Origin of the sequence: Cohnella soli (genome assembly GCF_042655525.1) — a bacterium.
Classification (GTDB): domain Bacteria; phylum Bacillota; class Bacilli; order Paenibacillales; family Paenibacillaceae; genus Cohnella; species Cohnella soli.
In genome coordinates, this window is sequence record NZ_JBHSMI010000029.1 from 57,672 (window position 1) to 115,342 (window position 57,671).

46 protein-coding genes and 1 other annotated feature (2 of these 47 cut by a window edge) are annotated in these 57,671 nt (G+C 53.9%); of the genes, 6 read left to right on the forward strand and 40 right to left on the reverse strand.

From position 1 onward, the window contains the following. The 4 genes from ACFPOF_RS20660 to ACFPOF_RS20675 all read right to left on the reverse strand — a co-directional run. Positions 1-1,538 carry the 5' portion of a DNA internalization-related competence protein ComEC/Rec2 gene (locus tag ACFPOF_RS20660; protein ID WP_378136168.1) on the reverse strand. Its footprint begins 1,051 nt before the window's first position, so 1,538 of the gene's 2,589 nt are visible here — the first part of the coding sequence; it begins with the start codon at positions 1,536-1,538; its stop codon lies beyond the left edge, outside the window. Between the two features lie 97 nt (positions 1,539-1,635). After that, positions 1,636-2,145: a deoxycytidylate deaminase gene (locus ACFPOF_RS20665; protein WP_378137079.1), complete on the reverse strand. Its 510-nt coding sequence runs from the start codon at positions 2,143-2,145 to the stop codon at positions 1,636-1,638. 42 nt (positions 2,146-2,187) lie between these two features. After that, positions 2,188-3,474 (reverse strand): homocysteine synthase, encoded by a 1,287-nt coding sequence (locus tag ACFPOF_RS20670; RefSeq protein WP_378136170.1) that lies wholly within the window; start codon positions 3,472-3,474, stop codon positions 2,188-2,190. 248 nt (positions 3,475-3,722) lie between these two features. After that, positions 3,723-4,268, reverse strand: a complete 546-nt coding sequence (locus ACFPOF_RS20675; RefSeq protein ID WP_378136172.1) for a ComEA family DNA-binding protein — start codon at positions 4,266-4,268, stop codon at positions 3,723-3,725. 112 nt (positions 4,269-4,380) lie between these two features. On the opposite strand from ACFPOF_RS20675, the gene comER reads away from it, so the two are divergent. After that, positions 4,381-5,214 carry a late competence protein ComER gene (comER, locus tag ACFPOF_RS20680; RefSeq protein WP_378136174.1) on the forward strand — a complete coding sequence of 278 codons (834 nt, stop codon included), beginning with the start codon at positions 4,381-4,383 and terminating at the stop codon, positions 5,212-5,214. Between the two features lie 404 nt (positions 5,215-5,618). Here the strand turns inward: comER and ACFPOF_RS20685 are convergent, their stop codons facing one another. The 10 genes from ACFPOF_RS20685 to ACFPOF_RS20730 all read right to left on the reverse strand — a co-directional run bounded on the left by ACFPOF_RS20685 (position 5,619) and on the right by ACFPOF_RS20730 (position 21,241). Further along, complete coding sequence (locus ACFPOF_RS20685; RefSeq protein ID WP_378136176.1) at positions 5,619-6,290, reverse strand: hypothetical protein; 672 nt, start codon at positions 6,288-6,290, stop codon at positions 5,619-5,621. Between the two features lie 180 nt (positions 6,291-6,470). Beyond that, the gene (gene leuS / locus ACFPOF_RS20690; RefSeq protein WP_378136178.1) at positions 6,471-8,912 is read right to left on the reverse strand and encodes a leucine--tRNA ligase; all 2,442 of its coding nucleotides are present in this window, start codon (positions 8,910-8,912) and stop codon (positions 6,471-6,473) included. Positions 8,913-8,973: 61 nt separating this feature from the next. Continuing rightward, positions 8,974-9,222, reverse strand: a binding site (T-box leader). Positions 9,223-9,418: 196 nt separating this feature from the next. After that, on the reverse strand, positions 9,419-11,869 hold the full coding sequence (locus ACFPOF_RS20695; RefSeq protein WP_378136180.1) for an FG-GAP-like repeat-containing protein: 2,451 nt from the start codon (positions 11,867-11,869) through the stop codon (positions 9,419-9,421). 96 nt (positions 11,870-11,965) lie between these two features. After that, positions 11,966-13,057 (reverse strand): hypothetical protein, encoded by a 1,092-nt coding sequence (locus ACFPOF_RS20700; protein ID WP_378136182.1) that lies wholly within the window; start codon positions 13,055-13,057, stop codon positions 11,966-11,968. Then, positions 13,041-13,925 (reverse strand): carbohydrate ABC transporter permease, encoded by an 885-nt coding sequence (locus ACFPOF_RS20705; protein ID WP_378136184.1) that lies wholly within the window; start codon positions 13,923-13,925, stop codon positions 13,041-13,043. The genes ACFPOF_RS20700 and ACFPOF_RS20705 overlap by 17 nt, the downstream gene beginning before the upstream one ends. A gap of 19 nt (positions 13,926-13,944) precedes the next feature. Further along, positions 13,945-14,895, reverse strand: coding sequence for an ABC transporter permease (locus ACFPOF_RS20710; protein WP_378136186.1), 951 nt, complete (start codon positions 14,893-14,895; stop codon positions 13,945-13,947). 86 nt (positions 14,896-14,981) lie between these two features. Then, entirely contained in the window at positions 14,982-16,784 is a 1,803-nt protein-coding gene (locus ACFPOF_RS20715; RefSeq protein ID WP_378136187.1) for a type 2 periplasmic-binding domain-containing protein, read from the reverse strand. A gap of 147 nt (positions 16,785-16,931) precedes the next feature. Further along, complete coding sequence (locus ACFPOF_RS20720) at positions 16,932-18,548, reverse strand: response regulator (RefSeq protein WP_378136189.1); 1,617 nt, start codon at positions 18,546-18,548, stop codon at positions 16,932-16,934. Between the two features lie 7 nt (positions 18,549-18,555). After that, complete coding sequence (locus ACFPOF_RS20725) at positions 18,556-20,340, reverse strand: cache domain-containing sensor histidine kinase (RefSeq protein WP_378136191.1); 1,785 nt, start codon at positions 20,338-20,340, stop codon at positions 18,556-18,558. Continuing rightward, positions 20,330-21,241 carry a helix-turn-helix transcriptional regulator gene (locus ACFPOF_RS20730; protein ID WP_378136193.1) on the reverse strand — a complete coding sequence of 304 codons (912 nt, stop codon included), beginning with the start codon at positions 21,239-21,241 and terminating at the stop codon, positions 20,330-20,332. Before ACFPOF_RS20730 ends, ACFPOF_RS20725 begins: the two co-directional genes overlap by 11 nt. 119 nt (positions 21,242-21,360) lie before the next feature. Here ACFPOF_RS20730 and ACFPOF_RS20735 point away from each other — a divergent pair, with 119 nt between their 5' ends. Then, complete coding sequence (locus ACFPOF_RS20735; protein ID WP_378136195.1) at positions 21,361-23,046, forward strand: glycoside hydrolase family protein; 1,686 nt, start codon at positions 21,361-21,363, stop codon at positions 23,044-23,046. Positions 23,047-23,155: 109 nt separating this feature from the next. Here ACFPOF_RS20735 and ACFPOF_RS20740 read toward each other — a convergent pair whose 3' ends face one another. The 15 genes from ACFPOF_RS20740 to spoVAC all read right to left on the reverse strand — a co-directional run bounded on the left by ACFPOF_RS20740 (position 23,156) and on the right by spoVAC (position 36,656). Beyond that, entirely contained in the window at positions 23,156-23,950 is a 795-nt protein-coding gene (locus ACFPOF_RS20740) for a class I SAM-dependent DNA methyltransferase (RefSeq protein WP_378136197.1), read from the reverse strand. 37 nt (positions 23,951-23,987) lie between these two features. After that, a complete protein-coding gene (locus ACFPOF_RS20745; protein ID WP_378136199.1) occupies positions 23,988-24,914 on the reverse strand; it encodes a CvfB family protein in 927 nt (308 codons plus the stop codon). Then, positions 24,911-25,255 carry a ribosome silencing factor gene (rsfS, locus tag ACFPOF_RS20750; RefSeq protein ID WP_378136201.1) on the reverse strand — a complete coding sequence of 115 codons (345 nt, stop codon included), beginning with the start codon at positions 25,253-25,255 and terminating at the stop codon, positions 24,911-24,913. Before rsfS ends, ACFPOF_RS20745 begins: the two co-directional genes overlap by 4 nt. A gap of 47 nt (positions 25,256-25,302) precedes the next feature. Continuing rightward, positions 25,303-25,872: a bis(5'-nucleosyl)-tetraphosphatase (symmetrical) YqeK gene (gene yqeK, locus ACFPOF_RS20755; RefSeq protein WP_378136203.1), complete on the reverse strand. Its 570-nt coding sequence runs from the start codon at positions 25,870-25,872 to the stop codon at positions 25,303-25,305. Continuing rightward, positions 25,862-26,449: a nicotinate-nucleotide adenylyltransferase gene (locus ACFPOF_RS20760; RefSeq protein ID WP_378136205.1), complete on the reverse strand. Its 588-nt coding sequence runs from the start codon at positions 26,447-26,449 to the stop codon at positions 25,862-25,864. The genes yqeK and ACFPOF_RS20760 overlap by 11 nt, the downstream gene beginning before the upstream one ends. 399 nt (positions 26,450-26,848) lie before the next feature. Continuing rightward, positions 26,849-27,142, reverse strand: coding sequence for a ribosome assembly RNA-binding protein YhbY (gene yhbY, locus ACFPOF_RS20765; protein ID WP_378136207.1), 294 nt, complete (start codon positions 27,140-27,142; stop codon positions 26,849-26,851). 221 nt (positions 27,143-27,363) lie between these two features. Continuing rightward, a complete protein-coding gene (gene aroE, locus ACFPOF_RS20770; RefSeq protein WP_378136209.1) occupies positions 27,364-28,233 on the reverse strand; it encodes a shikimate dehydrogenase in 870 nt (289 codons plus the stop codon). A gap of 41 nt (positions 28,234-28,274) precedes the next feature. After that, entirely contained in the window at positions 28,275-29,399 is a 1,125-nt protein-coding gene (yqeH, locus tag ACFPOF_RS20775; RefSeq protein ID WP_378136211.1) for a ribosome biogenesis GTPase YqeH, read from the reverse strand. Between the two features lies 1 nt (position 29,400). Then, positions 29,401-29,943 (reverse strand): YqeG family HAD IIIA-type phosphatase, encoded by a 543-nt coding sequence (locus ACFPOF_RS20780; protein WP_378136213.1) that lies wholly within the window; start codon positions 29,941-29,943, stop codon positions 29,401-29,403. Positions 29,944-30,184: 241 nt separating this feature from the next. Next, positions 30,185-32,407 (reverse strand): transglutaminase TgpA family protein, encoded by a 2,223-nt coding sequence (locus ACFPOF_RS20785; protein WP_378136215.1) that lies wholly within the window; start codon positions 32,405-32,407, stop codon positions 30,185-30,187. After that, on the reverse strand, positions 32,404-33,645 hold the full coding sequence (locus tag ACFPOF_RS20790; RefSeq protein WP_378136216.1) for a DUF58 domain-containing protein: 1,242 nt from the start codon (positions 33,643-33,645) through the stop codon (positions 32,404-32,406). The genes ACFPOF_RS20785 and ACFPOF_RS20790 overlap by 4 nt, the downstream gene beginning before the upstream one ends. A 2-nt stretch (positions 33,646-33,647) precedes the next feature. Further along, positions 33,648-34,601: an AAA family ATPase gene (locus ACFPOF_RS20795; RefSeq protein ID WP_378136218.1), complete on the reverse strand. Its 954-nt coding sequence runs from the start codon at positions 34,599-34,601 to the stop codon at positions 33,648-33,650. Positions 34,602-34,770: 169 nt separating this feature from the next. Then, complete coding sequence (gene spoVAE / locus ACFPOF_RS20800) at positions 34,771-35,121, reverse strand: stage V sporulation protein AE (RefSeq protein WP_378137081.1); 351 nt, start codon at positions 35,119-35,121, stop codon at positions 34,771-34,773. 22 nt (positions 35,122-35,143) lie between these two features. After that, a complete protein-coding gene (spoVAD, locus tag ACFPOF_RS20805) occupies positions 35,144-36,157 on the reverse strand; it encodes a stage V sporulation protein AD (RefSeq protein WP_378137083.1) in 1,014 nt (337 codons plus the stop codon). Next, positions 36,144-36,656, reverse strand: a complete 513-nt coding sequence (gene spoVAC, locus ACFPOF_RS20810; RefSeq protein ID WP_378136220.1) for a stage V sporulation protein AC — start codon at positions 36,654-36,656, stop codon at positions 36,144-36,146. The genes spoVAD and spoVAC overlap by 14 nt, the downstream gene beginning before the upstream one ends. Positions 36,657-36,826: 170 nt before the next feature. Between spoVAC and sigK the strand changes: the two genes are divergently transcribed. Further along, complete coding sequence (gene sigK / locus ACFPOF_RS20815; protein ID WP_378136222.1) at positions 36,827-37,528, forward strand: RNA polymerase sporulation sigma factor SigK; 702 nt, start codon at positions 36,827-36,829, stop codon at positions 37,526-37,528. A 203-nt stretch (positions 37,529-37,731) separates the two neighbouring features. On the opposite strand, the gene ACFPOF_RS20820 is transcribed toward sigK, so the two are convergent. The 5 genes from ACFPOF_RS20820 to ACFPOF_RS20840 all read right to left on the reverse strand — a co-directional run bounded on the left by ACFPOF_RS20820 (position 37,732) and on the right by ACFPOF_RS20840 (position 44,541). Further along, positions 37,732-38,727, reverse strand: coding sequence for a zinc-dependent alcohol dehydrogenase (locus ACFPOF_RS20820; protein WP_378136224.1), 996 nt, complete (start codon positions 38,725-38,727; stop codon positions 37,732-37,734). A gap of 21 nt (positions 38,728-38,748) precedes the next feature. Further along, entirely contained in the window at positions 38,749-40,992 is a 2,244-nt protein-coding gene (locus ACFPOF_RS20825; RefSeq protein WP_378136226.1) for a helix-turn-helix domain-containing protein, read from the reverse strand. A 61-nt stretch (positions 40,993-41,053) separates the two neighbouring features. Then, positions 41,054-41,917, reverse strand: a complete 864-nt coding sequence (locus ACFPOF_RS20830; protein ID WP_378136228.1) for a carbohydrate ABC transporter permease — start codon at positions 41,915-41,917, stop codon at positions 41,054-41,056. After that, on the reverse strand, positions 41,911-42,825 hold the full coding sequence (locus tag ACFPOF_RS20835) for an ABC transporter permease (RefSeq protein ID WP_378136230.1): 915 nt from the start codon (positions 42,823-42,825) through the stop codon (positions 41,911-41,913). Before ACFPOF_RS20835 ends, ACFPOF_RS20830 begins: the two co-directional genes overlap by 7 nt. A 96-nt stretch (positions 42,826-42,921) precedes the next feature. Beyond that, positions 42,922-44,541, reverse strand: a complete 1,620-nt coding sequence (locus ACFPOF_RS20840) for an extracellular solute-binding protein (protein ID WP_378136232.1) — start codon at positions 44,539-44,541, stop codon at positions 42,922-42,924. 428 nt (positions 44,542-44,969) lie between these two features. On the opposite strand from ACFPOF_RS20840, the gene ACFPOF_RS20845 reads away from it, so the two are divergent. Together ACFPOF_RS20845 and ilvD are read left to right on the forward strand one after the other, a co-directional pair. Next, on the forward strand, positions 44,970-45,635 hold the full coding sequence (locus tag ACFPOF_RS20845) for a 3'-5' exonuclease (protein ID WP_378136234.1): 666 nt from the start codon (positions 44,970-44,972) through the stop codon (positions 45,633-45,635). Between the two features lie 177 nt (positions 45,636-45,812). Continuing rightward, positions 45,813-47,483, forward strand: coding sequence for a dihydroxy-acid dehydratase (gene ilvD, locus ACFPOF_RS20850; protein WP_378137085.1), 1,671 nt, complete (start codon positions 45,813-45,815; stop codon positions 47,481-47,483). Positions 47,484-47,558: 75 nt separating this feature from the next. On the opposite strand, the gene ACFPOF_RS20855 is transcribed toward ilvD, so the two are convergent. Beyond that, positions 47,559-48,911: a polysaccharide deacetylase family protein gene (locus ACFPOF_RS20855; RefSeq protein ID WP_378136236.1), complete on the reverse strand. Its 1,353-nt coding sequence runs from the start codon at positions 48,909-48,911 to the stop codon at positions 47,559-47,561. Positions 48,912-49,178: 267 nt separating this feature from the next. Between ACFPOF_RS20855 and ACFPOF_RS20860 the strand changes: the two genes are divergently transcribed. Then, positions 49,179-50,348 (forward strand): AI-2E family transporter, encoded by a 1,170-nt coding sequence (locus ACFPOF_RS20860; RefSeq protein ID WP_378136238.1) that lies wholly within the window; start codon positions 49,179-49,181, stop codon positions 50,346-50,348. On the opposite strand, the gene ACFPOF_RS20865 is transcribed toward ACFPOF_RS20860, so the two are convergent. The 5 genes from ACFPOF_RS20865 to mltG all read right to left on the reverse strand — a co-directional run. Next, positions 50,305-52,116, reverse strand: a complete 1,812-nt coding sequence (locus tag ACFPOF_RS20865) for a peptidoglycan D,D-transpeptidase FtsI family protein (protein ID WP_378136240.1) — start codon at positions 52,114-52,116, stop codon at positions 50,305-50,307. The two genes, ACFPOF_RS20860 and ACFPOF_RS20865, sit on opposite strands and share 44 nt — an antisense overlap. A 139-nt stretch (positions 52,117-52,255) precedes the next feature. Beyond that, a complete protein-coding gene (locus ACFPOF_RS20870) occupies positions 52,256-54,370 on the reverse strand; it encodes a methyl-accepting chemotaxis protein (RefSeq protein ID WP_378136242.1) in 2,115 nt (704 codons plus the stop codon). Between the two features lie 177 nt (positions 54,371-54,547). Then, positions 54,548-55,807 carry a peptidase U32 family protein gene (locus ACFPOF_RS20875; RefSeq protein WP_378136244.1) on the reverse strand — a complete coding sequence of 420 codons (1,260 nt, stop codon included), beginning with the start codon at positions 55,805-55,807 and terminating at the stop codon, positions 54,548-54,550. Between the two features lie 240 nt (positions 55,808-56,047). Next, positions 56,048-56,983, reverse strand: coding sequence for a peptidase U32 family protein (locus ACFPOF_RS20880; RefSeq protein ID WP_378136246.1), 936 nt, complete (start codon positions 56,981-56,983; stop codon positions 56,048-56,050). A gap of 113 nt (positions 56,984-57,096) precedes the next feature. Beyond that, positions 57,097-57,671 carry the end of an endolytic transglycosylase MltG gene (mltG, locus tag ACFPOF_RS20885; protein WP_378136248.1) on the reverse strand. The gene runs 730 nt beyond the window's last position, so 575 of the gene's 1,305 nt are visible here — the last part of the coding sequence; its start codon lies beyond the right edge, outside the window; its stop codon occupies positions 57,097-57,099.

A 57,671-nucleotide genomic window follows, 5' to 3' on the forward strand; every position in this document is an offset into this window, starting at 1 on the left:
TCCCGCTCCTCCGCACGTTTCTTGGCGCGCTGCACAAGCCATATGCCGAAGCCCATAAGTATGTAAGCAGCCCCCACCCACAGCAGCGATGGCTGCGGCCAGACGGTGCGCAGTCCGTCGATCCGATTCAGCCAGTCTATGATCACGAAAGTCAGTCCGTTGCCGAGCGTAGCAAGCTTCGCCGGGATAATGCCCAGCGGGAGCCATAGCCCTCCGAGTACGACGGAAGCCATGCCAAGAGGCATGACGACAAAGCTGATAAAAGGTACGAGCACGAAATTAGCCGGAAGCGACAGCAGGTGCACCGCGTGAAAATAATAAATAGTCACGGGAAAAGAAACGATCTGAGCCGTGAGCGCGACAGCGATGGAGCCGCGAAGCCATGGGCGCGATATCGGCAACGCAGACGTCATCGTCGGTGCGAACACAATCAGTCCCGCCGTCACCAGAAAAGACAACTGGAAGCTTACGTCTTCAATATAGGCCGGCTTCCAGACGAGCATGACCATCGCTGCCGACATCAGGAGGTGCAGGCCGTCCTTCAGTGCGTTCCGACGTGCGAGCCATAGGGCCAGCATCGCCATTAAGCAAGCACGAACGGCAGACGGAGAAGCTCCGGTAATAAGCATGTACGCCGGCATTGCCGCGATCGCGACGCCGAGCGCCTTTTCCCTGGTCAATCCGACCAATGCCGCGCCCTGCAGCAGCATATATACGATGACACCGACATGCAATCCCGAAATCGCTAGCACATGCGTCAAGCCAAGCTTCGCGAAGCCGTCATACTGCTTCGGGTCGAGATCGGATCGAAAACCTGCGACGAGACCTTTCATATATCCCGCGTCCCCGCGCGGATAAAGCTTGTCCATGATCGCGCTAATTCGATCGCGAAAGTCGTCGAGCCAGCGCCCCGGAAGATGCTGCCACGAAGGAGCCGTCCCCGTATTTTCGACCGACTCTGCCCCTTTGACGTTGAATTGCCAATGAATGCCTTGTCCCCTCAAGTAATCCCGATAATCGAAATCTCCGAAGTTCCCGGCCGTTCCCGGAAGCGTCAACACCCCGTTAACCGATACAACGTCCCCTCTTCGCCAGGATGAAGCGACGAGTTGCTCCTCTTGCCTTGCCAGTTTTACTCGAACGAGTATCGTCTCGGATTGAATGGCGTCAATGTTCGACCGTGCCACTCGCAACCGGAAAGACGCGAGATCGCCGTCTACTTCAGCAGGCAACAAGATCGTCCCTCGCAGAACTGTTGCTTTACCGTCGCTCGCTTTCCGCAGCTCAGCGTTAAGCTCTCCGCCGACAAGCCCGTCGCGGGTATCGGTTGCGATCCGCTCTCCGAATGCCAATACCACCGCGACCACGCATAACAAAACGAGTTTCGGGCTAGCCGAACGAGATACGGCAAGCGCCATCACCGCAACCAAAATTGCAAATAATGCAACGAATGCCTGCGTTCCTTGCCACAATGACGGCAATGACGTTCCGACGATCCAACAGCAAGCGACGGCGACTAGCGGCCTCCGGTTTATCATTTTCGCCCCCTTTTCATAAATATCTTAATGCAAAAGAAACCTCTCCACCGGACAAATGCCCGGCGAAGAGGTTCTTCCTCTCGTTTACCTATTATCGTTAAGAACCGTCCTGAACTTCCGTATCGGGCGGCGGAACGTAGTTGGACAACTGTCTGAACAGCAGTCCCCTCTGTTCCATCAGCGCTGCGACTTTGCCGTAATCTTTCGGATACGGCCGATAGTACACGATTTCGGATATGCCGCTGTTCGCCAGCATGTTCGCGCAAGTCCAACAAGGCTGATCCGTGACATATACGACCGCCCCTTCCCGGTCGACGCGATCCGTGAACAGGAGAAGGTTCTGCTCCGCATGAATGGTCCGAATGCAGCGCTGTTTCTTGATCATGCCGCCGCCCTCGGCGCCCGCAGGCGCTGGCTCGAACTCTTCCACGATCATGCAGCCTGCTTCGGAGCAATCTTGAACCCCCATAGGGGCTCCGTTGTATGCCGTACCGAGCAGCTTTTTCCCTTGTACAAGCACTGTTCCGACATGTCTTCTCGGACATCTCGACCTCGTTGACGCCATAAAGGCAATATCCATGAAATACGTATCCCAGTCCTTGCGCATAACCGACATCTTCCGTCCCCTCCGGTCAAACTTTAGCTCCGCCTATTGCTGGCTCGCCGTCAGTGCTTGCTCCAAGTCTTTCAAAATATCTTTGATGCCTTCGGTACCGACCGACAGGCGAATCATGCCCGGTTGCACGCCAGCCGCCACTTGCTCGGCTTCGCTCAACTGTTGATGAGTGGTGCTTGCCGGGTGAATAATCAACGACTTCGAGTCGCCCACGTTCGCGAGGTGGGAGAACAGTTTTACATTATTGATGACCTTTTTGCCCGCTTCAACGCCGCCTTTAATGCCGAACGTCATAATCGCGCCTTGGCCGTCAGGCAAGTAGCGCTGCCCTAGCTTATAGGATGGATGGCTTTCCAAGCCAGCGTAGCTGACCCACTCAACGGCAGGGTGTGCTTCCAGGAACTTCGCGACAGCGATCGTATTGCTGCTATGGCGCTCCATCCGAAGGTGCAACGTCTCAAGCCCTTGAAGGAACATAAAGGAGTTGAACGGCGCAAGCGCAGAACCCATGTCACGCAGCAATTGCACGCGCATTTTGATGATATAAGCGACCGGGCCAACCGCATCAGTATACACGACGCCGTGGTAGCTTGGATCCGGCTCGGTAAGTCCAGGGAACTTGCCGCTCGTTTTCCAGTCGAATTTGCCGCCGTCGACTACGATGCCGCCGATGGACGTACCGTGTCCGCCGATGAATTTCGTCGCCGAGTGCAGCACGATGTCCGCTCCGTGCTCCAGCGGGCGGCACAGCATTGGCGTTGCAAACGTGTTATCCACGATAAGCGGAATGCCGTTCTCATGCGCGATCGAAGCGACCGCAGAAATATCGAGTATATCGCCGCGCGGATTGCCGATCGTCTCGGCGAATACCGCTTTTGTTTTCGGCGTAATCGCCGCGCGGAAGTTTTCCGGATTCGACGCATCGACAAACTTCACATTAATGCCGAGCTTCGGAAGCGTGATGGCAAACAGGTTGTAAGTACCGCCATAAAGGCTGGCAGAAGATACGACTTCGTCTCCCGCTCCCGCGATGTTCAGAATCGAATAAGTAATGGCTGCTTGTCCGGAACTGACCGCGAGCGCCGCCGCGCCGCCCTCAAGAGCGGCAACCCGTTGCTCGAACACGTCGGACGTCGGATTCATAATGCGGGTATAAATATTGCCGAATTCCTTCAGCGCGAACAAGTTCGCGGCATGATCGGTATCGCGGAAACCGTAGGAAGTCGTTTGATAAATCGGTACAGCGCGGGACATTGTCGTGGGGTCGATTTGTTGACCGCCATGAACGGCAAGCGTTTCCAAGGAATACTCGTTACTCATGCAAGGAACCTCCCAATATAGGAAAATAAAAGTTTCGACTCTATTCTCTCATATTTATTCATAAATTCAAAGCGAAAGAGTCGGATTAGGGCGTGTCTGCATACTCCGATGGGAGAAGATGTTGCCGAATTTTCGTTCCATGCAAGGCGCGTTTGTGATGGCGTACCGGAGGTACGTCAAGCAAACGCAACGAAGCAGGGGGCGAAAAGGCGGTGATAGATGCCCCTGAGCGGGTTTGCAGACACGCCCTAGCTGACGGTAACTTGCCGAGACACTTTGTCGAATATTTTCGGACCGATTCCTTTAATATCCCGAAGCTCATCAACGCTTCTGAATCCGCCCCTTTTCTCCCGATAATCCAAAATGGCTTTCGCTTTGGAAGGGCCGATGCCAGGCAAACCTTCCAGTTGCGCTTGTGACGCCTCGTTTAAGTTCAGCTTGCCGGAGCTTTCGTTCGCTTTCGACGGCAATGTCTGCGTGCTCTCCGAAGGCATGGAGGGCGCAGTTGTTGTGGCTGACGGCTGCGGATCAGGCGAAGCTTCATTAGTAGTAACAGCACGAGGAGAGGGCAGCGTTCCCTTCTCACGTTCGTCGATTGAAGCGGGCAAATGGCTCGAACTTGGCGAGGATAGCGCATCCAGTGCAAGTGCCAATTGTTCGTTCGCTGGTTGCCACCCCGTGATATTCGTGCGAGATTGCCCTCTTATGTACGCATACACAAGCAAACCAATCGCGAGCAACATAAGAAGTAAAGATATCAAACGATTTGTACGCATCATTTTTTCTTTCATCATGTCTCATCGGCTCCTTTATGCTGGATTGTTTTGTAAAAATACGTCATGACAGCCATGCTCACTTACATACAATGAATAAGTGTATGAAATACGCCTTCGGGAGGGACAAAGGATGAAGATCGGCTTTATCGGAGCCGGCAGTATGGGTAGCCTGCTAGTGGGAGCATTCGTGCGCGCAGGCGCCATACGGCCCGACCAAATCACGGTTAGCTCCCGCACTTCCAGTAAGGCGAGCCTTCTCGCAGATCAATTTCCCGGCCTGCAAGTCGCCGTATCAAACGTCGAGGCGGCACAAGGGGCCGATTATTTGTTTTTATGCGTGAAACCACTCGATTTCCGCGGGGTGCTCGACGAGATTTCCTCCGTATTGCATCCGGGGCAAATCGTTATTTCCATTACGAGCCCTGTTCGTATTTCTTCGCTGGAGGAACTGCTACCAAGCAAAGTCGCAAAAATCGTTCCAAGCGTCGTAAACGCGATCGGAAGCGGCGCTTCTTTATTTATGTGGGGAACACGTTTGACGGAAGCCGACAAATCCGCGTTATGGCAGCTCTTCTCTTCAATCAGTCGTCCGATTGTTATTCAAGAGGAAGAAGTGCGCGTCGCATCCGACCTATCCAGTTGCGGCCCTGCGTTCATGGCTTACTTGCTTGAACAATTCATCGATGCCAGCGTCATGTCAACCGGCATCGAACGGGAAACCGCATCTGCGCTTGCCTGTGAAATGATGCTCGGCACCGCCAGACTTATGCTTGAGCTGCCTTGCACTCCAGGCGAGCTCCAAGCAAAAGTGTCCGTTCCCGGCGGCATCACCGCTTCGGCGCTCGAATCGCTTCGCAAATCTACCCGGGGCGCCTTCCTCCAAGTGCTGTTCACCACCCACGAGAAGTTCGCCGAGGACCTCGAACGTGTCGACTCCTCCTTGTTCCCGAGAGAGCGAACATAGAGGGCATATGTTGCGTTTACGGCGGTCCCCCTGACCGCCTCTTTGATATGCAATTCGGTTTCACCTGACTACAGCCTCCAAACCGACTTTCAACAGCCTTCTAGTTCGGTTTCACCTGACTACAGCCTCCAAACCGACTTTCAACAGCCTTCCAGTTCGGCTCCACCTGACTACAGCCTCCAAACCGACTCCCACCAGCCTCCCAGTTCGGTTTCACCTGACTACAGCCTCCAAACCGACTCCCACCAGCCTCCCAGTTCGGTTTCACCTGACTACAGCCTCCAAACCAACTCTCAACAGCCTACCAGTTCGGTTTCACCTGACTACAGCCTCCAAACTAACTCTCAACAGCCTTCCAGTTCGGTTTCACCTGACTACAGCCTCCAAAACGACTTTCAAAATTATTATCTTTGAAGTAACAATTCCTTTGCACTTGGTGTCGCTTCGAAAAAATGAAATCTTCTGTTCCCGCTCCCAAGTGCAACGATGAGCTTCTTCTCAAGAAGCTGCAACGTCACTCGCTTCGATAAGTCATATTTGCAGCCTAAGCAATACTTCACGTCATCGAGCCTAAATGGACGTCTTAAACGAAATGCGTACCGAATCACCTCCCGCTCGAAGACAGACAACTCCTCCATCCATTTACTACCTCTAACGCTAGTGCTATGCCCAAGCAGTTCAAGAAACACACGCTTGCATTGCTCAGGTTGCTTGTCGAGTTGATCACGGCTAAAGGGGACGTACAACATTCGCGAAAACGCCATTGAGCGAATGCGCATCTTCTCAAAGTCGAACCGGTCTCGTGTGATCAGTTCAGCGTGCACGACAAAACCATCGCATTCGAATGCGAGAGCGAGCGGCTCGTAATAGGCATCGACATACATTTTCACCCCATTCGCCCCGACGAACTCGTACTCCAACACTAAACTGTCGCACGAGCGCAATGATGGCCACACGACGACTTCCAGCAACTTCTTCGTTCCTTCCCGGTTTTTCTTCAGCATCTCCAGCCTCTGCCCACTCGCCGTACGCAATTGTTCCTCCATCAGTTTCCGGTAAGCTTCTTCGAACGTCATCCCTACTCTCCCTTTCCTCAAACACCTAATCAAAAAAAAGACGCCGCCAATCCCCTACAAAAGGGGAATAGCGGCGTGTTCTTCACGCGCATCATTGGATTATTGTAGTTACGTCAGACCGACGCGTGCGTTAGGCCGCATTAAGATCGGCTCGGTTACAGCGAGACTCCATCCACAAACTCAATTCGCAACAATATTGACGAGCTTGCCTTTAACAGCGATCACTTTGCGAACTGTTTTGCCCGCGAGCAATTCCTTGACTTTCTCCGACTCGTTCGCGGCAGCTTGCATCCCCGTTTCGTCGAGGTCGGCTGCAACTTTCAAACGATCGGCGATTTTGCCGTTCACTTGCACGACGATTTCTACCTCGGAGTCGACCGTCATCGCGACGTCGAATGCAGGCCAAGCCGCGTACGAAATCGAGCCGGCAGCAAATCCAAGCTTCTCCCACAGCTCTTCCGCGATATGCGGTGCGAGAGGAGAAATCATTTGAACGAAGTCGATCATCGCTTGTTTCGGCAACGTTTCCGTCTTGTACGCTTCGTTCACGAAAATCATCAACTGGCTGATCGCCGTATTAAAGCGCAAGTTCTCGAAATCTTCGCCGACTTTTTTGAGGCTTTTGTGCCAAGTGCGGCGGAATGTTTCGTCACCAGGTACATCCTGGATTTTGGCGTTCAGCTCGCCGGTTTCCTCGTTCACGAACAGTCTCCACACGCGAGCCAGGAACTTGAACACGCCTTCGACGCCATTCGTATTCCAAGGCTTCGTCGCTTCGAGCGGCCCCATGAACATCTCGTAAAGGCGAAGCGTATCCGCGCCGAATTCTGTAACGATGTCGTCCGGATTGATGACGTTGCCGCGGGATTTGGACATTTTCTCGTTGTTCGTACCGAGAATCATACCTTGGTTAACAAGCTTGTGGAATGGCTCTTTCGTGTTCACGACGCCGATGTCGTACAGCACTTTGTGCCAGAACCGCGCGTATAACAAATGCAGTACCGCATGCTCCGCGCCGCCAATGTATAAATCGACCGGCAGCCATTCCTTCTGCTTCTCCGGCGAGCAAATCGCATCCGCATTCTTCGGATCGATGAAGCGCAAATAGTACCAGCAGCTTCCCGCCCATTGCGGCATTGTATTTGTCTCGCGACGCGCCTTCTTGCCGTTGCGCGGATCGACGACGTTCACCCACTCCGTCACGTTAGCGAGAGGAGATTCGCCGGTGCCGGAAGGCTGGATCGCGTCTACGTCAGGCAGCAGAAGCGGCAAATCCTCTTCCGGGACGGTGTCCATCGTGCCGTCCTCGTAGTGCAGCACAGGAATCGGCTCGCCCCAATACCGTTGGCGGCTGAACAACCAGTCGCGCAACCGGTATGTTACTTTGCCTTGTCCTTTGCCGTCTTGCTCAAGACGCGCGATCATCGCGGCGATTGCTTCTTTCGTCGCAAGTCCGTTCAAGAAGTCCGAGTTGACGAGTTTGCCGTCGCCCGTATACGCGGCTTCTTCCACATTGCCGCCCTCCACGACTTCGATGATCGGCAAGCCGAACTTCTTCGCGAATTCCCAGTCGCGGTCGTCGTGACCGGGAACAGCCATAATGGCGCCCGTGCCGTAACCGCCAAGCACGTAGTCGGCGATCCAGATCGGCAGCTTCGCGCCGTTCACCGGGTTGATCGCATACGCGCCCGTGAACACGCCGCTTTTGTCTTTTGCCAGGTCGGTGCGTTCAAGATCGCTTTTGCGCGCTGCCTGTTCGACATAAGCTTCGACTGTCGCCTTCTGCTCGGCGGAAGCGATTGACCCAATCAATTCATGTTCAGGCGCAAGCACGCAATATGTCGCTCCGAACAGCGTGTCAGGACGCGTCGTGAACACAATCAGCGCAGCATCGTGACCATCGATCGCGAACGTGACTTCCGCACCGGAAGACTTGCCGATCCAGTTGCGCTGCATATCCTTGATGCTCTCGGACCAATCGAGTTCTTCCAAATCTTCGAGCAGACGCTCGGCGTATTCGGTAATTTTCAGCATCCACTGACGCATCGGCTTGCGGATGACCGGGTGGCCGCCGCGTTCGCTAAGCCCGTCGATTACTTCCTCGTTCGCGAGCACCGTGCCCAGCGCTGGACACCAGTTAACAGGCACTTCGGCGACGTAGGCCAAACCTTTTTTGTATAGTTGTATAAAAATCCATTGCGTCCACTTATAATAGTCCGGATCCGTCGTGCTGAACTCCCGGTCCCAGTCGTACGAGAAACCGAGCGATTTGATTTGTCGGCGGAAATTGTCGATATTCTCGAATGTAATTTCACGCGGATGACGACCGGTTTGAAGCGCGTACTGCTCCGCCGGCAAGCCGAATGCATCCCAACCCATCGGGTGCAAGACGTTAAAGCCTTTCATCCTCTTGTAACGGCTCACGATATCGGTTGCCGTATACCCTTCCGGATGGCCGACGTGCAGCCCCGCTCCGGATGGATAAGGGAACATGTCGAGCGCGTAAAATTTCGGTTTTCCCGCGTCTTCGGTCGTACGGAACGTTTTGTTCCCGTCCCAAACTTTTTGCCATTTCGGTTCGATCTTCGTCGGCTGGTAGCCGTGCGCGTTGTCGTGAGACATGGTCATTAACTCCCTCAAGTTCTAATTGTCGCAACAAAAAACTCCCGCCGCTAGCATTAACGCTAGGGACGAGAGTTCGAATTCCCGTGGTACCACCCTAGTTGACGGACGTCCTGCCTGGATCGCCGCCCACTCTAACCCCGTAACGAGAGGTAACGCCCGGCTTGATAATCATTCCGCTTAAGCGAAAATGACTCGTTCGGCCCGGTGGCTCCAAGGCGAGTTCGTCGTATGCGCCAACCGGCTTACACCTTCCGCCGGCTCTCTGGGTGACGCTGCAGCGACTACTGCTCCTCTTCTCAGCCAAAGTATGCCATGATTATAGCCATCCGCGCGAACGATGTCAAGTTAACCCGCTAGTGTTGTCGTTGTGCTGTGATAATGTCACCCTATATCTGTTCTGAGATAATGTCCCCCACCCACGTTTGCGAGCCAGCGGCTTCAAACGGGATACCGGCATCGTCTTAATCGCGCAGACGATGCCGTTTCATCTTCCGATTCCGATTCTAGCTGTACGTGACAGTAGGATTCCAGTTCGTCCCGTCGTAATCGATCGCGCCGTTGCTGTCGAGAACAAACTGGAACTTGTCGCCGACTGCAACCGTTGTCGTCAGGAACGGAGTCACGCCCGCCGTGTCGGTTACAGTAACATAACCACCTCCGCTCGGCCAGATAACCTGATCGTTTTTGCGGATTTGGACCCGTACGCCGTTGCCGTTCGCGGTTTGCTTGGCGATATTGCCCGTTACGGTGACGGAGCCGGCCGAAGAAGCCGTAAAGACGCGGACCGATTGCCGATTGACGTCCGGATGCTGCCAGTTGTTGCCGATCAAGGCGTACGTGGCGCCGCCCTTCCATCTGCAGTTACCCGCATCCCAGGTCATCGGTACGATCATCCGCGTCGTCCCGCTGAACTGCCATTCCTCGTAGGACCAGCCGTTCGCGCCCTGAGTACTGGAGAAACCGGATGACGCTTTCGAAGTGGAGGTCGGCACTTGCAGCTGACGGATATAGTTTTTCGTCATGTTCCAGTACATCGCGGGATCCAGGACGCCTTCGCTGTTCGTCCATTTCTCCGAGGTGGCGGCTAGACCGCTCGTATCGGCAATCTGAATACCGGTATCCTCCGCGAATTCATTAAAGGAGTTGATCATGACGATGCGCGGTTTGACCGGCCGATTCAACACCCGTTCCCACGTCAGCTGGCTGTAGAACGTCCCTTTGTTCCGGTTCACGATCGGCAGGTTGCCGACATGATTGTTCCAGCCCGGCATGACGTTCATGACCTCGTCGTTGTCGACCGTGCCCGCAGCAGACAATTGCCAGCCGTATTCGCCGGCGGCAGCGTTGCTGGCGAAACGTACTGTGAAATGATTCGAGTTAGCCTTGCTCCCCGTATAATTCCGCCACGCATTCTGCACGGAAGCACCGACGTAGACGACGAGCAGCGGCTTGCCGTCCAACTGATAATAGTAATTCGAGCCGCCGTAAGAAGGATGGTTGGCGAATTCGTCCCACACTTGTCCCGCTTCCTGTTCGATCGACAGCGGGTCTTGCGTCCATTGCGCCCGACCGATGGCGAAGGCGTAACGGATGTCGCGATTGGCCGCGTTGTCGTTCCAACTCTTGATTCGCTGCGCCAGCCTCGCTGCCCGGTTCAGGATCGCACCGCTGACGTTGTTTAATCCGTTCGTCTCGTCGAGCAGCAGCCAATCGATCTTCGCGTCCGCGATCGTCGCCAGATGCTCGTCGATGACCGCCGCGTCTCCGCTGTCATAGGTTTGATAGGAACCGAGCGTCAGCGGTCTGTACAATAACGCCGGCTTCGGCGAGAACCCCGCCCACGTATCGCTCGCCACCGAATCGTTCTGCCGGTAACGCTCCACTTTCCAAGTGCCTCCGTTCACGCCGGCATAGAACGCCACGTTGGCCTGCCATCCGTACATATCCCCCGTCACGTTGCCGTGCATGAACCGCGTGGCCTGATAGCCGAACCCGGAATTCATCAACGTATCTCCCGAGTCTATCTTTTTCAGGTCACGGGCATACTCCCTGCCTACGTAATCGCCCGTCTTGCCGTCCGGCGAGATCAGATCCGCGTTGAAATACACATAGGCGTCCGCAAATCCATCGCCGTTGCCGTCATACGCATATTGGGCGACCGAACCGTAACCATGCCCTGCGGTCCAATAAGCTTCCGGCGCAAAAGACGTTCCCGTCGAGAGAGCATTGAACCAGTTGCCGTCCGAAGAGAAAACGATGGCGTCCGCCTTGCCGTCCTTGTTCGTATCCGCGACGAATTGATTGCTGGAGGCCCCTCCGAAATTCGTCCTCCATACATTAAACGCGCCGAACGAGCTGCCGTCCGACAACGCCGCCGACCATGTCCCGCCGGATACGGCGGCGAAGAATGCCACGATGTCCGACTTCCCGTCGCCGTTCACATCGCCGAGCATCCGTCTTGTCGCATTGTAACCGGCTCCCGACTTCCACAAGGTGCCCGCCTGGAAATTGCCGCCATTCGAAAGCGCCACATACCAGTCCCCCGCTTGGCTATCCCCGTTGACGTCGCTGTTGAAGTAAGCGACGGCATCCGGCTTACCGTCGCCGTTCACGTCCGCCAGCAACTGATCCTGGGATCCCGCGCCGAAACCGCTGATCCATTGCGTCGGCGCGCCAAACCCGCTTCCGTTCGAGAGCGCGACCTGCCAGATGCCCCCGGCGTTGAAGGTGACGGCATCGTCTTTGCCGTCCCCGTTCACGTCCGCGACGAACTGATTCAGACTGGAACCGCCGAACCCCGTCCTCCAGTCGCCGCGAATGTCCGGCAGCTTCGAATACCAGGTACTGTACCAAATTCCGACGTCCGTTCCTCCCGCAGCGTTCGCCCCTCCGCCAAGCACAACGGTCCCGGCAAGCAATGCCGACACCAACAGCGCTCCGATCGTTTTTCTCATAAAAAAAGCCTCCCGTTCTCCTCGGATAGAAAGCTGTTTCTTACGATTGCCGATGGCCAAGCCCAGTAGCCTTTTCCGACCTCACCTCCCCTCCCGTTAATCCGGGATCCGTACGTCGGCCCGATACACGTCCGTCCCGTTCGTCTCGATGAGCAGCGTAAAGGTCCGTTCCGTGTCTTGAATCAAACCCTCCCGGTCGCCGTTGCACACCGTAAAATAAGGCCGCGACAAATCTTCCCGATCCAGCGCCAGCGGAACCGGCTCGCTCCAGGAAAGCAGATCGTCGCTAAAGGAAATCTGGCACGCTCCCCTGCCCGACACCCACAGTTCGCGCCGGTAGCTTGTCATCATATAACGCCGCAGGTGACGATTATACGAGACGAACGGGACGTTGCCCGACGACACGACCGCCGTTTCTCTCCCGCCATTCCCCGGCTCCGCGAAACTTCCCTCGTACAGCTTGCGCCATTCTCCCGGCAAGCCTTTGTCCGCCATCGGCGCCCGCGCCGCATAAATATGGTCTCCCTTGACCTCGTTCGCCCGATCGACCGTAATTTGCGAATAATAGATATAGAAATAGCCGTCGCGTTCGTTCGGATAGAAGCAGAAATCGCCCGCCCCCAGCACGAACCTGTCAATCGATTGGCCTCCTTCCATCCCGTCCGGACGGAACAGCTCCGTCCAGCAAGGCTCGGCGGAGGTCAGAATCCATCCCGCGAAATCCCACGACCTTCCCTGATCGTCGGAAATCATAAGGCCGATATGGCGGAAATCCGGTTCTCCCTCCTGCAAGCCAAAAGCGGTATAGGACGTATCCTCCGCTCCCCAGGCCGTCTCGTTGTGCACGTAACAATAAAAACGGCCGTCGTCGGGATCGATCCAAAGTCCGTTTGGCCAGATTTTCCCCCGCGAACGGGGGCCGTCCGGATAAGCCAGCCCGTGAAACGCTTCTCCGGCGCGCCCCATCCGAAAGCGATACGTCACCTCGCATACTTTCGCCAAATCGTCAATGCACGTGCCTCTCCACAGGGTGATTCCGCCGAGATGAACATGGCCGACCAGCCCCCAAAGCGTCCCTTCGGCATCCCGGCACAGGGCCACATTGCCATCCTGATAAACTCCGTTGTCGTTCGTGAATTGCGTCAGCCGAGTTTCGCCGACTTGCCAGCCCTTATCCTTTAACTGCACCGAGCACGACCCCCTTAATGAAATACTTCTGGAAGAACGGATAAATAAACAATATCGGGAACGTCGTCACCATCAGCGTCGCCATCCTGAGCGTCTCTACGGACGTCCTTTTCACCGCTTGAGGCGAACTGAGCGCAGCCACTTGGGAGAAGGTCGTAACCTCGGCTTCCCGCAAAATATTTTGCAGCAGCAGCTGAAGCGGATGAAGATGGGTGTTGCTCACGAACAGCATCGCATCGAACCAGGCGTTCCACTGTCCCACGCCGACGAACAACGCCACTGTGGCGTATACGGGAAACGAGAGGGGAACGACGATTTTCAGGAACACCCGGAAGTCTCCCGCCCCGTCGATTCTGGCCGACTCCTCCACTTCTCCGGGCAGCGCCTCGTAGTACACTTTCATCAGAAACATAAACAGGCCGCTGAATGCCCCAGGCAGCAAATAGACGAGAAAGGTGTTCATCAGCCCGAGGTTGTAAATCAGAATGTAAAACGGCAGCAGTCCGCCGGACACGTACATGGGCAGCACGAAAAAGAACAGGAACGATTTTTTGAGCACGAGATTTTTTTTCGAAACCGAGTAGGCGGCCGTAGCCGTCACGAGCAGCGATATTGCCGTTCCCGCCACCGTCTTCAGCACGGAAATGACGGCAGCGTCGAGAATCGAATTGTTGGCGAACACGGTTTTATAGTTCTCTATCGTAAAATCGATCGGCCAAAAATATACGGTACTCGTCAACACCGACTGCCCGTTGCTGAAAGAATAGGATAACGCGTAAATAAACGGGTAAATCGTCAGAAAGCACAGAAGCAGGAACAAAGTGCCCACAACGGCGTCGAACCAGCGAAACTTCAGATGCAAGGTCATCGTATCTCTCCTTCTGCGACTAGAACAAAGCCGATCCGCGCCATTTTTTGATTAAGGAATTGCTGCCGAAAATAAGCAAAATGGACAATAACGACTGGAAAACGCCGATCGCGGCCGCATAGGAATACTGAGCGCCTTGAACCCCTTGCTGGTAGACGTAAATGTCGAGCACATCCGATCTGTCCGCCACGAGCGCGTTGCGGAAATTCCACAGCGCTTCGAAATTCGGAGCGAGCGAACCGCTTGCTCCTCCGCTGCCGTTGATCAGGCTGCCCACCGTCAGAATGAACAAAAATACCGCCGTTCCCGTAATGCCCGGCACCGTAATGTGCAGCATGCGTTGAAACCGGTTCGCCCCGTCGACTTCGGCCGCCTCGAAGAGATGAGGGTCGATGGCGTTGATGGCGGATAAGTACAGAATGGAATTCCAGCCGATTCCCTTCCAGATCGTGGCGAGCACGATGATCGGCCAGAAATAGTGCGGCTCGCGAAAGAACGGGATGTCCTCCATTCCGAGGGAATGCAGCAACACGTTCACGACGCCGGACTGGCTTTCCAAAAGCTTATAGAAAAGACCGCCGACGACCACCCAGGAAATGAAGTAAGGCAAATAGGTGATCGTTTGAATCGTTTTTTTCAGTTTGGAGCTGACCAGTTCATTGAGCAGGATGGAGAAAATAATCGGCATGGGAAACACGACGGCCAAGCAGATCAAATTGATCGCGAGCGTATTGCGCAGCGCCCGATAAAAATCGGGAGAAGCGAAAAATTCCTTGAAATGGTCGAACCCGACGAAATCGCTGCCGAAATAGCCGTCGAGAATGCGATAATCCTGAAAGGCCATCACGAGACCGAACATGGGGATATAGTTGAATACCAAAACCAAAGCGATGGCCGGCAGCAAAAACAACAGAAGCACTCTCTGTCGGTAAAGCGTCTTGATAAATCCTCCTGCCCTGTTGGCTAGCATCTTGCCACTCCTTCTCTATCGAAAAAAATAGGGAGAGAAATCCGGCCTTGCCCCGGAAACGAAGCAGGAGCAAGGCCGGAAACCGATTATTTCAACAATCCGCGTTCCTTAAAGACATTTTCCATCTCCGTCCGGGCTTCGTCGTATTTCGTCTTTTTCATGAACTCGGTTTTCAACTCTTCCCAGTTCTTGTCGAAGTTGCCCGGTTTAACCGCATACAGCTTGGAAGACTTGTTATTGTAGAAGTCGGACCACAGCCAGTTGCCCGGACCGTTCGTCAGATCGTCGACGCCGGCGAGCAGCTTGCCGCCCCGCTCCAGCGCGCCCGTCGTTACGTAAGCGGAAGACATTGCGAAAATATCCGACACTTTGTAAGGATAGCTCCGCTCCCAGTCAAACGGATTGTAGCCGACGAGACCTGGCGCGGCGCTAAACGCCTTGGAATACTGTTTCGGCAATCCGTATCGTCCGAGACCTTTTTTGTAATACTGGTCGTCGGCGATGCCGCCTTCCGCGTTCTCGATAAGCGCCTGATGAAGCGCTTCGTCCTTGAACACCTTCTTGCCGTCTTTCATCTCCCACAGGCCAAGGCTTTCCGGGCCCCAAATTTTCAGATCGAGCGCCTCGTCCGAGAAAAACCAGTCGAAGTATTGCAGCAGTCGCGGAATGTCTTTGAAATCCTTCTTGATGAAAAACTGGAACGCAGCCGGATTAAACGCATCGATGCCATTGCGGGCGATCCCTTCCTTACCCGGCATCGGGATATGGTGGAACATTTTGCCCGGCGCGATTTTGTCGATGCCCGTATGAATGGCGTTGAGGTCGCCCATCAGCACGAGCGCGACGGCTACTTGACCGCTCGCTTCCTTCTCGGCCAACTGCTGATCCTTCTGGATGGCGAAATCAGGGTCGAGCAGCTTCTCGCTGTACAGCTTGTTCAGGAACTGGAAGTATTCCTTGCCGTATTTGTCCCCGAACGGCGTGCCAGACACGGTGTTGTCGTCTTCATGATACTGCCAGGCGCTGCTTACTCCGAACATATTGGCCAGATGGTGCTGCGCCCACCACGGAATCGACAGCGGAATGACGTCCTTGTTGCCGACCTTCAGATTCAGTGCCTTGACCTTTTTCAGAAATTCGTACAGGTCGTCGGGCGTCGCAATCGCCGGCTCGATTTTGAAATCGTCGTACGTCGGCTTCTGCTGCGTCTCGTTAACCTTCTTCTCGATTTCCTTTAGCGGCGTGTACTTATACCCCAGCTTATCGAGAATGTCTTCCCGAATAACCAAGCCCCAGTTGCTAGCCGGAAGCGAGTAAATATCGTTGAACTTCTGCAGGGACGTATCGACCCAAAGGGCCGGAATGGAGTACAGCTTTCCGTTGAAGTAGGAATCCCGCCAAGTGTCCATGGAGCCGTATTTCTGCAAATTCGGCATGTACTGCTTAATGAGGTCTCCCAGTTCGGCATACTGCCCGCTGCTCGCGACGATCGGCGCATTGGACTGCGCGTAGATCACGTCGGGCAGATCGTTCGTGGCCAGCAGCATGTTAAATCTTTCCTTGAAGGTAGAGCCCTGGTTGTACAGCACTTTGCTCACTTTCACGTTAAATTTGGACTCGACGATCGGCGTTAGCACGTCATTCGGATTGTCCGCGAACGTAGGCGGCGAGTCGTTCTCCTGGTAGAAGCTGTACTCCAGCGTTTCTTTCGGATCCTCGCCGGACGGCTGAGCCGACTCCGTGCCCGACGCAGGCGGCGCCGCCGAGGAAGACGGCGAACTGCCTCCTTCCTTGTTTTTCGCGCATCCCGCGAGAAGCGCCCCCGCGAGAACAACCGTCATTCCGAGCCGCAGCAGGCGGCCCGTTCCGTTTACCGCTATTCCAACCATTCCTGTTTTCCCCCTGCTCTCTTGGTAGTCTTTCAAGCGTTAATTCTGCTGCCCTGTCAGTATACTTCAAATGTAACCGCTTTCTATTTCACTTCCTTTAGGGAATGTTGCATTTTTTACAGAGGTTGCATGCACTTTTTTTGGCGTTTATTGCTTTTCTTTTGTGCGATATTGGATCGGAGTCATGCCGGAAAACTGTTTGAAAGCTTTGCAGAAGTAATGGTAGTTGTCGATTCCCACCTGCGAGGCAATATCGTAAACCTTATCGTGCGTCGTTCTGAGAAGCGCTTTGGCTTTCTCCAACCGGATTCTTTGCAAAAAGGCGACGAAGTTCTGCCCGGTTTCTTTCTTGAACAGATTGGAAAAATATGTGCTGTTCATATTGACCGTAGAGGCGACGACTTCCAGCGAGAGATCGCCGGCATAGTGGTTTTTCATATACGCGATCGCTTGGGCGATTTCCGGCCGATATTTCCCGCTGGAGCCGATCGGCAGCAGTTCGCTTAACCGCAACATCACTTTCGTCAGATAGATTTTAGCCTCTTCCGCCGTTTCCATTCCATTCAGGGCTTCATAAGGAGAACGGCCGGTTTCAAACAGCTCTTGCTCGGAAATGCCATAGTCTCGCTGCTGTTTCTTGATGAAGGAGACAAATTCGAAATAGAAGGCTTTCGCTTCCTCCAGCGAAACCTTCTGTTCAATAATGCCGTTGCATATCTCCTCGACGACGCCGGCGATCTCCAGAGGATCTCTCCGTTCCCTAAGTAACAGCTCTTCATATTCCTTAAAGCTCTTAGACGGTTTCCTCGAATAGTCGCTCACTTCCGAATAAGGGATAATTCTGTTCTTCCCTATAAAATAAACGCCGGCGATGGCGGCTTTGGCTTGAAGGTAATAGTCGGCGATATGCTCCGTGGACGAGCAGTGGCCGCTGATTCCAATGGAAGCCCCGAGCCCGAAACGCTCTCGAATAAGCGCTAGTATTCCGTTGGACTGCTCGTGCAGCGAATTTTGCAAATACAAGAAGCTCGGAACGCTCTCGAAGCCGAGAATAAGCACCAATTCTCCGTCCTCGGCCGCATAGCAATAACCGGCGTCCGCGTTCAAATATGTCCGGTTGATTTCCTCGGCCACCTGCGCTCTGACAGGCTCGGACGATTGGCCGCGGTTTTGTGCGCTAGGCTCTTCATGAATTTTCACGATCATGACCACGCTGTGCGTCAAGGAGAACCGCAGCTCCAACCGGTTCAGCCTTTCTGCAATGGAGTTCCGATTGGCAGCCGCGTATCCGTGCAGCAGCTGTCCGAAAAACTGGTTCCTCTCCATCTGCAAGGATTGCGCCTCGAGATGTTTCCATTTGATTACCTGTTCGTTTCGCTGCCGGTTTCCTTCCAGCTTTCCGACGACATCTTCCAGCGTTTTCTCGAGAATGTCCGGCTCCAGCGTATGCTTCAGCAAATAATCCTGGGCGCCCAGCAGCAAGGCGTCCTTCACGTAGTTGAAATCGTCGTGGCAGCTAAGAATGACGATCTGCCCCTGAAATTGACTTTCTTTTAATCGGGAAAGCAGGGTGATTCCGTTCATGCCGGGCATGCCGATGTCCAGCAACACGATATCGGGTCTGCATTGATGAATTTTATCCAGCGCGTCCTGGCCGTCAACCGCATCTTCCGTTAACTGAAAGCCGTGTCCGGCCCAGTCGATCATCATTCGCAGATCCATGCGAACGTAATATTCGTCGTCGACGATCATAACTTTGTACATGATGTCCTCAACCTCCCAGCTGTGATGGAGTTACAAAAGGGTGAAGCGGAATTCGGACGGTGCTGGTAAAGCCTGAACCTAGAGCGCTGCGGAACGAAATGCCGTAGCCTTCCCCGTAATGAAGCTTAAGGCGGTCGTTTACATTTCGTAGGCCCAAGCCGCCGAAAGTGAGCCGGCCTTCCCTCGGCTGTTCCTTCAATAGCATTTTCAGCGCCTCCTCCTCCATCCCTTTGCCGTTGTCTTCCACTTCCATGACGATATCCAGGTTATCCTGGTATATCCGAATGACGATAATGCCTCCGCCGTCCTTCAAATCTACCCCGTGTACGATTGCGTTCTCGACCAATGGCTGCAAAATGAGCTTTACCGTCGAGCAGTCCGACAGCCCGTCCTCCACTTCGAACAGCGCCTGAAATCGGTTGGGATAACGGATATTTTGCAGCTCCAAATAATGCTTCGTCATCTCCAGCTCTTCCCGAATCGGGAGAAACACCGTATTCTTGCTTATGCTTAACTGCAGCAAGCCGATCAGGCTGGTCACGGTCCGGTAGATTACGCTCTGTCCGTTCAAACGGGCCAGCGACTTGATGGAATTCAATGAGTTGTACAGGAAATGCGGCGTAATTTGAGCCTGGAGCGCATCCAGTTCGGCCCGCCGTTTCATGACGTTCTCCGTGTCCAGCCGAATCAACAGGTTCCGGATTTCCAGGATCATGCCGTTGTAGCTTTGGGTCAGCACGCCGATCTCGTCCTTGCGCTTCGTATGAAGCGTTTGGTTGAATTGACCGTCTTTCACGCGGCGGATGGACGCCAGCAAATTTTTGATCGGGTCGGTGAATTTGCGCGCGAGCATGTATGCGGCCAGTATCGCAATGACGATGCAAGCGATGACAACGACCGCCGTCGTTTTGAAAATGAGCTGGGAATGGCGGGTGATGTAATTCATGGGAAGCTCCGCCACGTAGATCCAGTCCGACTTGGTCGAATACACGTAGCTGATGTATTTCCGGTCGCCTCCCTCGTCTTTCCAGGCAAAACCTCCCGACGCCTTCGCTTGGACGACCCTGTCGAGGTATCGCGATTCTAGCTTCGTTCCATAACGATCGGGATCTTTGACGTAAATCGCATTCTTCCGCGTATCGGTCACGAGGAATTCCGCCGTCTCCCCGTCGAATCCCGCCTGAAAGCTGTTTTTGATGGTCCCGTCTTCGATGTTGATCATCAGCACGCCGAGCGGCTTGTAAGTGTCCGGACTGTATACGGTTCTGGCCAGCGTAATGACATAACGGTTCCGGGATACCGTGCCCTCATCGAACTCGTTCTCGTGCATACCGATCCATAAAGGCATTAGATTGTTGTCCAAAGCCGCCTTATACGTATTCGTGCCGCGGCAGTCCGGTCTCTTGCCGGCAACGTTCAGCGTTCCCACGCTGATCAGATCCGAATTGTTCAGGCACAAATACATCGAGGAGATTTCCGGCTGCGCCATGACGACATTGTTCATCAGCTTCTCGATACCGCGGTATCTCAAGGTTCGGGCGAATTCCTCCTGATCGGGGGCTTCGTCATTCTGCACGACGGGATCCGTTACCAGCTTTACGCTGGCATTAACGACATCGTCCATCAGTTGATTTACCGTTGAAGTCGTCTGAAGCAGCACCGTTCCGGCGTATTTCTCCGCCTGCGTCTGCACGACCGAAGAAGCCAACTGGTAGAGAAACAGACTGACCGCAATGAGCGGAACGACGGAAAACAAAATCAAATACAACGTCAATCTCCCTTTAATCTGCATCGGGTCTGAGTTCCACCTCCATGCGGTCAAAACCGGGAAGGCCGGATTTCAACCTGTAATCTCCCGGCGTCGAACCGATAATGCTCCTGAACGTTTTGATGAAATAATTGCTGTGGGCGAAGCCGCAAGCTTCGCCGATCACGGAAATTTTCATGTCGGTATGCCTAAGCAGCCAGACGGCCCGTTCGATTCTGATCTTGCGGACATATTGCATCGGCTTGATTCCGAAGTATTTCTGAAAGGAGCGGCAGAAGTGGTACTTCGTCAACCCCGATGCCTCCGCCAGCTCATCGAGCGACAAATCTTCATGAAAGCGATTACGAATGACGGCAACGGCTTGCACTAGCGGTTCGGGGATGTCATCGCGCCTGACTTGACTGCCCGCGTCGGCGAACCGGTGAAGCTCGAGCACGAATCGGTACAGCGTGGCCGATATTTCATAGGGATCGGAGATGGACGATCCGGCGATATCGGCGTATAGCGACGACAACACCTCCAGGGGAACGGACTTGGGAGGAAGCTCGAATATCGGGCCCAACTTTCGTTCCAGAACTCTCCAATGCCGCAGTGCGTCGTCACCGTGAACCGTTACGAAGAAAAATTCCCAATGCGGCTCTCCGGCCGGCAAGTAGTATTCATGGTCGCCCGGAATAGTGCGCAGAAAAGCCCGGTTCTTCGGAAGCGAATGAACTTCTTCGCCTATTCGAAGCTCTCCCCTGCCGGACAGCGTATATTGAAAAATCGCGGCGCCCTCTTGTCCTCTTTTCATTCCGTGCCAACGATAAGCTTCCGACTCCGCTTTCTCCCAACCGATCCCTTCCAGCCGCATCGTGATGACGGAACGATCGGGATACTGGAATCCGATGGTTCTCGGCTGTGAATCCCTCATGTTAAAGAGCAATATTTTATCACTCCATCTCGCATATATTCTATTTATAGAATATATAAACCCTTTTATCATGAATAGTAGGTTTCAATAATAAAAGCAATTTATTTTCATCTGAAAATGAGGGAATGGCGATGAAAACGGCCCACTGGAAGGAAATAAAGGTTTACGGGGATATGTACGAAAGGGCGATACTCAATTACGATCGGCTGGAGACGGAGGAATACCGCTGTCCGCGCGTCTTTCGCGAGGGCGGCTATTCCTGGCCCGGCGATTGGGAAGGGCGAACGATTCTCGCGCTGGTCATGCTGGCGCAATCGACTGGCAGGGAGCCTCTGTATTTGGCTGAAATCATGAAGTGGCTTCCCGAACGACTGAATGCCAAAGGGTATTTCGGAACGATTCACGGGGAGGGTTTGGCGGACGAGCAGCAATTGTCCGGTCACAGCTGGCTGCTGCGGGCGATGGCGGAACATCATTTATGGAAGGGCGACGACGCTTCCCTTCGCGTGCTGGAGGACGTCGTTCGGCATTTGCTGCTGCCGGTTCGCGGCTTGTACAACCGGTATCCTATAGAGGCGGAAGCTCGAGTGACGGAGAAGGGGGAGTTCGGCGGCGAAGCGATCGGGAGTCTGCTGGAAGGTCGTGCGGGAGAATGGTACTTGTCCACCGATGTCGGTTGCGCGTTTATCCTTCTGGACGGGGCAACCCATGCGTATCAATTGCTGAAGTGGCCAGAACTGGCCGAACTGATAGAAGAAATGATCGCCAATTTCCGAAGGATCGACCTTGCCGGATTGTCCTTTCAGACGCACGCGACACTGTCGGCGCTGAGGGGGATTTTGCGCCATTACGACACGACGGGAGACGCCTCTCTGCTGCAATTGGCTCAGACCGTTTTCTCTCTCTACACTCGGGAAGGAATGACGGAAAATTACGCCAATTACAACTGGTTCGGCCGACCGGAGTGGACGGAGCCTTGTGCGGTCGTCGACTCCTTCATCGTTGCGGTGGAACTGTGGAAACATACGGCGGAAGCTTCCTACTTGGAGCTGGCGCAAGGCATTCTGTACAACGGTCTCGGCTACGGGCAGCGGCCGAACGGAGGTTTCGGATGCGACTGCTGCGCGGGGGCGCACGACGAATGGCTTCAACCGAAGACCGGCCTGTTCGAAGCCTATTGGTGCTGCTCAATGCGGGGCGGCGACGGCCTGTCCCGAGCAATCGGCTATGGCTGCTTCACGGATCAGGAGCGCGGAGCTTTTGCCCTGCCGTTTCCGCAAAACGGTCAAATGCGGATCACGCTCGCCGGAGGTCAAATGACGGCCATGCAGACGACAGCCTATCCGTATGAAGGCACTATTCGGCTTGAGATACGAGAATCGACGATCGGCGTGCCCGTAACCGCCAAAATATTCTTTCCCTCCTGGTCCGACGCAAAGAAGGCAAGGTTGAAAGTGAACGGTCAAGACGCACAGCCGGTCTTCTCCGCCGGCTTCGTCGAATGGACGGGAATCCCGATGACGGGAACGGTTGTGGAGATGAGCATGCCGGTGGAATTGCGCTGGGAAAACACACTGAACGCCCGATCGCTGCCCGATCGCCGCAGCCTGTATCATGGAGCGTTGATGCTGGGAAGTATCGGCGGCGCTAATGCTTCGGAAACTTCCTTCGAGCTTTCCGAGCTGGAGCCGGTGTCGGCTTCCGAGGCTGTCTATCGCATTCGCGGGAGCGGACTCGCATTTCGTCCGATTCGCGAGCTGGGACGCCTGGCGATGGAGCGGGCGGCGGAGGATCGCCGGCAAGTACTGTTCCGGTAGGTTGTTTGTCCTTTCATCGGACGCCCGCCAGAAAGCCGTTGATTACGGTTCCCAACATAACGAAAGGGCAGTTCCAAACCGTATCCGGTTCGGACTGCCCTTTCTTCTATTATTTCGGCTTGCGGGCGACGAAAAATAGCCTTTCCGATTCGGCCGTCGGCGCATCCCACGTAAAATCCGCAACACGATGGAGCAATTCGAAGCCCGTCTCTCCCAATCGCTCGGCGATCCATTCCGGGTCGTATGCTCGTTGCACGTGAGACTCCTCGAACCGACTGTACAACGCACCCGCACCGCTTGCAGCTGTCCCCGGCTCCTGAATAAAAAATGTAAGCGAATGCTCGATTTCCATTCGATCCGGATCGTAATCGCAAGTCCACAAATAAGCGACGTCTTTCTCGTCGTACACGAACGGCTGCTCTTCAGCATAACGTTCTAACTGCCTCGGTGAATGGACGTCGAACAAGAAGAGCCCGCCCGGCGCCAAACCTTCATACGTGGCTTGAATGGCCGCAGCGACGTCGTGCCCTTCCGTCAGGTAGTTCAAGCAATCGCAGAAGCAAATGACAGCGTCCGCGGCTTCGGGCAATTCCCAATCGCGCATATCCTGCTGCAGCCAGCGGATTGTGCCGGGTTCATCGCGATAACCGCCCCTTGCGGTCGGCTCGTCCCATTTGCTGCGGGCTACCGACAACATCTCCGATGAAATGTCGATGCCGAAAACGCCGAATCCCGAACGGGCTAGCGGAATCGCCAAATTGCCGGTGCCGCAGCCGAGGTCGACGATCGACTTCGGTATGCCGTATCGTTCGAAACACCGCCTGGCGAAATTCATCCACTCGGAGTATGGCATTTCCTCCATCAAACGATCGTAGACGGCCGCAAACTGCCGATAGGTGCGCATATCGTTCTCTCCAATTCCCACTCGATCTGAAACGTCGTTACTGCGGATTTTCTTCCGTCTGTTCCGAGCTTTCGGGCGCGATCAGACGCGTCCAATTGCCTTCTTGCCGGATCAGCCCTTCTTTCATCAGCTTGCCGAGTGCCCGCTTGAATGCGGACTTGCTGAGCTGAAAACGACGCTGGATATCTTCCGCGCTTGTCTGGTCCGAATAAGGCATCGCGCCTCCCGGCCTCTCCTTCAGGAAAGCCAGAATACGATCGGCGTCTTCCAATCTGCCGATTTCTTTCGTTGCCTTCAAGCTCATCGACACACGTCCGTCTTCCCTAACTTGCGTAATGCGCGCCTTGAATTTCTGGCCGATACGAAGCGGATGGTTCATTGACGCATTGTTCACGTACCCAAGTGCCCCAAAGCCGAGTACGCCGCCTTCGACGAGAGTAAAAACCCCGTCCCTGAACACATCAGTAACCCAGCCTTCCCGCCATTCATTCATCCAAGTCGTTGGCGCGCGAAACACGAGAGAAGCAAAATCGTCGATTTTTGCCAGTCTCGCCAGCATCCGGCCTTCCTTATCGTGCTTCATCACCACGAACAACTCGTCACCGGTTTGCGGCCAAACGTTTTTCCGTTCGGGCGGGAATTGTTTAAGCGGAAGCAGCAACTGTCTACCGATGCCCATCTCCAGAAAAAAGCCGAAACTCGGATGGAAATCGGCGACCGCAAGCCGCGCCATTTCTCCGAGCTTGATCAACGGTTTGCGAAGCGTCGCGGTCAGCCGTTCCTTATCGTCGTGGAAAAGGAACGCTTCAACTTCCGCGCCGACTGCCGGCCGCTCGCCGACTACCTCTCCATACGGGAGATGAACTTCCGGCCCTTCCGCTTCACCGAAGCCGAGAAACCATCCGTAAGGGGACACTTCTCTACGCACCAGTAATCGTTGCAAGGTTCCGGCGATCAGATTCATACGATCTCCACTGACTTCGCATCAGACCAAAGTCGCTCGAGATGATAAAATTCTCTTTCATCCTTGTGGAAGACGTGAGCGACGACGTCGCCCATATCTACGAGCACCCAACGCGCCGTATCGGCGCCTTCGATTCTTACCTTCGCGCCCGCAATTTCCGCAGTTTTACGAATCTCGGTCGCAATCGACAACACTTGTGTGTCAGAGTTGCCGTGGCAGATCACGAAGTAATCGGCGATTAAGGAAATGCCTTGCAAGTTAAGGGCGACGATGTCATGCGCTTTTTTCTCTTCCGCCGCTCCGATGACCGTTTTCAATAATTGATTCGAGTTTAATGCCATGTCTCAGCCTCCGTATTCTCGATCGTTCATTTTCTGTATTCCTATAGTTAAGCTTTTTTCGTCTGCATAATCAAATCGTTCCGCGCCGCCACTGTCTCCGGGAAAATCCGCTTTCCGCGCTTGACGAGCACTTTGATCGTTGAACCGAACGCTTCGACGAGCGCTTCCTCAAGGCTGCTCTCCGCGAGTTTACGAATGTCGTCGACGCCCGGAAAGTCTCTCCCCGGCTCGATGTAGTCCGCCAGGCAGACGATTTTGTCCAGCAGCGTCATCCCTTCCCTGCCCGACGTATGGTAGCGGATCGCGTCCAACACTTCCTCGTCTGCGATGCCATGCTCGGAAGCCACCGCCCAAGCGCCAACGTGCGCATGCCAGAGATCCTTATCATAGACGAGCAGGTCCGCAGGCAGCGATTGTTCGCGGATAATCGTCTCCATCCGATCGGTCGCCCACGCTTTCGAGTAGTCGTGCAGCAGAGCGGCCAGTTCGGCTTTCTCGGTATGTCCCCCGTACCGAACCGCCAGCGCGATCGCCGTATCGACGACGCCCAGCGTATGTTTCCAACGTTTATCCGGCATTTGCGCGCGAGTGGCTTCCCTCAATTTGTCAAGATCCATAAAGGCCATTCCTTTGCATGTATTCTCGAACCGGTTCGGGGAGCATGTAGCGAACGGAGCGCCCATCCTTCACCCTTCGCCGAATGTCCGTGGAGGAGATGCCCATCGGCGGCATGCCCGCCCTGTTCAACTTTCTGCGAATAAACGTGGGCAGCTCCGAATCATCCGACGGTTGATCGGGTCTCTCCAGACCGATGAAACTGACGCGATCCACAAGCTCCTCGATGCGCCGCCAATGAGGCAGGTCTTGAAGCATATCCGACCCGACGATCCAATAAAACTGGATATCGGGATGGCGTTCTTGCAGCGCGGTAACGGTATCTATCGTGTAAGATGTGCCTTGTTTCATCAGCTCGATATCTTCCACGCGGAGCTTGTCGTTGTCCGCGACCGCAACTTCGAGCATCCGCCGGCGGCTTGCGGCATCTGTGCCGGGCTGCGGCTTGTGGGGCGGCACGAGCGTCGGAATCAGCCACACTTCATCGAGTTTCGCCGCTTCGCGAGCTGCTTCCGCCGCCATCAGATGTCCGTTGTGAACGGGGTCGAAAGTGCCTCCGAGAAGACCGATTTTACGCATGCATTTCCGCCTTTCCTCTTGAGAGGTTGTTCAAAAAGTCCGATGTTGATCACGATGTAGTTTCGAGAAGTTTATTCGACTTCGAATCTTGAATGCTGCACGGGACTTCCGGTGCTCACGTAGGTTTTGCCTACGCTCCGCTCCTCATTCCCTAGGGCGTGTCTGAATACTCCTAGGCAGCAGATTTTGCCGAATTTCCGTTCCATGCAAGGAACTTTTGTGAAGGCGTACCGGGGGTACGTCGAGCAAAAGTGACGAAGCAGGGGGCGGAAAGGCGGTGAAAGATGCCCCTGAGCGAGTATTCAGACACGCCCTAGCTTCATCCAACCTTCTCGGTGCTGAACATCGAACTTTTTGAACTTGATCTGAATAGAGGTAATTCAAAAAGTTTAATGTTGATTAGCGAGGCAATTCGATTTCTTTATGGTCGGTCGATTCTTTGTATAGAACGATCGTTTTGCCGATGACCTGAACGAGCTCGCAGCGCGATTTCTCGGCAAGTTCTTCGCCGATTTCGCGCGGATCGTCAGAGTTGTTGTTGAGTACGGAAATTTTAATAAGCTCGCGCACTTCGATCGCTTCTTCGATGTGACGGATAATTTGATCGTTAATGCCGCCTTTGCCAACTTGGAAAATCGGGGTCAGATGGTGGGCAAGCGAGCGAAGGTGACGTTTTTGTTTGCCTGTTAGCATGTTATTCCTGCTTTCGAGTGATGTGGGGAATCCGACGGCTCGGGTATGTGGACTGCAAAAAAGGGTTGGCACTCCGCCGCTGGTTAAAATCGAGTGGCTTGAATTAAAGATTAAGGTGGCCACTCGATTTTAAAGGCGGACGTAAACTCTCCGTACCAATCCCTTTTTCTCCGTCCTTTCCGAGTCATCTTAAAATGTTTTATTTATTAATCCGGTGCAATTCACCGGCCGAACGACTGCAGAACCGCCTCGCGCATCGCCGCGACGGGGGCGGGAGCGCCGGTCCAATATTCGAACGCATAGGCGCCTTGATAGACGAACATGCCGAGACCGCCGTGGGCGCGGCAGCCGTGCGCTTCAGCCTGTTGGAGGAAAGCGGTCTTTAGCGGATTATAAATCAAATCGCTGGCAACGGCTCCGGGCTTCAGCCAGGACGGGTCGATCGGTACGTCACCCACTTTCGGGGACATGCCAACGGAAGTCGTATTGATGACGACATCCGCTTCGGCGCATGCCGCCTGCAAGCGGGACCACGGAATCGCCGAGATTCGGTAGTCCGTTGAAAAAGCCGAAGCAAGCTCCACCGCGCGTTCTTCCGTGCGGTTCGCGAGCAAAATCGCCGCAGGCTGCTCATGAGCGAGCGCCCACAAAATACCGCGGGACGCGCCGCCGGCGCCGAGAACAACGATCGTTTTGCCGGACAAGTTCGGCTCGGCTTCTTCCTTCAACGACCGGACGTATCCGATGCCGTCGGTGTTGTAGCCGATCAAACGTCCGCCGTCGTTCACGATCGTGTTGACTGCACCGATCGCCCGAGCGCCTTCGCTGATCTCGTCCAAATGCGCCATAACCTCGACTTTGTGCGGAATCGTCACGTTTAGCCCCCGAAACCCGAGCGCGCGAACGCCGGCAATCGCTTGCCCGAGCTCTTCAGGTTTGACATGGAACGCCGCATACGCACCGTTCAGCCCCGTTTCGCGGAACGCCCGGTTTAGCATAACCGGTGACTTGGAATGGCGCACCGGATCTCCGATGACACCGTAAAGAATTGTATGGCTATCTAACTGATAAGAATCGGTATTCCGTTCCATTCGTCCTTCCCCTCTCCCAAAGAGGCACGCAGCGGCTATCGTTAAAGAAGGCTGTCGCGAAGCATCACTTTAATACCGCGCGGGGCATGCACATCTACGGTCGCGCCTTGTTTGCCGTTCGTCTGAATCCAACCAAGGCCGGATATGAAAATATCCTTTTGGACGTTCGCCGGAATGCGCAATCGATGTCTCGTCCATGGCGGCATCGAGGCCAAATCCTCGAGGCTTGGCGGGCTAAGCATCGCGCCCTTGTGAGTCTCGTACAACTCATCCGCCCGTTCGAGCTTCGTCCGATGGACGTTCATGCTTCCAGCCAAATAAAACGTAAACGACTGGCGCTCCCCTTCGACGAAGTCGAACCGGGCCAATCCCCCGATAAATAAAGATTGCTTTTCGTTTAATTGATAGGTCAGCGGCTTCAACGGCTTGTCCGGAAGAAGCGCGGCCAGATCTTTGCGCGGAACGATTTCGGACATTCGCCATCCGTACACAATGCCCGGCGTATCGATGATGCTTCTTCCGTCATCGAGCGGAATATGAACCGCATCAAGCGTCGTGCCTGGGTACCTGGACACGGTAAGCTCCCGCTTCAGATCGCTGTATTCGGAAATAAGCCGATTGATCAGCGTGCTCTTGCCGACGTTGGTCGCACCGACGACGTATACGTCGCGGTCCCCCCGATGAGCGGTAACCGCTTCGACGACACGATCGAAGCCGATATTGCGGCGCGCGCTGCAAAGCACGACGTCAACGACTTTAAGCCCTTCCTCGCGAGCTTGCTTCTGCACCCAGTTGCGCAGTCGGTTCCAATTCGTGACCGGAGGAAGCAAGTCGATCTTGTTCACAACGAGAAGCACGGGATTGCTGCCGACGAATCGTTGCAACCCGGAAATCAAGCTGCCCTGAAAGTCGAACAAGTCGACGATGTGCACAACCAGACTGTTCGTTGAAGCGATGCTACCGAGCAGCTTCAGGAACTCGTCCTGGTCGACCGTCACCGACGACGCTTCATTATAATTTTTAATCCGGAAGCACCGCTGGCATACGGCCTCTTCCTTTCCAATGGAAGATTCGGGCACGAAGCCCGGTCTCGCTTGCGATTCGCTCTGCAGCGGAATGCCGCAGCCTGCGCAGCGGGGAACGTTCATAGGGGGCGTACTCGCCATGTCATCGTCCTTCCTTGTCCGGCTCGTTCGGTTTGACCGGCCACAGTCCTTGCTTACGCAAACTGCGCAAAGCAATCTTCTCGATGCGTCGATTGATGCGGGTCGCCCAGCCTTCCTCGCTCAAGGCGATCGGCGTAACGAGAATCGTATGAAGCCCGGCTCTGCGACCGCCAAGTACGTCCGTCATCATCTGGTCGCCCACGACAACCGCTTTGTCCGCAGGCAAATCCATAAGCGCCAAAGCCCGGCGGAATGCCGCTCCCCCGGGCTTGCGAGCCATCGGAATAAACGGGATGCCGAGCGGCTCCGCGAATTTGCCGACGCGCGATTCATTATTATTGGATAGGATCACGACTTTGAACCCGAGTTCCTTGACCGAGTCAAGCCATTTGGCAAGTTCGGGCGTCGCAAGCGGCGTCTTGGCGCTGACAAGGGTGTTGTCGAGATCGGTAATGATCCCCCGAACCCCTTGTTTCCGCAAAACGTCGATATCGATATCGAACACGGTGTTCACGATCTGATCGGGTAGCAAACGCTTAAACATCTAGCTTGATAACTCCTGTCTGTCACCGAAATTTTCGGCTAGGGCGTGTCTGAAAACCCGAGGAACGAAAATTCGGCCAAATCTGCTGCCCTCGGAGTATTCAGACACGCCCTAATCTTCCTCAAAATATACCATACCCCACCCGGCCTTGCAAAAATAAAAAAGGGTAGCCCGAACATGTCGGGCTCGCCCTTGCTGTTTTTATCCGCTGCTACGTGAACTTCCAATGCGCGGGAATCGGCTAGAAACCTTTGCGAATTTTCTCCGCTGCGGCGGTGAATTCATTCAACTGGACGCTGTCGCCCGATTCTTGCCCGTAGCGGACTTTCTCAAAGCTGACGATCGCGCCGTCGAACTCCGCCCGCAAAGATCCGAAGCGGTCGCCCCAACGATTAAACGTCTCCCGGATCGTCTCATGCTGCTCTCTGCGCAATCCTTTGCGCTGAAGGAAAGAGAGCAGCTTCTCCATCTCTCGGGCTGCGCGCTGGCTCGGCGAATGTCCGCGGGTTCGAATTCGTTCCCACAGTTGATGCGCGCGGCGGCTGCGATACAGGAATACGGCAGCGATGGCCAGCACAAGCGACACTCCGATCGCGGCGCCCACAACGAACCAGTTGTTGTCGTTCGTTGCCACTTTAGTATCAACCGGAGTCGTTTCGGTGTCCGTGCTCGGATCCGGCGTGATCGTTTCTCCTTCGGGAAGCGGCTGCGGAACGCTGAAGCCGGAAGTCGGCTCAAACGGGATCCAGCCGTAACCTTCGAAGTAGACTTCCGCCCAAGAGTGCGCGTCCGCGTTGCGAACGGTGTACGTACCCGATCTAGTCGGATCGCGATCCTCGAGACGGTCCATAAACCGGGCCCGTTCGGACGCTTGCACATCGTTCCCTGTCGAATACCCTTTGACCCAGCGAGTCGGGAGGCCGATCGAACGGGCCATCACGACGAACGAAGTCGAGAAGTAGTCGCAATATCCTTCCTGAATTTCGAACAGGAACGCGTCAACGAAATCGCTGTTTGCCCGATTCGTCATCTTCGTCAAGTCCGGCGTATTCGTGTAAGGGAAAGTCGTTTTCAGAAACTCTTCGAGTTTTTTCGCTTTATCGTAGCTGTTCGTCGCATCGGCCGTTTTCTCCGCCGCCAAGTCGCGAACGCGTTGCGGCAACGTTTCCGGCAATTGAAGGTACGGAGAGAAATCATATTCGGACGAAGGTGCAGGCGCTTGCCGCAACCCCTGCTCGTCCAACACCGTCACTTCAGATACGAGGGTGTAGCTTTCGACTCGGGCAGATTTGTTCCATCTTGCTTCGCCTTCGACCGCGTTCCACCTTAACCCGGCATTATTGTCGCTTTTCAGCTCGGAGACGGCAGAGATCGATCCCGCTCCGAACAGCACGGGCAACTTATCTTTCCGCTCCATCTTGACCGTCTGGACGACTTCTTTCGTCTTCGCTTCCGGCGAGCGCTCCGGGACGGTTTTCATTTTCGCGTCGCCGCCGACCGGCAGCGGTACGAGCGTCGGTTGTTTCGTATCTGCCCAGCCTTTGCCGTTATAGATTGCTTTCGTTTCCCCGCGCCAATAACTGGCTTGCGTCGTCGTCACCGTCATGACAGGAGAGTAATCAAACTGGAAACTTCCGCCGATCTTCCGGTCGTCGCGGCTGTACCCCGATAAAGAAGAACCTTTCTTGCTACTGCTTTCGATGTTGATCTTCTGTATGCCGCCTTCACCCGGTAACGCGGTAACCGCTTTGCCCTGCGACTCGGACCACATCGTATAAGGATCTTGGAGAACAACCGGTGCGCGCGGCATGAAGATGCCGGAGAGCAGCACAAGCGTAATGACGAGCACCGCTGGAAAAGCGATATCGAGCGGACGCTGCGCGAGCGACTCCCAGCTTTCCGGATGGCGCTCCTGCAACTGTCTGAGATGAATGACGACTAGCCATGCAAGACCTGCGACGACGATCCAGGCGATGTTATGCCACAGCTCGAGCGGGTAGAACGAATCGATCGCCGCCATCAAACCGATAGACATAACGATAACAAGCACCGCGCCCGCCCGTCGCGAGCCGACCCATGAAAACACGTGGACAAGCGCCAACGTGCCGATGCCAAGCTCGAAGAACGGGTGAAATTGATCGGAGTGAAACGTCACAAAGCGTTCGATCTCCGTCCACGACCGCCAACTGAGCGGCCATCCTCCCCATGTCACTTCCATTTTCCATATCGTGAAACCGATTAAAGCGGCAATCTGCACCAACAGCCGCAAGCCAAGCAGACGGGTGAACAGCAATTCCGTTATCGCCGTGACGCCAAGCATACCATAGATGATTGCGTACGTTTCTTCCCACCAAGTATCCGAGAAGCATTGAATCAACTGGACAACGATGGCCACCGCCAACAGTCGATGAAGGCGTTCCAGAAATAGACTTCTCCAGAAGCGAGCGTTTCCTAACAACTTCAAGCCGATGCACCTCCCAACGCCTGAGGTAACTTATCGAGCTGTGAAACGGAGCTGAACTCCCACTGCTTCGACTGACACAACATCTGCCATTGCTGGAGCTTGGCCGCCTCTTCCGGCAAAGCGTGAACCGAATCGATATGGACAATGCTCGGCATCATTCGCTTGCCTTCAAGCGCCTGCATCGCTGCGACGGTCCGATTGTCCTTCGACGGGCCGATAACGACGACGTGAATGCCAGGTTCGTAACGCTCCGCCACCTGGACTAGCACATCGCCCAAAGACTGCTTTCCGTCCGCTTCCACGTCGATCAGATGCTGGAACACTTCGTCGCGCGTCACGTACGAGCGGCCTTCGCCGAACCAACGCGACGTTTCTCCGGAAGACGCGAATCCGATCGGCATCCCTTTGGCAATCGTCAATTCAAGCAAAGAAGCAACGACCGACACGGCCAGCTCGAATTGATCCAAGGAGCGGTAACTCGCCGTGTTGCGGTCCAGAACGAACAAGACGCGCGGCAGCGCTTCGCGTTCGAATTCCTTCGATTTCCATTGCCCCGTCTTGGCGGTAGCGTTCCAGTGGATTCTCGACAGACGGTCGCCGTGAATGTATTCCCGTACACCGTCGATCTGCGTTGTCTCCCTCGCCCACAGCGAATTGAGCGTATGTTGGAACACGCCGCGTTGCGAGCGCCGGAACAAGCGCCAGTCTTTCAATTGTATCGTGCGCGGAAGCACCTGGATTTTCATCGGTTGGGCGAACGAGCCGCGATGCTCGAACAAGCCGAAAATATCGCGGGTAGAGCAGTCCGTTCCCTGAAATTCGTAACGTCCTCTGCGAAGCGGCGCGGTTTCGAATTTCACTTCTCCGCGCCGGCGGTAATCGGGCACGAACGACATTTCATACAGTTGGGCGTCTCCGCCCATCGAACGGACGAGCCTCTCCCGCACGATGACGTATGGGAGTGGCCAGAAACCGGGGATGGCCATCCGTAGCTTGACTTGCAACCTCATGCCGGCGCTGAGTATGGCGCCTGCTCCGCTGCCTGCATCCGTCTGGCGAATGCCTTGCACGCCGCCGATACCGCTCCACCTGCCAAGCATTAAATAGACCGCAAGAGCGTTAAGAATCATGAATAACATAAGCGACGTTTTGCCGCCCTGGAACAGCAAGTAGAACAGCGATGCTCCGTACAATGCGGCGCTTAGCCACCAAGCGCGGGGAATACGCGACCGAGACATGATCAACGCTCCATGCCGACCGGCACTGGCAAGAGCCGAAGCACGTCCTGAAGCACCTGAACCGTCGTCACCCCTTGCATCCTTGCTTCGGACCGCAAGTGCAGCCGATGTCCGAGCACGAATGGCGACATCGTTTTAATATCGTCCGGCAGTACAAATCCGCGATGGTTCACGAACGCAAACGCCTTCGCCGCCGATGCCAGCGCAACTGCGGCGCGTGGGCTGGCGCCAAGCAACACAGAGCCGTGTTGACGCGTGCCGCGCACGAGCGAGACCAAATAATCGGCGACCGTCTGTTCCAAATGAACGCTTTCGGCGAGTTGTTGCATTTGCGCGATATCGTCGACGGTCGCAACCGACTGAAGCGATTCGGCAGCTCGGCTCGCGCCCGGCTCCAGAATGAGCCTCTTTTCCGATATTTCGTCGGGGTAACCTAGTTTTATTTTCATCAAGAAACGGTCTAGTTGGGCTTCGGGTAAGCTATACGTACCTTCGAACTCAATCGGATTCTGCGTCGCGAACAGCATAAACGGATGCGGCAGCTTGTGCGTTTCTCCGTCGACGGATACCCGCCGCTCTTCCATCGCTTCCAATAAAGCGGATTGCGTCTTCGTCGTCGCTCGGTTGATTTCGTCAGCAAGCAACAAGTTCGCCATGACAGGGCCTGGACGGAAAACGAACTGCTCCAGCTTCGGATGATAAATGGAAACGCCGGTAATATCGGTCGGCAGTAAATCGGGATTGCACTGGATGCGATGGAACACGCCGCCGATCGACATAGCGAGCGCCTTGACAAGCTGAGTTTTGCCTGTGCCAGGCACGTCTTCTATCAATACGTGGCCGCCAGCGATGAGTGCGGTCAGCATTAAAGCAATTTCGTCCTTTTTACCATAAATGCAAGATTCCATGTTGCGTCTAATTTGATCTAACAGCTGCATCGCGGCTTGTTGCTCCATTTTCTTTCCTCCTACTAAATCACTTCGATGAAATCATGATAATCATATTTTATTATACCGGAATTTGGATGCTGTCGTAAATTTTAGTTTCTTCCAAAAATGCATAGAAAAACAGCCAAACCCAAAAGGTTTGGCTGAGCCGTTATTCGCTGTAAAATGGTAACTGCCGCTATCCTTTCGGTCGAGCGACGAGAGCAGCCAGGAAAGAAAAGACGATAGCGGCCGAAATACCCGCGCTCGTAATGCTGAATATACCCGTAATGACCCCTATCCAGCCGTCTTTCTGCAGTTCGGTCAACGCACCGTGAACGAGCGCGTTGCCGAAGCTTGTAATCGGTACGGTCGCGCCGGCGCCTGCGAAATCGATGAGCGGATCGTACCAGCCGACCGCATCGAGCAGCGCTCCGATTACGACGAGAAGCGACATCGTGTGAGCGGGTGTCAGCTTCGCTACATCGAACAACAATTGTCCGACGACGCAGATGGCCCCGCCTACGACGAATGCCCATACGTACATCATCATGAAATGAGCCTCCTTGCCTTCATTGGACGTTCGATTCGATGGCCACGGCGTGTGCGATGCAAGGAATCGTCTCGCCTTGCTGGAACGATAGAGGGCTTAGCAGCGCGCCGGTTGCCACAATGAGAATGCGTTTGAGTTCGCCTTTATGCATCCGTTTCAGCAGATGGCCGTAAGTGACGACTGCCGAACACGCGCTGCCGCTTCCGCCTGCCTGTACTTTCTGCTTGTCGACGTCGTAAATCATCAATCCGCAATCGAGAAAATTGGTCTTGTCCATCGGCACGCCGTTGCGCCGCAGCATTTCCGTTGCAATCGGATGGCCAACGCCGGCAAGATCGCCCGTCACGATCATGTCATAGTAGCCAGGGTCCCGCCCCGTATCCTCGAAATGGCCCTGGATCGTATCAACTGCCGCCGGCGCCATCGCCGCTCCCATATTAAACGGGTCTTTAATGCCAAGGTCCATAATTTTCCCCATCGTCGCCGCTGTAACAACCGGCCCGTCTCCCGACTTCGCCACGATAGCGGTGCCCGCGCCAGTTACCGTGTACTGAGCCGTCGGAGGTTTCTGCGCGCCGTATTCGGTCGGATAGCGGAACTGTTTCTCGGCCGTGCAATTATGACTGCACGTGCCCGCCATCGCGTATTCTCCGGCTCCCGACCCGACGATAAGCGAAGCGAGCGCAAGCGACTCCATCGAAGTTGAGCATGCGCCGAACACGCCGATGTACGGAGCACCGAGCGTTCTTGCCGCGAACGTATTGCTAATGATCTGATTCATCAAGTCGCCGCCGACGAAGAAGTTCAGCTTGTCCTTGGACAGCTTTCCATGTTGCAAAGCGATGTCGGTCGCTTGCTCGAGCAGCAGCCTTTCCGACTTCTCCCAGGTCGGCTGCCCCATCTCCAGATCGGGATGGACAAGATCAAAATCGGATGCGAGCGGACCTTGTCCTTCGTCCGGACCGACAACCGTTCCCGTGGCGACGATAACGGGCGGATTGGGATACACCCAGCTTCGTTTACCCTGTAGTATCATGCCACGCCCCGATCCCGAACAACCAATACACGATGCCGACGATAAATGCGGCCACGACTCCGAATACAATGACGGAGCCGGCTAGCTTGAACATATTCCCGCCAACGCCGAGTACAAGCCCTTCGCTGCGGTGTTCAATGGCCGCCGACGCCATCGAGTTGGCGAATCCCGTTACCGGCACCGCCGAACCTGCCCCCGCCCACTGTGCGATTTTGTCGTAGACGCCCAAACTCGTCAAAATGACCGACAGCAAAATCAGCACCGCGACCGTCGGGTTGCCCGCATCGCGCGAGCTCATATGGAACGTCGCCATGAAAAACTTCTGCAAACCTTGCCCGATCGTACAAATGACGCCCCCGACGAGAAACGCCTTCAAACAATTCGTCCAGACAGACCGGGACGGCTCGCGCGCTTTCGCGAATGCTTTGTACTCTTTGGCCGACATGGACACGGGCTTATAGCTTTTGGCTCCCCGCCCCGCGTTTTTGACTGCCATAATGCCACCTCCAGAGGGTAGAATCGACTCGTCGGCTTATTATTTCCCTGCCCTCTCCCTCGCCATTCAATCGTTCATTTTCAACTGACAGGCACGGATGGGCACTAACCTACATAGAATGGTAATGCTTCTCATGCGCAAGCGAACCCACTTCCGGAGGTGGCCTCCCCGTGCCCGGTATTTTCGCTTCGATCGCCCTGTTCATCAAACAGCTCAGTCTGCTCGTCTCCTACGTCAAAAACAACGCGTTCCCGCAGCCTTTGACCGACGAGGAAGAGGCGCTGCATCTCCATCGGCTCGCAGAGGGCAATCCCGTCTCCCGCAATCTGCTCATCGAGCATAATTTGCGGCTGGTCGCCCATATCGTCAAGAAATTCGACAACACAGGGGAAGACTTGGAGGATTTGATCTCCATCGGTACGATCGGCCTCATTAAAGCGATCGAGAGCTTTCAGCCGAACAAAGGCACGAAACTAGCCACGTTCGCCGCCCGTTGCATCGAGAACGAAATTCTCATGCATTTACGCTCGCTCAAAAAAACGAAAAAAGACGTATCGCTGCACGACCCGATCGGAACGGACAAAGAAGGAAACGAAATTACTTTGCAGGATATTCTCGGCACCGAGCCGGATGAAGTCGTGGAAAAAGTACAACTCAAAATCGAGAAAAGCAAAATTTACCGTAATCTGGACATTCTTGACGAGAGGGAACAAGAGGTTATCCGTGGCCGGTTCGGCTTGGACGGCGGCGGAGACGAGCGAACCCAGCGCGAGATCGCTCGGGAGCTCGGTATAAGCAGAAGTTATGTGTCGAGGATTGAGAAAAGAGCCCTAATGAAGCTGTATCACGAGTTTTATAAGGCGAAGCGGTGATAGCCGACAGTCAAATAAGCATTGCTGTATCTCAACATGAGATCGCAATGCTTTTTTATTTATCCAGTCAGTTATAAATTTCCTGACCACATAAGAGATTAATAGTTTTCTAACATTTATCAATTAGACTTTGGGCTAGCTTTATTCCAAAATTATCCGTGCCAGTTGCAGATGGTATTGCAAATCGTCGGATCGAGCGAAGCTCAATACTGAATAAGCGTCGCGATCGTTGTTGTCGGCTTCCCGTAATTTTCATAGGCTTCCGACGCACGGTCGACCGGATAAATTTCAGTGATGAACGGTTTAACGGAAATGCGCCCTTCATCCAGAAGCCGAATGTATTCCGCGATGTTCCGTCCTTCCGTCCAGCGTACGTGGCCGATCGGGTAATCCCGATTTTCCTTCTCGTATTGCGTATCGTAACGACCTGGTCCCCCTGCACGGGAAATGAGCACTTGTGCTTCTTTGCCGAACATGAGATTACGCGAAAAGGTCGTTTGCAAATCGCCTACAATGACGATTTTGCCTCGGTCGCGAATCCACTGAAACGACCGGTTAATCAGCGCTTCCCCTGGACCGCTGGCACAATGGAGCACCGCATCCGCGCCGCTTGGGCCAACAGCTGCAGCCAAGCAACTCTCCAGTTGCTCCTGATCGCCGTATATATGAGCGAATCCTCGATCGGCGAGCATTGCCACCCGGGTCGGTTGCAAATCCAGACCAGCCGTGCGGAACGCGGCGGCTTGCGCAATTTGCGCGATCAGGTTTCCGAGAATGCCTAGCCCAACCACAATGACAGACTCGCCGAAGCGAAGGTCGGCGACGCGCAGCGCGTGAACCGCTATCGCGCCAAGGCCTGCCAGCGCCGCTTCCTCCGGAGCGACCCGATCCGGAACAAGCGCAGCCAAGTTGGCTGGCACTGCCAGCCATTCCGCATGATGCACGTACGGAGCCCCGTAACATGCAACGCGCTGCCCGGCCGCAATGCAGTTGACTCCTTCACCGACTTGCTCGACGATGCCAACTGCGCTATACCCGAGTTTGACCATTTCCGATGATGCTTGCTTGACAAAGATCATTTCCGTACCGGGACTGATCGCGGAATATTCCGTCCGGACCAACACATGCCCGGGCGGAATTTCCGGTTTTAGGCATTCCGCAGTCCATATTCGACCGGATTGCGTAACGACAGCTTTCATGACGAGTTCCTCCCGACTGGGCTAGTTAGCTTCCTGTTTCCTGTACTCGCTCGGAGAAATCCCGTAATATTTCTTGAACGTCGTCGTAAACGTGGAGGCGTTCAAATACCCTGTCCGTTCTCCGATTTCCGCCACCGTCAACGACGTTTCCTTCAGCAACTCCCGCGCGTAAGTCAGCCTCACTTTATTGAGATACTCGACGTAATTGACGCCAAACGTCTTCTTGAAGTAATTGGAAAAATATTTCGACGATGTCCCCGTCACCTCGGCGATCTGATCCAAATACAAGTTCTCCATATAATGAAGTTCAATATATTGCGAGATAAAAGCCGGATTCAGCTTGCTTACCGGTTCGGGCCGGCTTTGCGCAGCAAGGCGGTCGACGACGTCGAGCAGCGCTTTCTCGATCGCTTGGCGATCGTGAGCTGCGTCCACTTTGCGCATAAACGCGGTTTCAAGCTCTGGCAGTTCCTTGCCGGACTCGCCAACTTGCCGGATCATTTGATAGAATAGCGACTTCGCCATTTGCGAAAATTCGTGGTGTCGCACGCCAAGATCGGCATTGCGCTTGATCAGTTCAGCGATAATCTCGCCGCACCCTTTCCAATTCCCTTTGATGACATGGTTGGACAACTTGGCGACTTTCTCAAGCGGGAAGTACCGCTTTCCTTCTTGCATTATGTTAACCGTATCGAGAACGCCCGACGATTCGTCCACTCCTCGCAGCATCAAGCCGCTGCTCACATCGCGATACGCCGATTTGCAATTGACCGTCTCCGACGCGTACAGCTTGCTTACATTCGCTTTAACGGAATAACCGGCCAGTTCGCCGCGCTCCCATTGCGGCAGCAGCACTTTCAACCGTTTAAGCAACATGTCGCGTTCCGGCCCCCGGTCAATGCCGACAACCGCGATAAAATGCATATCCTTGTCATAGAACACATTGACGTTCGGTAGTTCCAAGCGCAAGCCCGCTTGCAGGTGATCAGTGAGCGTATCTGTCGACAGCACCTTCTCCGAATCCGTTTCCTCCGCTACTGACATCACATGAAGCAGCACGAGCACGAATTGCTTGCTGCGGAAAAACTCCGCAAAATACCGATGCATCGGGTCGTCAAGCGCCTCCGCGTTCATGAACGGATCGACGGCTTGCAGAAAAATGCCTCTGCGAACTTCCGAATCCGCGAATTTCTGTTCGTTTCTGTACGTCTCATTTTCCGTTTGCAGCTTCACGATACCGCTCAATATTTTACGAAAATCATTGCCGCGCCTTGTGCCGCCGCCCAATTGCCGTATAATTTTTTTAACCGGCCGATGTAAGTAAATGCTTAGAAAAACCGAAAGAATCAACGCACTTACAATCGTAATCAACATAATGTTCTGATTAGCCTTCGCCACCGAGTCGATGTTCTGGAATTGATACGGCGCTTTGTCGATGTACAGGTAACCGTTGAAATCGGATTTATAGAAATGGTATTCGTAATTTTCGGTCGTTACGGAACCGGATGCATCTTTCTTGAAATAAACGTCGTTCAACACTTCGACCAAGTCCAGCTGAGGGTCCGTACTCATGATCAAATTACGGTCCTCATCGAGAACGATCAAGGATGCTCCCGGAATCATAAACTTCATATTGATCGCTTTGAGGTAAGCCGCCTCGTTAATCAACAAAATGACGTTCTTGTTGGATAACCGAATTTTGTTCGAATCGACGGCAACCATCAGATTCATCCGCGTCGTATCCCCCGTCTGCGTCGTCATCCGATACTCGCTGGCCGGAAACATTTTAAACGCATGTTTATTGGAAGAATACGTTCGCCAGTAGGACGCATTGTACATCGGATGCCGATACTTCTTGTTGAACAAGTAGTCGAAGTTGCTTGTGCCTTTCGAGGTAACCGCAAGATCCAAACCGTCATAAAACACGATCGCTTCCTCGATGTAATCAATCGAAGAAATCATTCCGGCGAGTTGGTCTTGCATGGCATACACTCTCTCCATATCGATGCGGCCGTCGTCCTCCGTCAGCGTGTTGTAAGGAAGCCCATGGATGGAGTTGATCAATCTCGCCATCGTTTGAAACGTGTTATCGAACGACTGGACAGTCGATTGCACGCCCAAGGCGTTATTTTTGGCCACCTTCTCGTAAATGCTTGAAATCGAGTTCTGGTATACGTAGTAGTTGGATACAAACATCGTGGCGATGACAAGCAATAGCGCACTGAAGATTTGCAGTATGCCCACATGCGTGAACAACCGTTTCATGGTGAATTGTCATCTCCTCCGGACATGAATTGCATCCAAATAACATTCTACGTACTGCCGCTCAACCCTTCTCCGCTCCGAGCATAACGCCTTTGGCAAAATATTTCTGCGCGAACGGGTAGATCGCTAGCACAGGAATCATGGACAGCACGATCGTCGCGTTTTTCATCGCCTGCGGGGCAATCGCCGAAGCATCAACCAGGTTGGAATCGTTGCCTTCCCTAAAAATAAGCATATCCCTTAACACGACCTGAAGCGGATACAGATGCGAATCGTTCAAATAAATCATGGGCAAGAAAAAGCTGTTCCAATGTCCCATGAAGTAAAACAAACCGATTGATGCGAGCGCAGGTTTAGACAAAGGGATAACAATATTGAATAAAATCCGGTATTCCGATGCGCCGTCGATTAGCGCCGCTTCGCGAATTTGCGTGGACATATTTTCGTAGAAGCTCTTAAGAATAATAAGCTCCATCGTCCAAATCGCGTTCGGAATGACAAGCGCCCATACCGTATTCGTCAAGCCCAGCCCCTGCACGATCAAGAAGTTTGGAATCATGCCGGGATTCAAAAACATCGTAGCGACGATGGCCATCATCCAAAATTTCCTGCCGATAAAGTCCGACTTGGCAAGCGGATAGGCCGCAACTGCCGTTACAAGCAAATTGATCGACATGCCGAGCGCCGTATACATGATCGTATTGAGATACGCTCTCGGGATGCGGGCATCCTTCAATACGTTGACGTATGCTTCTATATTGATCCCCTTCGGCAGCAGCCACACTTTGCCCTGTACGACGGATGCCGTGTCGCTTAAGGAAACCGCAAAAATATAGAGGACGGGGTATACGGTTGCAATTGCAACGAAAAGCAGGATGATCGTGTTCACAATGCGAAAAAGCGACAATCGCGATTCGCCTACCATATCCCTCTCCCCCCCGCTTTTTTGCTGATGAAATTCGCCGACAGTACCATAATCATCGCGATTAACGCTTCGAACATCCCGACTGCCGCCGCATAGCTATAATTCGATTCGAGCAGCCCTTTGCGATAAACGAACGTCGAGAACACGTCGGCCACCTCATATGTCGCCGGATTGTAGAGCATTAGCACCTTCTCATACCCTACCCGAATCATCGAACCTGTTTTCAAAATAAACATGATCAATATCGTCGGCAGAATGCTCGGTAACGTCACGCTCCACACCGCTCTGAATCTGCCCGCCCCGTCGACTTTCGCCGCTTCGTACAGCGTCGGGCTAATGCCCGCAATCGCCGCCAAATAAATGATCGCTTCATACCCCATCGTCGACCAGATGTCAGACGCGACGTAGATCGTTCTGAACCACTCCGGTTGAATGAGAAAATACGTCTTCTCGAAGCCCAGTGCGGCGATGATCCGATTAATGATCCCGATGTTCGGGGACAAAAAATCGATCAGCATGCTGGAAATGATGACGACGGACAGAAAAGCCGGCAAGTAGCTAAATGTCTGAATCGTTTTTTTGAACCATAATGTCCGAACTTCGTTTAGAAGAATGGCGAATACAATCGGAAAAGGAAATCCGAAAATCAACGTGTAAAATCCGAGCAGCAGCGTATTTTTGAACAGCACCTCAAAATCTTGCCCGGAGAAAAATTTATCAAAATGCTTAAGGCCAACCCACGGACTGTCGACGATGCCCTGAAATACACTGTAATCCTTAAACGCAATAATCAAGCCATACAGCGGCGCGTAACGGAATATGGCATAAAACAATATGCAAGGAATGAACAGCAGGATGAGCTGTCTGTCGCGTCTGATTTTCTTCCAAGTTGCTCCCATCCATAACATGAAAACTTCTCCCTTCCACGGATGATGGACGGCACCTGGAATAACAAGCGCCCAAGTGCCGTTTCCCATCAAAATACAGTTCCAAGATCGCCTGATTTATTTGGCGGCGTCAAACCGTTTCTGAGCGGCGTTGTACACTTCGATCAGCTTGTCGGTGCCAAGCTTCACCGCTTTCGCCTGCCAATCCGTCCAATCCTTGTCACTGATGTTTTTGCTGAGCACATATTTCGCGTTGAATTCGTCCGCAGCTTTCTGCAGCGCTACCTGATATTCGGCGATCGTTGCATTCTCGTCGTCCGTGAAGTTCAGTACCGGATCAAGCGGCTCGAACTTGCCCGCGGAGACGATCTTGTCCTGCGCCTCCTGCTCTTTCTCCGTGAAATTGTAGTACACGCTGCGATGGTCAGGACGTAAGTACATGCCTTCGATCCACATGCCGTAACGGTCCCCTAGCACCTTAATATCAACCGCCGGAAGATCGGCTAGTTCCGGATATACCGGCTTGCCGTTCGCATCGAAATTGAAGTTAACGCCTTCAACGCCAAGCGTAATCAATTCCGCGCCAGATGGGCTGGTCAAGTAGTCAAGCAGCTTCATGGCCGCTTCCTTGTTAGGATTGTTCGCAACCGCGATACTGAAATCGATCGTTTTCGGCAGCGAGCGAACGTTGCCCGTCGGTCCGATCGGATTGCCGTAACGAAGGTTATATTCCGGATTTGCGGATTTGATCTGGTTATAGAACAGCTCAAGACGGCCGATCCAGTCCCACGTTACAAACGATTTACCCGACGTCATCTTGGACGTCCAGGCGTCCGGCGTATCGGTCAGGAATTCCGGGTCGAGCAGCCCTTCGGTATACAGCTTTCTCAGGAAATCGAGCAGCTCCTTGTGTTCCGGCTGCGTTGGCGCGTACTTCCATGTACGTGCCCCTTCATCGTAATAAGCCGGATAGTTTTCTCCGCCTATTCCCCAACCGTACGCAAGATCCCGGAAAATGTACTCTTTCGTCTTGGAAGCCATTGGATATGAATCCGGGTATTTTTCTTTTAATTTCTTGAGCGCTTGGTAAAACTCTTCCGTATTCGTCCATTCCGCAATCCCGTTCGCGTCGAAAATATCTTTGCGGTACATCAAGCCATGATTGACGTCACGGTTCATGTTGTAGATTGGCCATGTATATAAGTTGCCTCCTTCGTCGCCGAAGGACTTCACCACCCAGGGGTTCTCCTCTAGGTAAAGCTTCTTGAAATTCGGCAACATATCCGCATATTTATTGAGAGCGACTACGCCGTTCTGCTGGCCAATGCGCTTTAGCTCCGCAGCCGTCAAGCCGTGAAAAATATCCGGCAATTTGCCGGAAGCGACCGTCGTCCTGAGCTTGTCTGGGAACGTCGCAGAAGAATACGTCTGGAATTCGACCGTAATGCCCGTACGTTTCAATATTTCTTTGGCGACAAGCTTGTCGTTGAGCGGAGATTCGCTGACAACCATCCAGGTCAGCGTCGTCGGCTTGTCAACGAGGGGCAGCTTCAGCCCGCCCGTGTCGCCGTAATCGTTAGACGACGATGCGCTCGAGGAAGCGCTCTCATGATTGGCTGATGTACCGGATGAAGAACCGGACGGCGATGCTTCATTGTTTTTGTTACCGCCGCATGCCGTCAAACTAGAGGCGACCATCGCAAGAGCGAGCGCCGTGCTAAGCAACTTTCTTGACATTTTCTTTTTCCTCCCTGTTGTCTGTTTCTTTGATGAACCGAAGACGTCGATCCGGCTCAATCACATTGTAGGAGGAGCTGCGCGAAGACGTAAACGTCACGATTCGATGCGGTTTGCTTTTTCTGCCCGCCAAGATGGCGAACAACCTAAAATCCCTGTCATATCAACGGTTTAAGGCATGTAGAAAATGCTAAAGCGAAGGAAAATGCGAAAGAGAAATGAATGAATCCGCTTTCTTAAATATCTTTGCCACACGCTTCTGAATGCCATGCTTTCGCATCGAACATCCGTGTTTTGTTTGCCTGATCCATTCTACAGTAGGCGAAACAACACAAGCGACCTGTTTTTATACACTGACAAACACGCGGAGGAAGACTATAATAACAAAGGTACGCAATTTATTATCGGAAGTTTTTGAGGTGCATGAAGTGACCATTATCGTATACGATCTGGAAATGACGGTTCGCCGGAAAAAAGGCCAGATCGCGGAAATTATTGAAATCGGCGCGGCTAAAGTCGACATCGTGGACGGCGCGCCGCAAGTGATCGATACGTTTCAAGCGTTCGTCAAACCTTCTGTGTTCCCGCAGCTTTCCGCCGACACGACTTCCTTCACGGGCATTACGCAAGAAAACGTAAACGAAGCAGAGACGCTTGGTAACGTTGTACGGGATTACGCGGAGTGGATGGGCGACGAGGAGTATTTTCTATGCGCATGGGGACCGGACGATTTGCGTCAACTCGTGCAGGAATGCAGACAGCACAATATTCCGACGGATTGGATCGTCAACCATAACAATTTACAGAAGATGCTCTCGAAAATATACAAGCTGGAGAAGCATCAGCAGATGGGGCTTAAGCCCGCGCTTGAACTGCTCGAAATTCCTTTCTCGGGAACGCATCATCGCGCACTGGACGATGCCATCAACACGGCGCAAATTCTCGTGAAGCTGTATGAACAGTTCCAGTTCAAGCGTAACAAATTAAGCGACGAAGCCAAAATCGAGAGCGAAGTCGTCTACAAAACCGACCATTACGAGAACCTCCCGTTCGCCGGTTTAGCGGGCTTGTTCCCGGAACAATCAGATCAATAATTGAAGCGGCTGGGCCATTGCCCGGCTGCTTTTTTTCTCTATCCGGAAACATTGCAGGTTAAGGCTAGCACCATTGCCAGCAACATTCTGGTCAAGCCATCTGCATCTATGATAAAATCTTTGATATGACATTCCGGTATAACCGAAAGCGAGGGGCACTCATTGGCTAATAAGAAAATGCGTTCAGACATGATCACCAAAGGGTTCGACCGCGCTCCGCACCGCAGCTTGCTGCGCGCGGCGGGCGTTAAAGAAGAAGATTTCGGCAAACCGTTGATCGCCGTATGTAACTCTTACATCGACATCGTGCCGGGCCACATCCATCTGCAAGAGTTCGGCAAAATCGTCAAGGACGCGATTCGCGAAGCGGGCGGCGTGCCGTTCGAATTTAACACGATCGGTGTTGACGACGGCATCGCGATGGGCCATATCGGCATGCGCTATTCTCTTGCGAGCCGCGAGATTATCGCCGACTCCGTCGAGACGATGGTGAACGCACACTGGTTCGACGGCATGGTCTGTATCCCGAACTGCGACAAAATTACCCCAGGCATGATGATGGCCGCGCTTCGCGTCAACATCCCGACCTTGTTCGTCAGCGGCGGCCCGATGAAAGCCGGCCGCACGAGCGACGGCAGAGCGATCTCGCTCACTTCCGTCTTCGAAGGCGTCGGCGCCTACATGACCGGCAAAATCGACGAGAACAGCCTGACCGAGCTGGAGCGTTACGGCTGTCCGACTTGCGGATCGTGCTCCGGCATGTTCACTGCCAACTCGATGAACTGCCTTGCAGAAGTACTTGGCCTCGCTCTTCCGGGCAACGGCACGATTTTGGCCGTATCGCCGGAACGCCGCGACTTCGTGCGCAAATCCGCGCTGCAGCTGATGGAGCTTGTCAAAAACGACATCAAACCGCGCGACATCGTCACGATCGACTCCATCGACAATGCATTCGCGCTCGACATGGCGATGGGCGGATCGACGAACACTGTTCTTCATACGCTTGCACTCGCCCACGAGGCGGGCATTGAATATCCGATCGAACGTATCAACGAAGTAGCGAAGCGCGTTCCTTACTTGTCCAAGCTTGCTCCCGCTTCCGATCACCACATCGAAGATTTGCATAACGCCGGCGGCGTTAGCGCAATTATTAACGAGTTGTTCAAGAAGGAAGGCGCGCTGAACGGCGATGTGCTGACCGTATCCGGCAAGTCGCTCCGCGAGAACGTCGCGGGCGCGGAAATTACCGATCATACCGTCATTCGCACCGTTGAAGATCCGCATTCCAAAGAAGGCGGCTTGTCCGTCATGTTCGGCAATCTGGCGCCCCGCGGCTCGATCATCAAAGTCGGCGCAGTCGACAAATCCGTCGGCGGCTACCACCGCGGCCCGGCAATTTGCTTCGACTCCCAGGAAGAAGCCCTCGCCGGCATCGCGAACGGCAAAGTCAAAGAAGGCCACGTCGTCGTCATCCGTTATGAAGGGCCGAAAGGCGGTCCAGGCATGCCGGAAATGCTCGCTCCTACGTCCCAGATCGTCGGCATGGGCCTCGGCACGAAAGTCGGCCTGATTACCGACGGCCGGTTCTCCGGCGCTTCGCGCGGCATCTCCATCGGCCATGTATCCCCGGAAGCGGCGGAAGGCGGCCCTATCGCGTTCGTCAACGACGGAGATATCATTGAGCTGGACATGAACAACCGCAAAATTACGCTCGAAGTCAGCGACGAAGAGCTCGAAACCCGCCGTGCTGCATGGGCAGGCTTCGAGCCGAAAATCAAACGCGGCTACCTCGCGCGTTACTCCGCGATGGTCACGAATGCAAGCCAAGGCGGCGTCATGAAAATGTAATGATGCAGGTAAAGATAAAAAACAAGCTTGCCCGACGATAATGTGGGCAAGCTTGTTTTTTCGTTCACGCATGAGTTAGACAAGATGGCCAAGCGTTTCCGTTTCTTCCACTACCTCGCCTTCGTCCAGCGCTTCGTGCTGCTTTGCCGGTCTCCGTTCCTTCTTCCGCTTGCGCGGGCTCGATTCGTCCGCCCAACTGAGCAGCATCTCGCGGTGCATAATCAACATTCGGGGGTGCATGGAATCGTCTTTTCCCTTTACTCTGCCTTTGCCGTCGGGATGGATTACGCGAATTAGAAACTTCAAATATTGATTCGTCATCCAAGCGAACAAACCTTTCGGAAGTTCGATCGTATCGAAGCCTAGCGATTCCCCGCCGCGGTGGATCATAGAGATGCCGAATAGCGCCCTTACCTTATCGCCGTTCGGTACAACCGCAAGCTCTCTTGCCATATCCGGCAACGCGTTTTGCATCTCACGTATAATACGAATGCCGATTTGCAGCGTCGTCTTCGATTTCATCCCGAGTTCAAACAGCATTTGATTCTCGAAATGAATTTCCATAATCAAGTTGCCTTTCTCCAACGATTCTCCGTCCCGCAAGTCGAGCTTAGCTCCGGTATATTTACGAATACGGTAGTTAAAGAAATGGCCGGAACCGACCGGACGAAGCCGAAACACGACGTGAAATAATTTCTCGTACAGCATCCAGCACGCGACAACGACTCTTTTGACCCACCCGATCGAAGCTTGTACGTCGCCTTCCGCCCCTTCTTGCTTCTCGCTATCCTTGCCCGGTTTCCGCTTTTTCTTTGCTCGTTCCGTCGTTGCGATCATGTCGTCGATGCCGACAAACCGGTAGCCTAGCTCACGCCCGTCGTTCAGAATTCGCGACAAAGCCTCAATCGTATTGGCCGGAGCTTCCCGGTCCGCTCCAAGCGTCGTTCCGCAATCGTGAAGCAGAAATACTTGTCCCGGTTTCAGCTTTTTCCGCATCCGCCGATACAGCCTCTCCGCGCCGACCCGCTTTTTCCAATCGTTAAACAGCGATGACCAGAGTACAATCTGCAAATGACCGATATTGCGATAATCGAATACGTTCAAAATTCCCCAAGGCGGTCGGTAATACTTTGGACTCGTTCCCGTAATTCGTTTGATCGCATCCGACGTAAGACGAATATGTTTCTGCACTGTCCTTGGCCTCATCAGCCAGTTGGAATAGTGCAAGTAATTATGAATGCCGAGAACATGTCCTTCCTCGTGAATTCGCGCGACCAACTCCGGGTGGCGTTCCGCGTTCTCGCCTACGACGAAAAACGTCGCCTTCGCTCCGTGTTTCTTCAACAAGTCCAACAATTTGGGCGTATACTCCGGATCGGGACCGTCGTCAAACGTCAACGCGATGTCCGTATTCGATACTCCTTTCAAAAATACTCTAAATCCGAATATACGGCTTATGACTGCCGGTAAAAAAGCGTAAAAAGTCAAAAAATAAAAACCTATCCATAGGATGATTTCCATCTGTTCCCCACCATCTTGATTGCATATTTAATCTGTCGATACCGCTTACGAAAATGCGCTTACTCTCTATTTTAGCATAGAAGCTCCATTTAAGGCATTGCCGTGGGCATCTTTTTTCGTTATCGTATACAGTATGATTTGGATGCACACCTAATTCCCTGCCGGATGCAAAGGATGGTTGGACAGATGCTGCCGCTGTACAAGAAATATTGGCGAACCGCTTTCGACATTTTCGTAATCGCGCTTACAGTATGGCTTACGATGTACGTTTTCAGCTATTTATATAATTTGGCCAAGCCCGTATTTTTCTCGTTCGTCATTTTCTGGTGCATCGAGCCTTTCGCCAAGAGAATGAATCGCATCGGTTTGCCGAAATCGATCGCATCGGCTATAAGCATCCTCGTATTCGTCGTTGTTATTTTGGCCATTTTCTTCGGCCTCGGATTTGTGTTTACACAACAAATAAACCAACTGATAAGAGATTTGCCGATGTACCAAAGTTTGCTGCAGCATCAGATCGAAGTTATCTCCGCCAACTTATCGAAACACTCCGAGTCGCTACCGCCTGACATTGCCGAGAAGCTGACCGGCGCGACCGAGTACATCACGGACCAAGGGGCGAAATGGGCTCGCCAATTTCTAGGATGGCTCGTCGGGGCTGTCAGCTCGTTCTCCACTTTCGTGCTGAATATTTCGATCGCGATCGTTCTCGCTTACTTCTTAAGCCTTGAGATCGATTCGTGGAAAAAACTCAGCCGCGAACGTGCGCCGAAAACACTGCAGATCGCCTTTGATTTTCTTCGCAACAACGTCTTCAAAGGCATTAGCGCTTATTTGAAAGCGCAAGGCAAACTGATCAGCATCACTTTCCTTGTCATCTTCATTTCGCTGCTCGCCTTGCGCGTGAACAATGCGCTGTCTATCGCATTGCTTGCCGGCATATTCGACGTATTGCCGCTGCTCGGGGTAAACACGCTGTTCATTCCATGGATCATCTACTTGTTCGTGACGGGAGATACGACGCTCGCCATCTGGCTCACAGCGCTCCTGCTCGTTGTTACGTTAACCCGTCAGTTCCTCGAGCCCCGCATTACCGGTCAGACGGTTGGCGTGTCGGCATTTACGATGCTTGCGTTTATGATGATCAGCTTGTCGCTGTTTGGCGTCTCCGGGCTTATTCTCGCGCCGATCCTGATGATTTTGTTGAAAGCATTATACGATCAAGGGTACTTCCATCAATGGATTCGATTGCCGAAGGACGAGTTTGTCGTCTCTCCCTTCTCGCCGGCAAGAGCTGATCCTACAGGCGACGATTCCGTTCCAGCTGACGCAAACCGTCCATAATTTCGCCGAACAACGTTGCGCCCCGGTTACGAACACCCGCTGGCTGGTCTTCAATCAGCACAGCAACCGCGTAACGCGGCTTCCCGTTCAAAGGGCCGTACCCGACAAACCATTGGTCGTTGCGGCCTTCCGACTTGCCGGCAAGCTCGGCCGTGCCGGATTTGCCGGCAAGCGGCCACGGCGCGCCGCTTAGCGCAGACTCAGCGGTCCCTTCCGTCACGACGGCTCTCATGCCTTCTCGCAGCGTCGCCGTCGTGTTTGCTGATACGGCGCCATATTGGGACTTCGCCGTGTGTGTAGGGAGCGTAGCCAGCAGGTTGCCGTCCGCGTATCGAATTTCCTTCACGATTCTAGGGGAAAACACCTTGCCGCCATGCAGGATCGTAACCGCCATATTGGCGGCCTGCAGCGGCGTCACTCTGACGTTACGCTGGCCAATACCCGTTCCCGTCTTCATGCCGCCGTCGTAGGCGTTTTTTTTGTCCGCGAATATCGTACCCGCTTCTTCTTCTCCAAGGAGCCTTAACGGCTTGCCATCTACGAACGAATCCGTCTGCCAGCCGATCAGCCTGCCAAGCCCGAGCCGATCCGCCGTAATTTGCAACCAGGCCGGATCGAGTTTCTCCGCCAAGCCGGCGAACACGATGTTACACGACTGCGCGTATGCTTCGCGTAATGTTATATCGCCATGTCCGCCTTCTTTCCAACATTTCAGCCCGTATTTGCCGTAATGACCGTTACAATGGAATTTCTCGTCCCAGCTCGCGACTCCCGATTCGAGCGCAGCCGCCAGAGTGACTGTTTTAAATACGGATCCCGGAGGAGCCGCCGTCAGTGCATGATTGCGCTCGTCAGTGCCTTCCGCGCCTAGTCGGTAAGGATTTAATGTTGGCAACGAGACGATGCCCAGTATATCTGCATTCTCGGCGTCCAGCACAACCGCCGCTCCTTTGCGAACGCCGTGCTTGACGAGTACGTCTTGAGCGATCTGCTGTACATCCTTGTCGATCGTCGTTGTCACCCGCAATGGAAAATGCGGATTATCGCTAACAAGCAGACGTAAACCGAGCCCTCCAAGCGGCAGGCGGCTGCCCGATGTCACTTGCGCTGCCCGGGTTGGGCCTATACCCTGAATGAGCCTGTCGAGCGACTTCTCGAGACCCGATCCGCCGACTTTCGACGACTCGCTCATCTGACGATGGGCGATGCGATCTTCGTACAATGTTCTCACGCGTTCAGGGTGCTGGGAAACGAATCCGATCGCATGGAGGGGAAACAAATCTCCAGCAAAACGATCCACATAGGGCACGACGGATACGCCGAGCAAACCCGCATGATTGATGGCAGAAATCTGCCGATCGGACAAGTCAAGATATCGTCCGTCCGACTTCGCCTGCCATACTTCCGGTACGCGAATACCGTCCAGCCATGCGCCGAATGCAGATGCATCCGCTCCAATGGCAGCGGCGACACGGCCGATGGTGTCTTGTGTCCCTCTAGGCATCCCGTTATCCGGGAACGCGGCAAGCCCCCGAATGGGGATTCCCGCCAGCGGCTTGCCATTCCGGTCCACGAAGCTGCCTCGACCGCTATCAAGTGCCAGCTCGTCCGACCGCTGTGCCGTCGCGCCTTGCCTCAGCGTACCGCTGGCGGTTCGGGACCCGCCAAAGCCAAACTGAAGCCATGCCAGTCTTGCCCCTTCCACACCGAAAGCAATCGCAAGCGCCAGCAGTACTTTGAAACCTCGCATACCCCATGCCCTGTTCAATCGTCATCGCCCTTTCGTATCCGCACCTTTCTAAGTTTCATTGTTGCCATCTTGAAGGTAAATCCACATTGTTCCTTTCAAGAAACGCAAAAACAGGCAAAGGACATTCCTCTGCCTGCTCTGTATAAAAGAATTTCGATTAAGAGACTGTAAAGCGGCTAAGCGATTCGCGCAATTGCCCGGACACAGCTTCAAGACGGTTGGACAATTGTACTAGGCCGTCGCTGATGTTAAGCTGCTCGTTGCTCAGCGAGGCAACTTGCTCGGAAGTCGCCGACGCTTCCTGCGCGACCGCGCTGACGTTGCTCATCGCAAGCGACAGCGTTGTCTGAGCGCCTTCCAGATGACGTACGGATGACGTAGCCGATTCGAGGCGCTGCACGAAGCTGCCCATATTGTCCTGAACGGTGACGAAAATTTGATTCGCTTCGCGTACAGATTCGATTTGCTCCTGGAAAATCGGGTAAGCTTCGGACAGAACGGACACCGTCTCGTCGATCTCGCGAGAAATTTTCTCTACGATGCCGCCAACGATGCCGATCGAATCTTTCGACTGATCCGCCAGCTTGCGAATTTCGTCCGCGACGACCATGAACCCTTTGCCTGCGGCTCCGGCTCTCGCCGCTTCGATCGTAGCGTTCAAAGACAGGATATTCGTCTGTTTCGTCAAATTGCCGAGCACGTCGAGAATTTTGCGAATCGAGCTTGTGCTTTCTTTCAGCTTGTCCACTTTCTCGACCATCGAACGCGTCATCTCTTCTGTCTGGCCCGTCTTCTCGATAAGCGTGCCCATGTAGGACGTTCCGCGTTGCGAAGCTTCCTCGACTTCGCCGGCAGATTGGCCCATTTCCACGTTCGAGTCGATGACCGATTTGACTTGAGCGCCGATCTCTATCGTCAAATCGGTGCCCTTCTCGGATTCGACAGCCAAATTCGTCGCCCCATTGGCGATCTCTTCTGTCGCGATCGCGATTTCCTTGGCGGCCCCGGCCGTCTTGCGCGAAGAATCGGTCAACGACGATGCCGTCTCCAGCACTTCCTGCGCGGACTTGTTCGTCTGGCGAACGAGCGACGTTATCTCTTCCATCATCCTGTTAAAGCTATCGGATACTTGCCCGATCTCATCCTTCTTGCGAATGGTTGAACGAACGGTCAAGTTGCCTTTCTCTCCTTCGTTCATCAAGTTGCGCAATTTCGCCAGCGGTTGACCTACCGTCAGCATGACGATCAAACCGATGCCTCCCGCAATGAGCGCAGCGAGCAGCGACATAATCCAGGTCAAGTTGCTGATCGCTTTGGCGTCCTTCACGAGCTCCGATACCGGAATGTTGCCGACCAGCGTCCAGCCGCTCGTTTCAAGCACGCCGCCGGACGTAAGTGTTTTCGTACCGTCGACATTTACCGTCGCAGAACCGTCATTACCCGGCATCTCATATTCGTATTTGGAGCCCCACTTCTTATCGTCCGGTCCGTACACGATCGTGCCGTTCTCCGCAATGATGTAAGAGGCACCGTGTTCGCCGAATTGAACCGATGCCATTTGGTCGGCCAACGACTTCGCTTTGACTTCCAAAATGAGATAATACGGTTTGCCTTGCGTAAGCAGACGCCCGATCGCAAACGTCGGATTGCTTCTTTTGCCGTCAAGCCCGCCAACGAGCGTAGAACTCCACGTCGCCTTGCCGGAATTCTTCTTGATGGCATCCAACAAATCCTTGCTAACAATATCGTCTTTGGAAATACCGTTGCCCGATGTCATTAACTGCCCGCCCTCTTCGACCGGCACGAGCGAGATCGATTCGTAGCTGTTGTCCGCCATCGCGATGGAGCTCAGCTTCGCCGTTAATTGACGAGCAGTATCGAACACTTCGTAATCGTCCTTCGCCACGCTTAACGTGCTAAGCATCGTCATAAAATCCGAATCTGTAATAAATTGCAGAGATTGACGCTCGTAACCTTTCAGCAGCAACGATATTTTACCTGCCGCCTGCCTTGCTGTCTCCGCGCTGGAGTCGGCCACTTTGCTTTGGATAATAGCTTTGGATTTCGAATAAGAGAACCAACCTAACGTAAGCACGCACGCCAGAATACTGCAGAAGATAAGCAAAAATAGTTTCATCCCGACAGAGCGGATCGGGCTTTCGATTCTCGTGCCTTTTAGCTGGTCGCCAAATTTTTTCGATAAACCGCTTACATTGCCAAACGATTTTTTCATTTTTTCCGAATCTAACTTTCCACGCCACGATTTACTCACTATGCATGACCCCCAACTATGTAATGACGATCGAACGATGCAAAACGAAACTTGCCGAAAGCACATTAAAGATTTTATCGGCATCCAAGCGATGCGTCATTAACTTTAATGGAGACATTTCGACAAGTCTCGTTCAAATCCTTTAGGTTCTGTAAATTATTTTCGAAAATTTACCGTTTAATGTAACCTTTTGCGCATCATATCTAACGGTTCGACCGGCAGTTCGGTACATAGCTTGATCAGTTGAAGAGGATGTCTTGCAACGGAGAGCGGTTGATCTGCTTCGTCGGTCATGTCTCCGACGGTCATCTTGAAGCTTCGTCCGCCCGGACCGATGAACTCCACTTCCATACCCGGACGGAAAGGACTGCGCTGTTGCACCGTGGCCATGCCCGTCTCGGCATCGTATGCGGTCACGATCGCGGCGAAATCGTACGGCGCAGGCTTCTCTTCCGCTTCATAAATATGCTCCTCCGCTCCGGGAACGGAGTAGAAGAAACCGGTATTAAGCGGCCGGTTCGCGGCCTTGCCGATCTCGTCAACCCATTCCTGGCGCAGCTCGTACTCATCAGGATTGGCCATATAGGAGTCGATCGCTTGACGGTAAGCGTTCACGACGGATGCAACGTAATGAATGCTCTTCATGCGCCCTTCGATTTTGAAGCTGTCTACGCCGGCATCGATCAAATCCGGTACATGACGGATCATGCATAAGTCTTTGGCGCTCATCGTGAACGGATTTTGCCCGGGTACGGCGACGGCCTCCTCATCCGCGTGTAAATCGTATTTCCAGCGGCACGACTGGCAGCAGCCCCCCCGATTCGAGTCCCTGTCGGTAAAGTGGTTGGAAAGCACGCAGCGGCCGGACACCGACGAACACATCGCGCCATGAATAAACACTTCCAGCTCGACGTCCACTTTCTCCTTGATGCCGCGAATTTCCTCCATCGTCGTCTCGCGCGCAAGTACGACGCGCGGCAAACCTTCTTCTTTCCAGAACTGTACCGCCTGCCAGTTCATCGTCGACTGCTGCGTGCTTAAATGCACTTCCAGCTTCGGCGCGTATTTCTGCGCCGACTCCACGATCGCCGGGTCCGCGGCGATGATCGCGGCGATGCCCGCCTTTTCCAGCTCACGCAAATATTCGGCTATGCCGTCCAAATCTTCCTGGTGCGCGTAAATATTCGTCGCCACGAACACTTTCGCTCCGTATTTCGCTGCGAATTCAACGCCCTCGCGCATTTCCTCGAAGCTGAAATTATCCGCGTTCGACCGCAGGCCGTATTTCTGGCCACCGATATACACGGCGTCCGCGCCATAGTGAACGGCGAACTTCAGCTTCTCCAGATTGCCCGCCGGCGCGAGCAGTTCCGGCTTGTCCAGGCGATTGCGCTTACCTTTGTAGCGCGGAGCGCTTTCGATTGCCGTATGGCTCATCCGGGTGTCCTCCTTAGTTAAATCGTGATCAAAACCGGACTTTTTGAACTTCCTCATTCAGATCAGGTTCAAAAAGTTCGGTTTTCAGCACCGAGAAGGTTGGATGAAGCATGGGAATGAGGAGCGGAGCGTAGGCAAACCTACGTGAGCACCGGAAGTCCCATGCTTCATTCAACATTCGATGCCGAAACAGCTTCCTGAATCGCTTCGTGATCAAAACCGGACTTTTTGAACTTCCTCTTAATAGACTTGTTCTTTGTATAGGAATCCGAAGCCCAGCTCCCGATCCGGACTTTGCATTTTCTGAATCGCACTCAGCCAGCGCGGGTCCATCCGATAGCTGTCGGGTGCGTTCGCATACGCGTTCAGCGCCTGTCGATAGCTCGCAAGCACGGTCTCATTGTAAGCTTCCGACTTGAGCAGTGTTTCGACGTACATACTGTCAACTCCGAACGCGATCAGATCCGGAAGCGCCTCGAGCAAGCAAATATCATCCGGACTCATGACATGGGTGCCGCTCTCGTCTTCGTATACCGGGAACTTCTCGTCCGGCCTCTCCGCTTCCACGAGAAATAGCCCTTTGTCCGGGCCTTTGCGGATCAGTGTCGCTTCCCTGCCAATATGCTCCAAATAACTTTGAATTAAATTACGATGAGAATGGTAAATGTTGGTCATCCCGTGAACTTGCACCTGCGCTTCTATGCCGGCTTTCACCTTCAAATCGGCGATCTCGTCTTCATTTAACTCGCGTGCCAACACGGCACGCGCAGCCCCTCTGCGTGCCCAGTACGAGGCGGATGCCGAGTTCGTGCCGGTCATTTCGGCGTTCCAATGCCAGCGCAGCCTAGGAGTATGCTGTCTGACATTTAATAACACCGCCGGATCGCCGAAAACGATTGCATCCGCACCGGCAGCCTCCACTTTCCTCAAGTAGTCGGGAATATGTCCTAGCTCGTCGTTGCGGAACAACTTGTTCATGTTGATGTATGCTTTCGCGCCAAGCGAATGCGCGGTTTCAATCGTCCTGGCGAGCTCGGATTCTGTAACATCCCCTGGCTGCCTCATGGCGAAGCGAGATTCGCCAATTAAGATGGCCGATGCCCCTGCTTCGATATATCGTCTCGCTTGTTCCGCCGATCCGGCGGACGCCAGCAATTCGGGAGTAGTCGCTGTCATAGGCAATAGACCTCCGGGAAGTCTTCGACCCGGCGCGCCGCAGACCGGGCGCCTGCATGGCGTTCCGGTTGGGCTCGTCGGGTCGTGACGCGCCTTTTTAGGGCGCGACTTCCTTATTTTTTAACATTTTTCTCGCTAAGCGAGATGTTTTTCTGGTGCTGCTTATAGGTCACCGCAAACAGATGCGTGTTCGTGCCATCTTTCTTCGTGACGTAGTACATGTAGTCGGACTTCTCCGGAAATAGCGCAGCTTCGATCGACTTGTAACTCGGACTTGCGATCGGTCCCGGAGGCAGCCCCGCGTTCAAATACGTATTGTACGGGCTGTTGACTTTTAAGTCGCCTTCGAGCAGCCGTTCCTTCTGCTTATCAAGCAAATATTGAATCGTCGCATCGATTTGCAGCGGCATTTTTTTCTTCAGACGGTTTTGAATGACGCTTGAGACAAGCGGACGCTCTTCGTCGACAACGACTTCCCGCTCGACGAGCGAAGCAATCGTCAGCAGCTGGTGCACGGTCAACCCTCGCTCCTCCAGAGCGGACGACCAATCTTCCGGCAATTGATCGAGACGCTTGTCGAGCTCCGCCAGCATCCGGTTGATAATGTCGATCTCGGTGCTGCCCCGTTTCACTTCGTACGTCTCCGGGAACAGATATCCTTCCAGAGGATACTTTAAGCCTTTGTCCG

Bases quoted from the DNA above. Each gene is read 5' to 3' on its own strand.
- ACFPOF_RS20705 (WP_378136184.1), bottom strand. From the start codon at position 13,925: ATGACCTTGCATCTGAAGTTTCGCTGGTTCGACGCCGTTGTGGGCACT.
- ACFPOF_RS20835 (WP_378136230.1), bottom strand. From the start codon at position 42,825: ATGTTATGGATGGGAGCAACTTGGAAGAAAATCAGACGCGACAGACAG.
- aroE (WP_378136209.1), bottom strand. From the start codon at position 28,233: ATGGAACGGAATACCGATTCTTATCAGTTAGATAGCCATACAATTCTT.
- ACFPOF_RS20795 (WP_378136218.1), bottom strand. From the start codon at position 34,601: ATGGAGCAACAAGCCGCGATGCAGCTGTTAGATCAAATTAGACGCAAC.
- ACFPOF_RS20720 (WP_378136189.1), bottom strand. From the start codon at position 18,548: ATGTACAAAGTTATGATCGTCGACGACGAATATTACGTTCGCATGGAT.
- spoVAE (WP_378137081.1), bottom strand. From the start codon at position 35,121: ATGATGTACGTATGGGCATTCGTCGTAGGCGGGGCCATCTGCGTCGTC.
- comER (WP_378136174.1), top strand. From the start codon at position 4,381: ATGAAGATCGGCTTTATCGGAGCCGGCAGTATGGGTAGCCTGCTAGTG.
- ACFPOF_RS20725 (WP_378136191.1), bottom strand. From the start codon at position 20,340: ATGCAGATTAAAGGGAGATTGACGTTGTATTTGATTTTGTTTTCCGTC.
- spoVAC (WP_378136220.1), bottom strand. From the start codon at position 36,656: ATGGCAGTCAAAAACGCGGGGCGGGGAGCCAAAAGCTATAAGCCCGTG.
- ACFPOF_RS20740 (WP_378136197.1), bottom strand. From the start codon at position 23,950: ATGCGCACCTATCGGCAGTTTGCGGCCGTCTACGATCGTTTGATGGAG.
- ACFPOF_RS20875 (WP_378136244.1), bottom strand. From the start codon at position 55,807: ATGAGCCATACGGCAATCGAAAGCGCTCCGCGCTACAAAGGTAAGCGC.
- ACFPOF_RS20880 (WP_378136246.1), bottom strand. From the start codon at position 56,983: ATGACAGCGACTACTCCCGAATTGCTGGCGTCCGCCGGATCGGCGGAA.
- leuS (WP_378136178.1), bottom strand. From the start codon at position 8,912: ATGTCTCACGACAACGCGCACGGCTACCAGCCGACGAAGATCGAACCG.
- ACFPOF_RS20735 (WP_378136195.1), top strand. From the start codon at position 21,361: ATGAAAACGGCCCACTGGAAGGAAATAAAGGTTTACGGGGATATGTAC.
- ACFPOF_RS20840 (WP_378136232.1), bottom strand. From the start codon at position 44,541: ATGTCAAGAAAGTTGCTTAGCACGGCGCTCGCTCTTGCGATGGTCGCC.
- ACFPOF_RS20685 (WP_378136176.1), bottom strand. From the start codon at position 6,290: ATGACGTTCGAAGAAGCTTACCGGAAACTGATGGAGGAACAATTGCGT.
- ACFPOF_RS20820 (WP_378136224.1), bottom strand. From the start codon at position 38,727: ATGAAAGCTGTCGTTACGCAATCCGGTCGAATATGGACTGCGGAATGC.
- yqeK (WP_378136203.1), bottom strand. From the start codon at position 25,872: ATGGATCTTGACAAATTGAGGGAAGCCACTCGCGCGCAAATGCCGGAT.
- ACFPOF_RS20695 (WP_378136180.1), bottom strand. From the start codon at position 11,869: ATGAGAAAAACGATCGGAGCGCTGTTGGTGTCGGCATTGCTTGCCGGG.
- rsfS (WP_378136201.1), bottom strand. From the start codon at position 25,255: ATGGCATTAAACTCGAATCAATTATTGAAAACGGTCATCGGAGCGGCG.
- ACFPOF_RS20745 (WP_378136199.1), bottom strand. From the start codon at position 24,914: ATGAATCTGATCGCCGGAACCTTGCAACGATTACTGGTGCGTAGAGAA.
- ACFPOF_RS20780 (WP_378136213.1), bottom strand. From the start codon at position 29,943: ATGTTTAAGCGTTTGCTACCCGATCAGATCGTGAACACCGTGTTCGAT.
- ACFPOF_RS20760 (WP_378136205.1), bottom strand. From the start codon at position 26,449: ATGCGTAAAATCGGTCTTCTCGGAGGCACTTTCGACCCCGTTCACAAC.
- ACFPOF_RS20710 (WP_378136186.1), bottom strand. From the start codon at position 14,895: ATGCTAGCCAACAGGGCAGGAGGATTTATCAAGACGCTTTACCGACAG.
- ACFPOF_RS20830 (WP_378136228.1), bottom strand. From the start codon at position 41,917: ATGGTAGGCGAATCGCGATTGTCGCTTTTTCGCATTGTGAACACGATC.
- ACFPOF_RS20675 (WP_378136172.1), bottom strand. From the start codon at position 4,268: ATGATGAAAGAAAAAATGATGCGTACAAATCGTTTGATATCTTTACTT.
- ACFPOF_RS20715 (WP_378136187.1), bottom strand. From the start codon at position 16,784: ATGGTTGGAATAGCGGTAAACGGAACGGGCCGCCTGCTGCGGCTCGGA.
- ACFPOF_RS20670 (WP_378136170.1), bottom strand. From the start codon at position 3,474: ATGAGTAACGAGTATTCCTTGGAAACGCTTGCCGTTCATGGCGGTCAA.
- yqeH (WP_378136211.1), bottom strand. From the start codon at position 29,399: ATGGCGAGTACGCCCCCTATGAACGTTCCCCGCTGCGCAGGCTGCGGC.
- ACFPOF_RS20860 (WP_378136238.1), top strand. From the start codon at position 49,179: ATGGTTGGACAGATGCTGCCGCTGTACAAGAAATATTGGCGAACCGCT.
- ACFPOF_RS20790 (WP_378136216.1), bottom strand. From the start codon at position 33,645: ATGTCTCGGTCGCGTATTCCCCGCGCTTGGTGGCTAAGCGCCGCATTG.
- ACFPOF_RS20825 (WP_378136226.1), bottom strand. From the start codon at position 40,992: ATGAAACGGTTGTTCACGCATGTGGGCATACTGCAAATCTTCAGTGCG.
- ACFPOF_RS20665 (WP_378137079.1), bottom strand. From the start codon at position 2,145: ATGCGCAAGGACTGGGATACGTATTTCATGGATATTGCCTTTATGGCG.
- ilvD (WP_378137085.1), top strand. From the start codon at position 45,813: ATGCGTTCAGACATGATCACCAAAGGGTTCGACCGCGCTCCGCACCGC.
- yhbY (WP_378136207.1), bottom strand. From the start codon at position 27,142: ATGCTAACAGGCAAACAAAAACGTCACCTTCGCTCGCTTGCCCACCAT.